The organism is Paenirhodobacter huangdaonensis (assembly GCF_004022465.1).
GTDB lineage: Bacteria > Pseudomonadota > Alphaproteobacteria > Rhodobacterales > Rhodobacteraceae > Rhodobacter > Rhodobacter huangdaonensis.
This window is the reverse complement of sequence record NZ_SAVA01000017.1, coordinates 1-56,430: the sequence shown is the minus strand read 5'-3', so window position 1 is coordinate 56,430 and position 56,430 is coordinate 1. Positions and strand designations below refer to the sequence as shown.

At 68.5% G+C, this 56,430-nt stretch carries 50 protein-coding genes (1 of these 50 only partly in view); 21 read left to right on the top strand and 29 right to left on the bottom strand.

Annotation, left to right across the window (positions count from 1 at the left end; translation table 11 throughout):
• Positions 1-526 carry the 3' portion of an NADPH-dependent FMN reductase gene (locus tag EOW66_RS19045; protein WP_128157905.1) on the top strand. The gene continues 35 nt to the left of window position 1, outside the view, so 526 of the gene's 561 nt are visible here — the last part of the coding sequence; the start codon falls outside the window, past its left edge; its stop codon occupies positions 524-526.
• A gap of 66 nt (positions 527-592) precedes the next feature.
• Complete coding sequence (locus EOW66_RS19040; RefSeq protein ID WP_128157904.1) at positions 593-1,552, top strand: DMT family transporter; 960 nt, start codon at positions 593-595, stop codon at positions 1,550-1,552.
• Here the strand turns inward: EOW66_RS19040 and EOW66_RS19035 are convergent.
• Positions 1,473-2,132: a thiamine diphosphokinase gene (locus tag EOW66_RS19035; protein WP_128157903.1), complete on the bottom strand. Its 660-nt coding sequence runs from the start codon at positions 2,130-2,132 to the stop codon at positions 1,473-1,475. The two genes, EOW66_RS19040 and EOW66_RS19035, sit on opposite strands and share 80 nt — an antisense overlap.
• Before the next feature lie 141 nt (positions 2,133-2,273).
• On the opposite strand from EOW66_RS19035, the gene EOW66_RS20475 reads away from it, so the two are divergent.
• Positions 2,274-4,703, top strand: a complete 2,430-nt coding sequence (locus tag EOW66_RS20475) for a hypothetical protein (protein WP_164881198.1) — start codon at positions 2,274-2,276, stop codon at positions 4,701-4,703.
• Between the two features lie 58 nt (positions 4,704-4,761).
• Here the strand turns inward: EOW66_RS20475 and EOW66_RS19025 are convergent, their stop codons facing one another.
• A complete protein-coding gene (locus tag EOW66_RS19025) occupies positions 4,762-4,998 on the bottom strand; it encodes a DUF2842 domain-containing protein (protein ID WP_113900767.1) in 237 nt (78 codons plus the stop codon).
• 1 nt (position 4,999) lies between these two features.
• The gene (locus EOW66_RS19020; protein ID WP_128157902.1) at positions 5,000-6,298 is read right to left on the bottom strand and encodes an adenylosuccinate synthase; all 1,299 of its coding nucleotides are present in this window, start codon (positions 6,296-6,298) and stop codon (positions 5,000-5,002) included.
• 199 nt (positions 6,299-6,497) lie between these two features.
• Here EOW66_RS19020 and secG point away from each other — a divergent pair, with 199 nt between their 5' ends.
• Positions 6,498-6,854 carry a preprotein translocase subunit SecG gene (gene secG / locus EOW66_RS19015; protein WP_128157901.1) on the top strand — a complete coding sequence of 119 codons (357 nt, stop codon included), beginning with the start codon at positions 6,498-6,500 and terminating at the stop codon, positions 6,852-6,854.
• A 173-nt stretch (positions 6,855-7,027) separates the two neighbouring features.
• Positions 7,028-8,671: a CTP synthase gene (locus tag EOW66_RS19010; RefSeq protein ID WP_113900764.1), complete on the top strand. Its 1,644-nt coding sequence runs from the start codon at positions 7,028-7,030 to the stop codon at positions 8,669-8,671.
• 257 nt (positions 8,672-8,928) lie between these two features.
• Here the strand turns inward: EOW66_RS19010 and EOW66_RS19005 are convergent, their stop codons facing one another.
• Positions 8,929-9,867: a LysR family transcriptional regulator gene (locus EOW66_RS19005; protein WP_128157900.1), complete on the bottom strand. Its 939-nt coding sequence runs from the start codon at positions 9,865-9,867 to the stop codon at positions 8,929-8,931.
• Between the two features lie 161 nt (positions 9,868-10,028).
• On the opposite strand from EOW66_RS19005, the gene EOW66_RS19000 reads away from it, so the two are divergent.
• Positions 10,029-11,387 carry an aminotransferase gene (locus EOW66_RS19000; RefSeq protein WP_128157899.1) on the top strand — a complete coding sequence of 453 codons (1,359 nt, stop codon included), beginning with the start codon at positions 10,029-10,031 and terminating at the stop codon, positions 11,385-11,387.
• A gap of 180 nt (positions 11,388-11,567) precedes the next feature.
• Here the strand turns inward: EOW66_RS19000 and phaR are convergent, their stop codons facing one another.
• From phaR to phaC, 3 genes are all read right to left on the bottom strand, one after another.
• A complete protein-coding gene (gene phaR / locus EOW66_RS18995; RefSeq protein WP_113900761.1) occupies positions 11,568-12,131 on the bottom strand; it encodes a polyhydroxyalkanoate synthesis repressor PhaR in 564 nt (187 codons plus the stop codon).
• A 144-nt stretch (positions 12,132-12,275) separates the two neighbouring features.
• Positions 12,276-12,737: a phasin family protein gene (locus tag EOW66_RS18990; protein WP_128157898.1), complete on the bottom strand. Its 462-nt coding sequence runs from the start codon at positions 12,735-12,737 to the stop codon at positions 12,276-12,278.
• Between the two features lie 148 nt (positions 12,738-12,885).
• On the bottom strand, positions 12,886-14,679 hold the full coding sequence (phaC, locus tag EOW66_RS18985; protein WP_128157897.1) for a class I poly(R)-hydroxyalkanoic acid synthase: 1,794 nt from the start codon (positions 14,677-14,679) through the stop codon (positions 12,886-12,888).
• Positions 14,680-14,783: 104 nt separating this feature from the next.
• Here phaC and phaZ point away from each other — a divergent pair, with 104 nt between their 5' ends.
• A complete protein-coding gene (phaZ, locus tag EOW66_RS18980) occupies positions 14,784-16,058 on the top strand; it encodes a polyhydroxyalkanoate depolymerase (RefSeq protein ID WP_128157896.1) in 1,275 nt (424 codons plus the stop codon).
• 69 nt (positions 16,059-16,127) lie between these two features.
• On the opposite strand, the gene EOW66_RS18975 is transcribed toward phaZ, so the two are convergent.
• The 6 genes from EOW66_RS18975 to EOW66_RS18950 form a co-directional block, all read right to left on the bottom strand.
• Entirely contained in the window at positions 16,128-17,264 is a 1,137-nt protein-coding gene (locus tag EOW66_RS18975; RefSeq protein ID WP_128157895.1) for a sodium ion-translocating decarboxylase subunit beta, read from the bottom strand.
• A gap of 12 nt (positions 17,265-17,276) precedes the next feature.
• Positions 17,277-17,663 carry a biotin/lipoyl-containing protein gene (locus tag EOW66_RS18970; RefSeq protein ID WP_128157894.1) on the bottom strand — a complete coding sequence of 129 codons (387 nt, stop codon included), beginning with the start codon at positions 17,661-17,663 and terminating at the stop codon, positions 17,277-17,279.
• On the bottom strand, positions 17,660-18,049 hold the full coding sequence (locus EOW66_RS18965) for an OadG family transporter subunit (protein ID WP_128157893.1): 390 nt from the start codon (positions 18,047-18,049) through the stop codon (positions 17,660-17,662). Before EOW66_RS18965 ends, EOW66_RS18970 begins: the two co-directional genes overlap by 4 nt.
• 10 nt (positions 18,050-18,059) lie before the next feature.
• A complete protein-coding gene (locus tag EOW66_RS18960; RefSeq protein WP_128157892.1) occupies positions 18,060-19,613 on the bottom strand; it encodes an acyl-CoA carboxylase subunit beta in 1,554 nt (517 codons plus the stop codon).
• Between the two features lie 232 nt (positions 19,614-19,845).
• Positions 19,846-21,726: a TRAP transporter large permease gene (locus tag EOW66_RS18955; RefSeq protein ID WP_128157891.1), complete on the bottom strand. Its 1,881-nt coding sequence runs from the start codon at positions 21,724-21,726 to the stop codon at positions 19,846-19,848.
• Complete coding sequence (locus EOW66_RS18950; protein WP_128157890.1) at positions 21,726-22,295, bottom strand: TRAP transporter small permease subunit; 570 nt, start codon at positions 22,293-22,295, stop codon at positions 21,726-21,728. Before EOW66_RS18950 ends, EOW66_RS18955 begins: the two co-directional genes overlap by 1 nt.
• A gap of 863 nt (positions 22,296-23,158) precedes the next feature.
• Here EOW66_RS18950 and EOW66_RS18945 point away from each other — a divergent pair.
• The gene (locus EOW66_RS18945; RefSeq protein WP_128157889.1) at positions 23,159-24,904 is read left to right on the top strand and encodes an acetolactate synthase 3 large subunit; all 1,746 of its coding nucleotides are present in this window, start codon (positions 23,159-23,161) and stop codon (positions 24,902-24,904) included.
• Between the two features lie 80 nt (positions 24,905-24,984).
• Positions 24,985-25,545 carry an acetolactate synthase small subunit gene (ilvN, locus tag EOW66_RS18940; RefSeq protein ID WP_128150685.1) on the top strand — a complete coding sequence of 187 codons (561 nt, stop codon included), beginning with the start codon at positions 24,985-24,987 and terminating at the stop codon, positions 25,543-25,545.
• A gap of 18 nt (positions 25,546-25,563) precedes the next feature.
• On the opposite strand, the gene EOW66_RS18935 is transcribed toward ilvN, so the two are convergent.
• The 3 genes from EOW66_RS18935 to EOW66_RS18925 all read right to left on the bottom strand — a co-directional run bounded on the left by EOW66_RS18935 (position 25,564) and on the right by EOW66_RS18925 (position 27,487).
• Positions 25,564-25,818 (bottom strand): hypothetical protein, encoded by a 255-nt coding sequence (locus EOW66_RS18935; RefSeq protein WP_128157888.1) that lies wholly within the window; start codon positions 25,816-25,818, stop codon positions 25,564-25,566.
• Positions 25,819-25,924: 106 nt separating this feature from the next.
• The gene (locus EOW66_RS18930) at positions 25,925-26,635 is read right to left on the bottom strand and encodes an alpha/beta fold hydrolase (protein ID WP_128157887.1); all 711 of its coding nucleotides are present in this window, start codon (positions 26,633-26,635) and stop codon (positions 25,925-25,927) included.
• A gap of 108 nt (positions 26,636-26,743) precedes the next feature.
• Positions 26,744-27,487, bottom strand: coding sequence for an alpha/beta hydrolase (locus tag EOW66_RS18925; RefSeq protein ID WP_128157886.1), 744 nt, complete (start codon positions 27,485-27,487; stop codon positions 26,744-26,746).
• Between the two features lie 125 nt (positions 27,488-27,612).
• Here EOW66_RS18925 and EOW66_RS20860 point away from each other — a divergent pair, with 125 nt between their 5' ends.
• The 7 genes from EOW66_RS20860 to EOW66_RS18890 all read left to right on the top strand — a co-directional run bounded on the left by EOW66_RS20860 (position 27,613) and on the right by EOW66_RS18890 (position 33,336).
• Positions 27,613-28,308 carry a MotA/TolQ/ExbB proton channel family protein gene (locus tag EOW66_RS20860; RefSeq protein ID WP_128157885.1) on the top strand — a complete coding sequence of 232 codons (696 nt, stop codon included), beginning with the start codon at positions 27,613-27,615 and terminating at the stop codon, positions 28,306-28,308.
• The gene (locus EOW66_RS18915; protein WP_128157884.1) at positions 28,308-28,688 is read left to right on the top strand and encodes an ExbD/TolR family protein; all 381 of its coding nucleotides are present in this window, start codon (positions 28,308-28,310) and stop codon (positions 28,686-28,688) included. Before EOW66_RS20860 ends, EOW66_RS18915 begins: the two co-directional genes overlap by 1 nt.
• Before the next feature lie 3 nt (positions 28,689-28,691).
• On the top strand, positions 28,692-29,111 hold the full coding sequence (locus EOW66_RS18910; protein ID WP_128157883.1) for a biopolymer transporter ExbD: 420 nt from the start codon (positions 28,692-28,694) through the stop codon (positions 29,109-29,111).
• 3 nt (positions 29,112-29,114) lie between these two features.
• On the top strand, positions 29,115-29,945 hold the full coding sequence (locus tag EOW66_RS18905) for a TonB family protein (protein WP_128157882.1): 831 nt from the start codon (positions 29,115-29,117) through the stop codon (positions 29,943-29,945).
• A 112-nt stretch (positions 29,946-30,057) separates the two neighbouring features.
• A complete protein-coding gene (gene thrS / locus EOW66_RS18900; protein ID WP_128157881.1) occupies positions 30,058-32,010 on the top strand; it encodes a threonine--tRNA ligase in 1,953 nt (650 codons plus the stop codon).
• A gap of 222 nt (positions 32,011-32,232) precedes the next feature.
• Positions 32,233-32,439 carry a cold-shock protein gene (locus EOW66_RS18895; RefSeq protein ID WP_113900742.1) on the top strand — a complete coding sequence of 69 codons (207 nt, stop codon included), beginning with the start codon at positions 32,233-32,235 and terminating at the stop codon, positions 32,437-32,439.
• Between the two features lie 141 nt (positions 32,440-32,580).
• Complete coding sequence (locus EOW66_RS18890) at positions 32,581-33,336, top strand: methyltransferase domain-containing protein (RefSeq protein WP_128157880.1); 756 nt, start codon at positions 32,581-32,583, stop codon at positions 33,334-33,336.
• Here EOW66_RS18890 and EOW66_RS18885 read toward each other — a convergent pair.
• From EOW66_RS18885 to proS, 5 genes are all read right to left on the bottom strand, one after another.
• Complete coding sequence (locus EOW66_RS18885) at positions 33,333-33,656, bottom strand: arsenate reductase family protein (RefSeq protein WP_128157879.1); 324 nt, start codon at positions 33,654-33,656, stop codon at positions 33,333-33,335. The two genes, EOW66_RS18890 and EOW66_RS18885, sit on opposite strands and share 4 nt — an antisense overlap.
• Positions 33,657-33,659: 3 nt before the next feature.
• Positions 33,660-34,337 carry an ABC transporter ATP-binding protein gene (locus tag EOW66_RS18880; RefSeq protein ID WP_128157878.1) on the bottom strand — a complete coding sequence of 226 codons (678 nt, stop codon included), beginning with the start codon at positions 34,335-34,337 and terminating at the stop codon, positions 33,660-33,662.
• Positions 34,330-35,622: a lipoprotein-releasing ABC transporter permease subunit gene (locus EOW66_RS18875; protein WP_128157877.1), complete on the bottom strand. Its 1,293-nt coding sequence runs from the start codon at positions 35,620-35,622 to the stop codon at positions 34,330-34,332. Before EOW66_RS18875 ends, EOW66_RS18880 begins: the two co-directional genes overlap by 8 nt.
• Before the next feature lie 82 nt (positions 35,623-35,704).
• Entirely contained in the window at positions 35,705-36,841 is a 1,137-nt protein-coding gene (locus EOW66_RS18870) for a cytochrome-c peroxidase (RefSeq protein WP_128157876.1), read from the bottom strand.
• Positions 36,842-36,967: 126 nt separating this feature from the next.
• Positions 36,968-38,305 carry a proline--tRNA ligase gene (gene proS / locus EOW66_RS18865; RefSeq protein WP_128157875.1) on the bottom strand — a complete coding sequence of 446 codons (1,338 nt, stop codon included), beginning with the start codon at positions 38,303-38,305 and terminating at the stop codon, positions 36,968-36,970.
• Positions 38,306-38,459: 154 nt separating this feature from the next.
• Between proS and EOW66_RS18860 the strand changes: the two genes are divergently transcribed.
• Positions 38,460-39,230 carry a carbon-nitrogen hydrolase family protein gene (locus EOW66_RS18860; protein WP_128157874.1) on the top strand — a complete coding sequence of 257 codons (771 nt, stop codon included), beginning with the start codon at positions 38,460-38,462 and terminating at the stop codon, positions 39,228-39,230.
• An 8-nt stretch (positions 39,231-39,238) separates the two neighbouring features.
• Here EOW66_RS18860 and putA read toward each other — a convergent pair whose 3' ends face one another.
• Positions 39,239-42,658, bottom strand: coding sequence for a bifunctional proline dehydrogenase/L-glutamate gamma-semialdehyde dehydrogenase PutA (gene putA / locus EOW66_RS18855; RefSeq protein ID WP_128157873.1), 3,420 nt, complete (start codon positions 42,656-42,658; stop codon positions 39,239-39,241).
• A 114-nt stretch (positions 42,659-42,772) separates the two neighbouring features.
• Here putA and EOW66_RS18850 point away from each other — a divergent pair, with 114 nt between their 5' ends.
• Positions 42,773-43,237 (top strand): Lrp/AsnC family transcriptional regulator, encoded by a 465-nt coding sequence (locus EOW66_RS18850; RefSeq protein WP_128157872.1) that lies wholly within the window; start codon positions 42,773-42,775, stop codon positions 43,235-43,237.
• Between the two features lie 6 nt (positions 43,238-43,243).
• Here EOW66_RS18850 and EOW66_RS18845 read toward each other — a convergent pair whose 3' ends face one another.
• On the bottom strand, positions 43,244-44,293 hold the full coding sequence (locus tag EOW66_RS18845) for a lipoate--protein ligase family protein (protein WP_128157871.1): 1,050 nt from the start codon (positions 44,291-44,293) through the stop codon (positions 43,244-43,246).
• 184 nt (positions 44,294-44,477) lie between these two features.
• Here EOW66_RS18845 and EOW66_RS18840 point away from each other — a divergent pair, with 184 nt between their 5' ends.
• Entirely contained in the window at positions 44,478-45,095 is a 618-nt protein-coding gene (locus tag EOW66_RS18840; RefSeq protein WP_128157870.1) for a hypothetical protein, read from the top strand.
• A 121-nt stretch (positions 45,096-45,216) separates the two neighbouring features.
• Positions 45,217-48,936, top strand: coding sequence for a nidogen-like domain-containing protein (locus EOW66_RS20735; RefSeq protein ID WP_128157869.1), 3,720 nt, complete (start codon positions 45,217-45,219; stop codon positions 48,934-48,936).
• Between the two features lie 68 nt (positions 48,937-49,004).
• Here the strand turns inward: EOW66_RS20735 and EOW66_RS18830 are convergent, their stop codons facing one another.
• The 4 genes from EOW66_RS18830 to EOW66_RS18815 all read right to left on the bottom strand — a co-directional run bounded on the left by EOW66_RS18830 (position 49,005) and on the right by EOW66_RS18815 (position 53,430).
• Positions 49,005-50,297, bottom strand: coding sequence for an NAD(P)/FAD-dependent oxidoreductase (locus EOW66_RS18830; protein ID WP_128157868.1), 1,293 nt, complete (start codon positions 50,295-50,297; stop codon positions 49,005-49,007).
• A gap of 90 nt (positions 50,298-50,387) precedes the next feature.
• Positions 50,388-50,807: a Rid family hydrolase gene (locus EOW66_RS18825; RefSeq protein WP_128157867.1), complete on the bottom strand. Its 420-nt coding sequence runs from the start codon at positions 50,805-50,807 to the stop codon at positions 50,388-50,390.
• 11 nt (positions 50,808-50,818) lie between these two features.
• On the bottom strand, positions 50,819-51,958 hold the full coding sequence (locus EOW66_RS18820; protein WP_128157866.1) for a tyramine oxidase subunit B: 1,140 nt from the start codon (positions 51,956-51,958) through the stop codon (positions 50,819-50,821).
• Between the two features lie 92 nt (positions 51,959-52,050).
• Positions 52,051-53,430 carry an APC family permease gene (locus EOW66_RS18815; protein ID WP_239017637.1) on the bottom strand — a complete coding sequence of 460 codons (1,380 nt, stop codon included), beginning with the start codon at positions 53,428-53,430 and terminating at the stop codon, positions 52,051-52,053.
• A gap of 281 nt (positions 53,431-53,711) precedes the next feature.
• Between EOW66_RS18815 and EOW66_RS18810 the strand changes: the two genes are divergently transcribed.
• Positions 53,712-54,656, top strand: a complete 945-nt coding sequence (locus tag EOW66_RS18810; protein WP_164881197.1) for an AraC family transcriptional regulator — start codon at positions 53,712-53,714, stop codon at positions 54,654-54,656.
• A 170-nt stretch (positions 54,657-54,826) separates the two neighbouring features.
• Here the strand turns inward: EOW66_RS18810 and EOW66_RS18805 are convergent, their stop codons facing one another.
• On the bottom strand, positions 54,827-55,735 hold the full coding sequence (locus EOW66_RS18805) for an electron transfer flavoprotein subunit alpha/FixB family protein (protein ID WP_128157863.1): 909 nt from the start codon (positions 55,733-55,735) through the stop codon (positions 54,827-54,829).
• A partial coding sequence (locus EOW66_RS18800) for an electron transfer flavoprotein subunit beta/FixA family protein (protein ID WP_164881196.1) occupies positions 55,735-56,430 on the bottom strand: 696 nt, incomplete at its 5' end. The genes EOW66_RS18800 and EOW66_RS18805, both read right to left, overlap by 1 nt.

The window sequence follows — 56,430 nt, the reverse complement described above, 5'->3', positions numbered from 1 at the left end:
AAGCCTGCGCCAGGCCTCCTATTGTGCCGCCGTGCTCGAGGCGATCGCCGCCGAGATCGCGCCGCGCGCCGAGACCGCGACGGCGCAGATCGGCGCGCTGCCGCTTTACAATCAGGACCTCGACATCGAACCGCGCCCCGCGCCCGTTGCCGCGCTGCGCGCCGCGATCGAGGCGGCCGAGGGGCTGATCGTGGTCTCGACCGAATACAACCACGGCACGCCCGGGGTGCTGAAGAACGCCATCGACTGGGCCTCGCGCCCGGCCTTCGCCTCGCCGCTGAAGGACAAGCCGGTGCTGATCGTCACCTGCTCGATGGCCTCGACCGGCGGGGTGCGGGCGCAATACCAGCTGCGCGAGGCCTTCGCCTCGACGCTGTCGCGCCCGGTCGCGACGCCCGAGGTGGTGATCGGCGGCGTGCATCAGCGCATGACCGCGGGTCGTTTCACCGACCGCGCGGTGCTCGATTTCGCCGCCGCCGCCTGCACGCGGCTCTTTGCCGAGATCGAGCGCGACCGGCGCGGCTGAACCGCGGCACAGGGCGTCGTCACTTTCAGGATGGACGGCGCCCGCGCGGGACGATAGCGATTCCGGATGACCCGTCCGGACCGCATCTTTCCCGGCATCGCCCTGATGCTCACCTTCTGCGCGCTGGCGCCGCTGATCGACGTGGCCTCGAAGCTGGCCGCGCAGGCGGTGCCGGTGGGCACGATCACGCTTGGCCGCTATATCGTGCAGGGGCTGCTGATGGCGCCGCTCGTCGTGGCGCTGCGGCTGCCGTTGCGGATCGGCGGGCGGGTGCTCGCGCTGAGCGTGGCACGTGCCTTCGTCTCGATGACCGCGACCTATTGCTTCGTCGCCGCGGTGCAGGTGATGCCGATCGCCGATGCCCTCGCCATCGCCTTCGCCGAGCCCTTCGTGATCCTGTTCATCGGCCGTTTCGTGCTGCATGAAGAGGTCGGGCCGCGGCGCATCGCCGCCTCGGTGGTGGGCTTCATCGGCGCACTCTTCGTGATCCAGCCCTCATTCACCCATTTCGGCGCGGTCGCCTTCTTCCCGCTCGGCACGGCGGTCAGCTTCGCGCTTTACATCCTGCTGACGCGGGCGCTGTCGCGCGATGTCGACCCGGTGGCGATGCAGTTCCACACCGCGGTTTTCGCCACGCTGCTGTGTCTGCCGCTGCTGGCACTCGGCGGGATGGCGGGGCTCACCGAGCTGAGCTTCGGCCGGCCCGAGGGGATCTTCTGGCTCTGGTGCGCCTGTGTCGGCATCGCCTCGACGGTGAGCCACATGGCGATGAGCTATGCGCTGTCCTTCGCCCCCTCCTCGACGCTCGCGCCGCTGCATTACTTCGAGATGCTGACCGCCACGCTCTTCGGCTATCTGGTCTTCGGCGATTTCCCGAACCTGCTGACCTGGGTCGGGATCGCGATCATCACCGGATCGGGGCTTTACATCATCCACCGCGAGCGCGTCACCGCAGCCCAAGCGCGGCGAGCACCGCGGCCAGATGCCGCTTCGGCAGCAGCACCAGCATCTCTCCCGCCAGGCTGAGCCGCACCGGCCCGCTGACCTCGTTCGAGGTGCCGACGCGGCCGGCGGGGGTGAAGTTCAGCCCCTCGATCGGCCAGCGCAACCCTTCGGCCGTGCCAGAGGCGGGCCCGAAGGGGAAAAGCGAGAGCCGCTCGCCCAGCGGCAGATCGAGCGCGATCTCGGGCGGGGCGCGGAAGATCAGCTCGTCCTCGGCGATCAGCACCACGGCCCGGTCGGGGCGTTGCGCCAGATCGCTGAGCGCGGCAAGGGTGTGGTCGAGCCGGAGCCCGGTGAAGCCGAGCCCGATGAAGAACCGCGCCCCGACATAGGTCAGGCATTTGCCGAAATCGGTGCTGTCCTGCTCGGCGATGCGGTGCAGGCGCGCAGGGCCGATCGCCGCCGCCCCGGCCGGGCTCAGGCTGTCCATGTCGCCGATCACCGCCTCGGGCATCAGCCCGAAGGCAAGCGCCCGGTCGCCGCCGCCATCGGCCGCCACCAGCGCCGGCGCCAGCGCCAGCGCCGCGTGCAGATCCGCCGCCTCGACCGCGCCGCCGCCAAGCAGGGTCACCCCGCCATGATACTGGACAATGTGTCTTTCCATGCCATGATTGATGGCGATTAAGGCAGAAAAGCACAACCGCGACCGGAAAAATTCCCTGCATTTGCCTTTTTCCGTTCACGGGAAAGCACCAGTTCGACACGATCATGGTCGGAACCGGATCTAGTAGAAAGTGAGCGTTCCATGGTTGGTGCAAGCAAGATTCTCACCGTCTCCTACGGCACCTTCTCCTGCACGCTGGAGGGGTTCGACGAGCCGTTCAACACGATGAAGGCGATCGCGGAATACTTTCGGGATCTGGCCGCCGACGACCGCTATTTCGGCGCCGAACCACCGCAACCCGACGCCGAGATGCTGCACCGCATCGCCGAACGCGAGATTCAGCGCCGTGTCGAGGCGAAGATCCAGCGCAACGGCGTGATCCTGCGCCAGGCCGAGGCGACCCCCGCGCCGGCCGAGATCACCGCCGCGGCGCCGGCACCCGAGCCCGCGGCGACAGAGCCTGCGGGGACCACGCCCACCATGGCCGCAGCGCCCGAAGCAGCGCCCGCGGTGACGGAAACCACCGTGCCGGAGGCCCCCGCGCCGGCGCCGGAACCCCCGGCCGCGCCCTTCGTGGTGCCGCAAAGTGCCGATCCGGTGAGCGAATCGGTCGCAGCCAAGCTGCAGCGCATCCGCGCGGCAGTGGCCTCAGCCAAGGCGGCGGCGGCGGCCCCCGTTGCCGCGCCGGTCGAAGCGGCGATCCTGGCGGAACCCGCCACCATGCCCGAGCCCATGGCTGAACCCGTGTCCGAGCCGGTGGCAGAGATGTCCGAGCCGGTGGCGGAGATCGCCGAGGAGCCGGCCATCGAGGCGTCGATCCTCCTCGAGGAGATCGCCGCCGTCGCGGAACAGGCCCCGGCAGCCCCCGCCGAAGGGACCGAAGCGGCGACTGACGCGGCTGCCGGCACCGGGATTGAGACCGAGACCGCCGGGGAAACCACCGCTGCGGCGCCGGAAACGGCGACGGATCGGCCCGAAGCCGAGGAGGACGCCGCGGCCGAATCGACCGGGACGCCCGAAGAGGCGCCGCATCTGAGCTGGGCCGAGCGCCGTGCCGCCCGTCGCGCGGCGCAGCTTCCGGCGCAGGAGGCAGCGGCCCCCGAACCGGCCCCGGCCGAAGCGCCTGCCGCTGCGGTGGCCGAGGCCGCGCCGAAGCCCGAAGCCCCGCGCCCGCCGCAACGGGCCCGCGTCATCAAGGTGCGCCGAATCGAGCCCACCCCGCCGGCCGGGGCGCCCGCCGCACCCGTTGCCGCCGAGGCCCCGGCCGAGACCGCCAGCGAGGAGATCGCGGCGCGCGTCGCCGCGCGCCTGGACGCCGAAACCGTGCCGGCAGAGGCCGACGCGCCGGCGCTGTCGGCCGAGCAGGAAGCCGAGCTGATGGCCGAGCTTGCCGCGCTCGAGCAGGATTTCGATGCCACCGACAGCGACGAGCTGCCCGGTGCCGACACCGAAGCCGCGCTGGCCGCCGCAGCGGAGGACTGGGATTTCCCCGAGGAGCCCGACGAGGGGATCGCGGCGACGTCGGCCGCCCCCGAGGAGATCGACGCGGACACGATCGCCGCCGCGCTTGCAGCGCATCTGGCCGAGCCCGCGCCGGCCGCCGGAGAGGCGATGTCGCCGGACACCGCCGCCGACGCGATCGAACCCGAGGAGTTGGCGGCGCAGATCGCCGCGATGCTGCCGACCGAGGCTGCCGCCGCCGCCGCGCCGGAGCTCGCGGCAGCGCAGAGCCCGGAGCCGGAAGAAGCCCCGCTCGCGCCGGCCGCCGAAGCGGCTGCGCCCGCCCCCGTCGCCCCGGTCACCCCGCGCCGCGTCACGCAAAAGCCCGCCGGGACCTCGCGCGACGCTGATGTGACGCGGCTGATGGAAGAGGCCGACGCCCAGCTTTCGGGCCACGAGAACCGCCGCCGGCTGTCGGCAATCGCGCATCTGAAGGCCGCGGTGGCGGCGACGGTGGCCGATCGGCTGGCCCGCGGCGGCCGCAAGGAAGAGACCCCCGACGACACCCGGCCCTATCGCGACGACCTCACCCATGCGGTGCAACCGCGCCGTCCGGTGCTGCACGGCACCACGAGCGGGCGTCCGGCGCCGGTCGAGCCGCGCCAGGCGCCGCTGGTCCTCGTCTCCGAGCAGCGCATCGACCGGACGCCGGCGATGCCGGTGGCGCCGCCGGCGGCGGTGACGCCGGTGCGGCCGCGCCGGGTCAGCACGGCGCAACTGCTGGCCGAGGACGTGCTGGCCGAAGACGCGCTCGCCGAAGACGACGGCCCCGCGCCGCTGAACGCGAGCGGCGCCGAGAGCTTTGCCGACTTCGCGCAGGCGCATGGCACCCAGGGCCTGTCGGATCTGCTCGAGGCGGCTGCGGCCTATACCGCCCAGATCGAGGGCCGGCCGCATTTCTCGCCGCCGCAGATCATGAGCAAGATCACCGCGATCGGCGCGGGCAGCTTCAGCCGCGAGGAGCGGCTGCGCAGCTTCGGCCAGCTGCTGCGTCAGGGCAAGATCGCCAAGGTGAAGCGCGGCCAGTACGCGATCACCGAACAGTCGCAGTATTTCGAAAAGCGGGCCTGACCACTGGCCCGGGCACAAAGAAAAACGGAGGGGCAAGCCCCTCCGTTTTGCGTTTGTCTCAGTCGCGTTTCGCGTCCGGATCGGGCTGGCCGACGCCGGTGAACACCGGCTTCAGCGGCAGCGCCCAGAGGATGCCGAGCCCGACATAGACGGCGAGCGATCCCCACCAGGGCATCATCCCCCACCGCGCCTCGGCCAGGTTCACCACGCTCACCGCGACGATGATATAGGCCGGCAGCCCGACCAGAAGCGCAAGCAGCGCCAGCCGCTTGCGGGTCTTGTAGCCGAGCGCCATCTCAGTCCGCGAAGGGGTCGGTGACGAGGATGGTGTCGTCGCGCTCGGGGCTCGTCGAGAGCATGGCGACCGGGCACTGGATCAGCTCCTCGATGCGGCGCACGTATTTCACCGCGGCGCCCGGCAGGTCGTTCCACGACCGCGCCCCCTCGGTCGATTCCTGCCAGCCCTCGACCTCTTCATAGATCGGCGTGCAGCGCGCCTGCGCCTCGGCCGCGGTCGGAAGATAGTCGAGCACCTCGCCATCGAGCGAATAGCCGGTGCAGATCTTGATCCTGTCGAAGCCGTCGAGCACGTCGAGCTTGGTCAGCGCGATGCCGTTGATGCCCGAGATTGCACAGGTCTGGCGCACCAGAGCCGCATCGAACCAGCCGCAGCGACGCTTGCGCCCGGTCACCGTGCCGAACTCGCGGCCACGTTCGCCCAGACGGTCACCGTCGGCGTCGAGCAGCTCGGTCGGGAACGGGCCGGCGCCGACGCGGGTGGTGTAGGCCTTGACGATGCCGAGCACGAAGTCGATCGCGTTCGGCCCGAGGCCGACGCCGGTCGCCGCCTGCCCCGCGATCACGTTCGACGAGGTCACATAGGGATAGGTGCCGAAGTCGATGTCCAGAAGCGAGCCCTGCGCGCCCTCGAACAGGATGCGTTTGCCGGCGCGGCGCATCTCGTTCATCACCTTCCAGACGGGCTTGGCATATTGCAGCACCGCGGCCGAGATCGCGTTCAGCTCCTTCAGCAGCGCGGCGCGGTCGATCGGCTCGAGGCCGAGGCCCGCGCGCAGCGCGTTGTGGTGGACCAGCGCACGATCGACGCGCTGCTCGAGCGTCGCCGGATCGGCGAGATCGGCAACGCGGATCACCCGGCGGCCGACCTTGTCCTCATAGCACGGGCCGATGCCGCGGCCCGTGGTGCCGATGCGCGCATTCGAGCCCGCCGCCTGCGCCTCGCGGGCGCGGTCGAGCTCGCCGTGGAACGGCATGATGAGCGGGGTGTTCTCGGCCACCATCAGGTTGTCGGGAGTGATCTCCACCCCCTGCTCGCCGATCTTCTTGATCTCGTTCAGCAGGTGCCACGGATCGAGCACGACGCCGTTGCCGATCACGCTGAGCTTGCCGCCACGCACCACGCCCGAGGGCAGCGCGTTCAGCTTGTAGACGACACCGTTCACGACCAGCGTGTGGCCCGCGTTGTGACCGCCCTGGAACCGCGCGATGACGTCGGCGCGCTCGCTCAGCCAGTCGACGATCTTGCCCTTGCCCTCGTCGCCCCATTGGGCCCCGACAACCACGACATTGGCCATATCCCACTCCTGCAGGGTTGTGAAAACCGCGCGACATATAGCCGGCGTGGCCCCGGGGGGAAACCGTTTTTCGGCCCCTTCGGCCAAGTTTGCGGCAGCGCACCGACGGACGGTCGCGGTTTCGCCGGGAAACGGCTTGCGCGGCGGCCCTCATACGCCTAGATAGGCGCGTCGGTTGAAAGAAGGCCCCGCACCCCTCATGGAAAACGTCGTCCTCTCCATCCACCTGATCCTTGCGCTGCTCCTGATCGGCGTCGTGCTGCTGCAGCGTTCCGAAGGCGGCGGGCTCGGCATGGGGAGCACCGGCGGCGTGATGACCGGCCGGCAGGCCGCAAATGCGCTGACCCGGCTGACCTGGATCTTCGCGGCGGGCTTCATCGTCACCTCGGTCACGCTGACCATCCTCGCCGCACGGTCGGCGATGGAGTCGTCGGTCGTCGACCAGACCACCACCGCGGCGCCCGCGACCAGCGCGCCCGCCACCCCGGCCGCACCGCCGATCGAACTGCCGCCGGCCTCGACCGACGCGCCGGTGACGCCGCCGCCCGCGAACTGAGCGGGCAGTCGCGCTCGCCCCGGACACCAGTCTTGGGGCAAAGCGTCACAGTTTACCCAATGTCTTGCGGTCCGGTTGCGGGCAGGCCGCGAATCGTGTAGATATTAAGCCCCGTGATCCCGGAGCATCGCTTCGGGATATGAAACAGGTTTTGGCTGATCACGGGGGCTTCCATGGCACGTTACGTCTTCATTACCGGCGGTGTTGTATCATCGCTCGGCAAGGGCCTTGCCTCCGCGGCACTGGGCGCGCTGCTGCAGGCGCGCGGCTTCTCGGTGCGGCTGCGCAAGCTCGACCCCTATCTCAACGTCGATCCGGGCACGATGTCGCCCTTCGAACATGGCGAGGTCTTCGTCACCGATGACGGCGCCGAGACCGACCTCGACCTCGGCCATTACGAGCGCTTCACCGGGGTGAGCGCGCGCAAGACCGATTCCGTGTCCTCGGGGCGGATCTACTCGAACGTGCTCGAGAAGGAGCGCAAGGGCGCCTATCTCGGCAAGACGATCCAGGTGATCCCGCACGTGACGAACGAGATCAAGGACTTCATCGCCGTCGGCGACGAGGAAGTCGATTTCATGCTGTGCGAGATCGGCGGCACGGTCGGCGACATCGAGGGCCTGCCCTTCTTCGAGGCGATCCGGCAATTCGCCCAGGACCGCCCGCGCGGCCAGTGCATCTTCATGCACCTGACGCTGCTGCCCTATCTTGCCGCGAGCGGAGAGCTGAAGACGAAGCCCACGCAGCACTCGGTGAAGGAGCTGCGCTCGATCGGGATCCAGCCCGACGTGCTGGTGTGCCGGTCCGAGCACCCGATCCCGGACAAGGAGCGGGCGAAGATCGCGCTCTTTTGCAACGTCCGGCCCGATGCGGTGATCCCGGCCTATGACCTGAAGTCGATCTACGAGGCGCCGCTCGCCTATCACCGTGTCGGTCTCGACCAGGCGGTGCTCGACGCCTTCGGGATCTCGCCCGCGCCGAAGCCCGACATGACCCGCTGGGAAGACGTGATGGACCGGCTGACCAATGCCGAGGGCGTGGTCCGGGTGGCGATCGTCGGCAAATACGTGCAGCTCGAGGACGCCTACAAGTCGATCGCCGAGGCGCTGACCCACGGCGGCATGGCGAACCGGGTGCGGGTGAAGGCCGAATGGATCGACGCCGAGATCTTCGAGCGCGAAGACCCCGGCCCGCATCTTGAACAGTTCAACGCGATCCTGGTGCCCGGCGGCTTCGGCGAGCGCGGCACCGAAGGCAAGATCCGCGCCGCGCAATATGCGCGCGAAAAGGGCATCCCCTATCTCGGCATCTGCCTCGGCATGCAGATGGCGGTGATCGAGGCGGCGCGCAACCTCGCCGGCGTGACCAACGCGGGCTCGGAGGAATTCGACCACGAGGCCGGCAAGAAGCGCTTCACCCCGGTCGTCTATCACCTGAAGGAATGGGTACAGGGCAACCACCGGGTCGAGCGCAAGCTCGATGACGACAAGGGCGGCACGATGCGGCTTGGCGCCTATACCGCGATCCTGAAGGAAGGCTCGAAGGTCGCCGAGGTCTATGGCACCACGCAGATCGAGGAACGCCACCGCCACCGCTACGAGGTCGACATCAAGTATCGCGACAAGCTCGAGGCCTGCGGGCTGGTGTTCTCCGGCATGTCGCCCGACGGCCGGCTGCCCGAGATCGTCGAGGTGAAGGATCACCCCTGGTTCATCGGCGTGCAGTTCCATCCGGAGCTGAAGTCGAAACCCTTCGCGCCGCATCCGCTTTTCGCCGGGCTGGTGAAGGCCGCGAAGGAACAGAGCCGCCTCGTCTGAGCAGCGCAAGACAGCACAGGTTGCGCCCCTGACGGGGCGCCCGAAGGAGGGGGCCCTGCCCCCTCTTTTGCTGCGCAAAATTCACCCCCGGGATATTTGATGCGATTGGAAGCCGAAGGGGCGGAGCCGCGGCTGGGCTTCTCGAGGCCTTTTCCGCTTCCAATCGCGTCAAATATCCCGGGGGTGAGCGCCGCAGGCGCGAGGGGGCAGCGCCCCCTGCTCCGGTTCCCGCAAGCCGCGCGCCGCGCGCCGCGCGCTCAGAGCCCCTCGACCCGCAGCGCGCCCTCAAGCCAGGGCGCCTCGGCCAGCGCCGGCGCGACGATGCGCGCGGCAAGCAAGCCACGCAACTGCCCCGCCACCCGCGCCGGCAGGTCCGCCATCGTGCCGGCCCGGGCGCTCAGCACGATCTTGCGCGCAAGCGGTGCGACCGGCAGCGGCGCCAGCGTCACCCCCGCCCGCGCGCCATGGCGCACCCCCGAAGGCGTCAGGATCGACCAGCCCTGCCGGGCCGCCACCATCGCGAGAATCGCCGGATAGCTGTCGATCTCGAAGCGGTGCGCCGGTGCCGCGCCCTCGCGCGCGAGATGGGCGGCGATCTGGCGGCCCATCAGCGTGCGCGGGCTGTAGTGCAGGAAGGGCAGTGCCGCGCCCACCTCGCCCTCGGGCCAGACCGCAACGAAGGGTTCGGTCAGCAGCGGCAGCACCGTCAGCCCCTCGCGGCTGCCGTCGATCTCGGCCGCCACCGTCATGTCGAGCGCGCGCGCCTCGAGCTGCGCCGCCAGCCGGTGGCTCGGCCCGGTCTCGAGCAGAAAACGGCAGGAGGTGAGTTCCGCCCCCATGCCGGCCAGCAGAAGCGGCGTCACCTCGGCCTCGAAATCCTCGATCATGCCAAGGCGAAAGCTGCGCAGCCCCGAGGGATCGGCCAGCCCCACCCCCGCCCGGCCGCGCGCGAGCTCGTCGAGCATCGCCTCGGCATGGGGCAGGAAGGCGCGCCCGGCCGGGGTCAGGGCGAAGGGGCGCGCACTGCGGTCGACGAGCTCGGCGCCAAGCGCCGCCTCGAGCGCGGCGATCTGCTGGCTGACGGTCGAGGCCGAGACCGCAAGCCGGCGCGCGGCGGCGGTGATCGCGCCCTCCTCGGCCAGCGCCACCAGCACCTCCACCGCCCAGAGGCTGATCCGCTCCCGCTGCCCCGCCATTCGCCGCCTCCTGCAATCCGCGCGCAGAATGCGCGGCCCCTGCCCGCTTTGGCAAGCCGCGATGCGCGGCGCGCGTGCATTCGGGCAAGGCGGCGGAACGCCCCATTGACGCAGGCCGCGGCACCGCTAGCCTGAGACCCGGATCGCGAAAGGAGAGCAACATGCGTGACAACAGCTGGGAGTCGAAAGCCGACGAATTCTCGCTCTACGGCTTCACCGACCTGCCCTCGGTGCACGAGCGCGGCACGGTCGTGGTGACGCACGGCAAGGGCCCCTACATCTACGACACCCACGGGCGGCAGTATCTCGATGCCAATTCGGGGCTGTGGAACATGGTCGCGGGCTTCGACCACCCCGGGCTGATCAAGGCCGCGCAGGACCAGTATGCGCGCTTTCCGGGCTATCACGCCTTCTTCGGCCGGATGTCGGACCAGACCGTGCTCCTGAGCGAGAAGCTCGTCGAGGTCTCGCCCTTCGAGAGCGGCAAGGTGTTCTACACCAACTCGGGTTCCGAGGCGAATGACACCATGGTCAAGATCCTGTGGTTCCTGCACGGTGCCGAAGGCAAACCGCAGAAGCGCAAGATCCTGACCCGGATCAACTCCTATCACGGCGTCACCGCGGTCTCGGCCTCGATGACCGGCAAACCCTACAACGCGGTCTTCGGCCTGCCGCTGCCGGGTTTCCTGCATCTGGGCTGCCCGCATTACTGGCGCTTTGGCCGGCCCGGCGAGACCGAGGAACAGTTCACCGCGCGCCTTGCGGCCGAGCTCGAGGCGACGATCATCAAGGAAGGTGCCGATACCATCGCCGGGTTCTTCGCCGAACCAGTGATGGGCGCGGGCGGGGTGATTCCGCCCTCGAAGGGCTATTTCCAGGCGGTGGCGCCGATCCTGAAGAAATACGGCATCCCGCTGATCGCCGACGAGGTGATCTGCGGCTTCGGCCGCACCGGCGCAACCTGGGGCTGCGAGACCTATGACTTCCTGCCCGACGCGGTCATCTCCTCGAAGAACCTGACCGCGGGCTATTTCCCGATGGGGGCGGTGATCCTCGGCCCCGATCTTGCGAACCGGGTGCAGGCGGCCTCGGAAGCGGTCGAGGAATTCCCGCACGGCTTCACCGCCTCGGGCCATCCGGTGGGCTGTGCGATCGCGCTGAAGGCGATCGACGTGATCCTGAACGAGGGGCTGGCCGAAAACGTCAACCGGCTGTCGGGCCGGATGCAGGCGGGGCTCGCACAGATCGCGCAGAACCCGAACATCGGCGAGCTGCGCGGCGTGGGGTACATGTGGGCGCTCGAGGCGGTGGCCGACCGCGCCACAAAGACCCCCTTCGACGGCAAGCTGAGCGTCTCCGAGCGGATCGCCAACACCTGCACCGACATGGGGCTGATCTGCCGCCCGCTCGGCCAGTCAATCGTGCTCTGCCCGCCGTTCATCCTGACCGAGGCGCAGATGGACGAGATGTTCGAGAAGCTCGACAAGGCGCTGAAGAAGGTCTTCGCCGAGGTTGCCTGACCCCCGCCGGATCTCAGGGGGCGCTGCCCCCTCGCGGCCAGGGCCGCTCCCCCCCGAGGTATTTCGGGCAAGGAGAAAGCCCCCTTGGGCTTTTTCTTGGCACAAATACTCCGGGGGAATGACGAAGGGGGCCGCGAGGCCCCCTTTGGCATGGGGGCAGCGCCCCCTCCTGATCCGGGATCAGAGCTTCGACAGCTTCGACTGCAGGTCGGCGAGCTGCTTCTTGATCGTGCTCAGTTCCTCGCGGTCCTTCGCGGCATCGCTTGCCGCGGTCTCGTCGTCGGGGCCGGAGGAGCCGGGCGCGCTCCAGCCTGCCATCATCGACTTCAGGAACGCCTGCTGCTGGCGCTGCAGCGCCTCGAAGCCGGGCATCGAGGCCATCGGGTTCGGGAAGGAGGAAAAGTTTTCCATCATCTTCGACTGCCCCTCGCGCAGCATCTCGAAGGAGGCGGCGAGGAACTGCGGCACCACCGACTGCGCCGAGGTGGTGTAGCTGCGCACGAGATCGGTCAGCACGTCGACCGGCAGCACGTTCTCGCCGCGGCTCTCGTGTTCGGCGATGATCTGCAGCAGGTATTGCCGGGTCAGGTCGTCGCCGGTCTTCAGATCGACGATCTGCACCTCGCGCCCCTCGCGGATGAAGCTCGCGATATCCTCGAGCGTCACGTAGTCGCTGGTCTCGGTGTTGTAGAGCCTGCGGCTGGCATAGCGCTTGATCAGCAAGGGCTTTGCGTCTTCGGCCATCGTGTCCTCCCGGGGATCTTCCTGCATTGCAGCGATGATTATGCGGCAGCGGCGCAAAAGCAACAAAAGAAAAGGGCAGACCGAAGCCTGCCCTTTAGGTCCGGTCCCGGCTGGGAGGAGGAAGCCGGGTCGCGGGAGGTTCTCTTACTTCGTCGCGGTGGTGGCGGCGGTGGTGGCTTTCTTCGCGGCGGCGGTCACTTCCTCGGTGGCTTTCTTCACCGCGGCGGTCGCATCTTCCGAGAAGTCCTTGCCGGCAGCCAGCATCAGCTCGACGGTTTCCATCTGCACCTTCTTCGCGATCTCGGCGAAAGCGGCGAGGTTTTCGGCAGCCATCTCGGCCGAGGCCGACGCGAAGTCGCTCATCGCCTTGGCGTATTCAGCGGGCTCCTGCTTCGACTTGGCGAGCGAACCGACCTTGGCGATCGTGTCCTTGGCCCATTTCGAGGTCACTTCGGTCGACTTCTCGGCGGCGTCGAGGGCGACCTTCGCGATCTTCTCGCCGAGCGCGCTCTGCGCCTTGAAGCTGTCCTGGAATTTGGTCGCGTCGATCGGCATCGACGCCATCATGTCCTGCATGATCTTGGTGAAGTCCTGGGTCTTGGCCATTTTCTTGCTCCGATCTGCGAGCCCGGGTGTGGGATGCGCGAGGGCCCCTTCGCTTACGGACAGTTATAAATGCTGCGGCGCAGCATTTCAAGTGAAAAATGCTGCGCCGCAGAGAATTTTCAACCAAAGGGAGAGTGGTGCCGCCCGATCAGGCGGCGACCACTTCGCTCACATAGGTGCCCGGGGCCGGGCCGAGCACCGGGTGCTTCGCGCCGCCCGGAACCCGCGCCGGCACCATCGCGCCCGAGCGCTCGGCCAGCCAGGCGCCCCAGGTCGGCCACCAACTGCCCTCGTGATAGCTCGCCTTGCCCTTCCATTCGTTCGGATCCCGGATCGGCGCCTCGGAGGTATAATGGCCGTATTTCCGCTTTGTCGGCGGGTTCACCACCCCGGCGACATGGCCCGATTCCGACAAGATGAAGGTCTTGTCGGCCGATCCCATCTGCGCCATGCCGTTGAACGAGGCGATCCAGGGCGCGATATGGTCGGTCTCGCAGGCAAGCGCGCAAAGCGGCACCTTCACCTCGGAGATCTTCACCGTCTCGCCGAGCAGCGGGAATCCCTTGCTGGTGAAGCGGTCCTCCTGGCACAGCCCGCGCAGATACTCGACCGCCATCCGCCCCGGCAGGTTCGTCGAATCGCCGTTCCAGTAGAGCAGATCGAAGGCCGGCGGCGACTCGCCCAGCATGTAGGAGCGGATCGCCGGGGCATAGATCAGGTCGTTCGCACGCAGGAAGGAGAAGGTGCGCTGCATGAAGCTCGCCGCCAGCACGCCCTGCTGCTTGATCAGCTGCTCGATGCCGCCGACGAAATCGTCCTGCAGATAGGCGGTGAATTCGCCCTGATCCGAGAAGTCGGTCAGCGTGGTGAGGAAGGTGGCCGAGTTGATCGACTTGTCCTTGCGCTTTTCCAGCAGCGCGAGGGTCAGGCTGAGCGTGGTGCCGGCGATGCAATAGCCGACCGCATTCACCTTCTTCTCGCCGGTGATCTCCTTCACCTGCTCGATCGCGGTCAGATAGCCCTCGCTCACATAGGTATCCATGCCGACATCGGCATAGCTCGCATCGGGGTTCTTCCAGCTGACCACGAACAGGGTGAAGCCCTGATCGACGATCCAGCGAATGAGCGAGTTCGCGGGCTTCAGATCGAGGATGTAGAACTTGTTGATCCACGGCGGGAAGATGATCAGCGGCGTGCGGTGCACCGTCTCGGTGGTCGGCTTGTACTGGATCAGCTCGAACATCCGGTTGCGGAACACCACCGAGCCCTCGGCGGTGCCGATGTTCTGGCCCACGGCGAAGGCGTTCTTGTCGGAGAGCGTGACGATCAGCTCGCCCCGGTTCTCCTCGACGTCGCGCACCAGGTTCTCGAGCCCCTGCACCAGGCTTGCCCCCTCGGTCGCCACCGCCCGCTCGAGCGCGTCGGGGTTGGTGGCAAGGAAGTTCGTCGGCGCCATCATGTCGACGATCTGCCGGGTGAAATAGGTCAGTCGCCGGCGGTCGACCGGGTCGAGCCCCTCGATGCGCTCGACCGCGTCCTCCATCGCCTTCGCCGAAATCAGATACTGCTGCTTGACGAAGTTGAAATAGGGATGGGTGTCCCACAGCGGGTTGGTGAAGCGGCGGTCCTTCGGGCCCGGATCGGCCGGCGCCTTGAACGCACCTTGCGACAGCGCATGCGTCGCCTCGACATAATGCTTCATCGCCTGGCCCCAGTAGGTCACCTGGGCCTCGAGGATCTTCGAGGGATTCTCGGCGAGCTCCTTCAGCAGGGCGGCGCTGGTATTGAGGTAAAGATCAAGGCCGGGCCCGTCGATCGCCGGATTGGGGGGGCGTTTCTTCGCCAGGGCATCAACCAGGCGTTGAGTCAGGGTCTCGATCTTCGCGAGATTATCCTGCATTTGCTGCGATGCAGCAACGGGGACCTCGTCTGTTGTTGTCATAACGATCAATCCTCCCTATCCTAATTAAGGGGAGCATAACGTCGCCTTCGGGCAAGCGTAAAGCGGCGTTTTGAGGGATTTTGTACTCGGGTAAAGGCGTTACGATGAAGGGCATGATGAGCTACGACCTGATGGAGACCATCAGGAATACGAACGAGTGGATGGGCGCCTCGGCGCGGGCCATGGCCTCCTACCCGGTCTGGGGGCTGACGCCCCATCCGATGTTCAAGCTGCTCTCGGCCTGGGGCCGGGTGACCGAGCGCAGCTTCGCGCGGATGGTGATCAAGCCCGACTGGGGGATCCGCTCGATTCCCGGCGTCGATGGCCGCGACCACACCGTCGAGGTCGAGACGCTGCTCGACAAACCCTTCGGGTCGCTCGTGCATTTCAAGGTGCAGGGCCGGGCGCAGATGGCCCGCCGCGTGCTCCTCGTCGCCCCGATGTCGGGCCATTACGCGACTCTCCTCCGCTCCACCGTGGCGAGCCTGCTGCCGGACTGTGAAGTCTACGTGACGGACTGGCACAACGCCCGCGACATCCCGGTGAGCGAGGGCAAGTTCGACATCGAGGATTACACCCTCTACCTCGTCGATTTCATGCGCTTCCTCGGGCCCGACATCAACGTCATCGCAGTGTGCCAGCCGGCGCCGCTGACGCTGGCCGCCACCGCCTATCTGGCCGCGGAAGATCCCGCCGCGCAGCCGCGCACGCTGACGCTCATCGGCGGCCCGATCGACCCCGACGCCGCCGCGACCGAGGTCACCGACTTCGGCCGCCGGGTGACGATGGGCCAGCTCGAGCAACTGGTGATCCAGCGCGTCGGCTTCAAGTACAAGGGCGCCGGGCGGATGGTCTATCCCGGGCTGATGCAGCTTGCCTCCTTCATCTCGATGAACATGGAAAAGCACGCCGACGCCTTCCAGAAGAAGATCGTCTCCGAAGCCAAGGGCGAGGGCAGCGAGCACGACCATCACAACGTCTTCTACGACGAATACCTCTCGGTGATGGACATGACGGCAGAGTTCTACCTCTCGACCGTGGACCGCATCTTCAAGGGGCTGGAGATCGCGCAGAACCGCTTCACCATCGAAGGCAAGCGCATCGACATCGGCAAGATCACCTCGGTCGCGGTGCACACCGTCGAGGGCGGCAATGACGACATCTCGGCGCCCGGGCAATGTGTTGCGGCGCTGAAGCTGCTCACCGGCCTGCCCGAGGCGAAGAAGGCCCAGCACCTCGAGCCGGGCGCGGGCCATTACGGCATCTTCGCGGGCTCGAGCTGGCGCAAGAACATCCGCCCGCTGATCCTCGACTTCATCGACGCGAATGCCCCCGAGGCGCCGAAGGGCAGCCGCAAGCCGCCGGTCCGCGCGGCCTGACCCCTGCCCCGCCCGAAGATGGAAAAACGCGCCCCGAGGGGCGCGTTTCGCATTTCCGGGGCGGGTCGCTCAGCCGCCGAACCAGGCGATGAAATAGCCCGCCACCACCGCGGTGCCGATCACGCCGGCCACGTTCGGCCCCATCGCATGCATCAGCAGGTAGTTGTTCGGATCGGCGCGCTGGCCCTCGTTGTGGCTCACCCGCGCCGCCATCGGCACCGCCGAGACCCCGGCCGACCCGATCAGCGGGTTGATCTTGGTCTTCGACACAAGGTTCATCAGCTTCGCCATCAGCACCCCCGCCGCCGTCGACACGCCGAAGGCAACGATGCCGAGCGCGAGGATCTTCAGCGTGCTCGCGTCCAAAAACCGCTCGCCGGTCATGGTGATGCCGACCGAGGTGCCGAGCAGGATGGTGGTGACATTGACCACCTCGTTCTGCGCGGCCTTGGTCAGCCGCTCGGTCACCAGACTCTCGCGCAGGAAGTTGCCAAGCATCAGCATCCCGATCAGCGCCGAGGCCGCAGGGACGAGCAAGATCACGACGATCGTCACCAGCGCGGCGAAGATCAGCTTTTCCAGCCGCGACACCGGACGCAGCGACTGCATCCGGATCTTGCGCTCGGCCTCGGTGGTCAGCGCGCGCATGATCGGCGGCTGGATCATCGGCACCAGCGCCATGTAGCTGTAGGCGGCGACGGCGATAGGGGCGAGCAGATCGGGCGCGAGCTTGTTCGCCAGGAAGATCGAGGTTGGACCGTCCGCGCCCCCGATGATGCCGATCGCCGAGGCCTCCTGCGGGGTGAAGCCGAGCATCGTCGCCCCGAAGAAGGTGGCAAAGACGCCGAACTGCGCCGCCGCGCCCAGCAGAAGGGTGCGCGGATTGGCGATCAGCGGGCCGAAATCGGTGAGCGCCCCGACGCCGAGGAAGATCAGCGGCGGGAAGATCTCGAGCTTCACCCCCATCGAGATGTAATAATAAAGCCCCCCCGCCTCGCCGTTCACCGGCGCGTTCACCAGCCCCTCGGTCGGCAGGTTGGCCAGAAGCGCGCCGAAGGCGATCGGGATCAGCAGCAGCGGTTCGAACTGGCGCCAGACCGCAAGGTAGAAAAGCACCGCAACGACGCCCCACATCACCACCATCTGCCAGGTGACGTCGGGGATCGCGGTGAGCGACCAGAGCTGTTCGAGCTTCGAGCCCTCCATCTGCGTCTCCCGTCAGGCCAGGGTGACGAGGATCTGTCCCTCGGTCACGGTGGCGCCGGGGCCGACATTCACCGCGCTCACCGTGCCGGCCTGCGGCGCGCCAATATTGGTGTTCATCTTCATCGCCTCGAGGACGAGCAGAAGATCGCCCGCGGCGACGCTCTGCCCGACCGACACCGCGACGCTGACCACGGTGCCGGCAAGCGGGCTCGGCACCGCTCCGGGCCCGGCCGGGGCCGCCGGCGCCGCAGCCACGGGCGCGGCCACCGGCTTCGGGGCGGCGGCGGGCCGGGGTGCGGAGACGGCGGCAGCCGGTGCCGGCCCGGCGGGGGCCGCGTCCAGCTCCTCGACCGTCACCTCATAGGCGATGCCTTCGACAGTGATCCGCAAGCGTTTCATGGCTGATGTCCTCTCAGGATGTCGGGGGTTTCGCCGCCGAGCGTGGGCCGCGTCGGGCCCCAGTCGGTGCGGATGCGGTGCGCGGTGAAGGTCTCGATCCGGCCTTCGATCGGCCAGCCCTCGACCTTGTGGGCGGGGGCCGCGACGCGGGTGATGCGCACCCCGGCACCGAGTGTCTCGGCCACCGCCGCGGCGATCGCGACGAGGTGATGGGGCGGCACGCCCGGCGCCACCACCGGCGCAGGCGTGGCGGCAGCGGCGGGTTTCGCGGCGGCACCGGCCCGGATGAAGGCGCGCCCGACCAGCGTGCTCATCCCCCACAGCGCCGCGAGCACCAGGATCACCACCGTGAAGCCCGTGCCGATCAGTTCAAGATTGTCGAGCATGGCCAACTCCTTACAGCGGGATGTTCCCGTGCTTCTTCGGCGGCCGCGTCTCGCGTTTCGACATCAGCCCGCGCAGCGCAAGCGCGATGGCCGAGCGGGTCTGGCGCGGCTGGATCACGTCCGAGACGAACAGCATCCCGGCCGAGAGATAGGGCGAGGCGAATTCGGCGCGGTATTCCTCGGCCAGCTCCTTCGCCTTTGCACGCTTGTCCTCGGCCTCGGCCAGCTCCTTGCGGTAGAGGATGTTCACCGCCCCCTCGGCGCCCATCACCGCGATCTCGGCCGTGGGCCAGGCAAGGACGCGATCGGCCCCCATGTCCTGGCTGCACATCGCGATATAGGCGCCGCCATAGGCCTTGCGCATGATGACGGTGATCTTCGGCACCGTCGAGGAGGCATAGGAGAACAGCATCTTCGCGCCGTGGCGGATGATGCCGCGCCGTTCCTCGTGCACCCCGGGCAGGAAGCCCGGCACATCGACGAGCGTCACCAGCGGGATGTTGAAGATGTTGCAGAAACGCACGAAGCGCGCCGCCTTGTCCGAGGCGTCGATATCAAGCGCGCCGGCCTTCACCATCGGCTGATTGGCGACGAAGCCCACGACGATACCGCCGATCCGACCGAAGCCGATGACGATATTCGCGGCGAATTCCGCCATCACTTCAAGGAAATCGCCCTCGTCGGCCAGCCGCTCGATCACCTTGCGGCAGTCGAAGGGCGCCTTCGGGTCCTCGGGCACTAGATCGTCGAGCACCGGATCGTCGGCGATCGCGAGCTCGGGCTCGATCCGGTGCGGCGGGTCCATCATGTTGTTCGAGGGCAGGAAGGACAGCAGCCGGTGCACCAGCGCCACGGCATGCGCGTCGTCCTCGGCGATGAAGTGGATGTTGCCCGCGACCGAGGCCTGCACCTCGGCCGAACCGATCTCGTCCATGCTGGTGGCCTGGCCGGTGACGGCGCGGATCACCTCGGGACCGCAGATGAACATCTGCGCATGCTCGCGGGTCATGATGGTGAAATCGGTCAGCGCCGGCGAATAGGCGGCACCGCCCGCGCAGGGCCCGGCAATGACCGAGATCTGCGGCACCACGCCCGAGAGCTGGACGTTGCGGTAGAACACCTGGCCATAGGCCGAGAGCGCACCCACCCCTTCCTGGATCCGCGCCCCGCCGGAATCGTTGAAGCCGATGACCGGCACGCCGGCCTTCACCGCGTGATCGAGCGTGTGACAGATCTTCTTCGCATGGATCTCGCCCAGCGACCCGCCCGAGACGGTGAAGTCCTGACTGAAGGCGGCGACCGGCCGGCCGTCGACGAAGCCGGTGCCGGTGATCACGCCGTCGCCCGGGATCTCGCGCGTTTCCATGCCGAAGTGGCGGGTGTTGTGGCGCGCATGCAGGCCGAATTCCTGAAACGTGCCCGGCGAGAACAGTGCCTCGAGCCGCTCGCGCGCGGTCATCCGCGCCTCGGCATGGCGCGCCTCGGCCTTCTTCTTGCCGCCGCCTGCCAGCGCAACCGCGCGCCGCCGTTCCAACTCGTCCGCAAGTGCCTTGGAAATCGCCATGTTGAAACCGTCTTTATCTCTGGCCGCACCGGGTCGGCGCGGCATCTGCCGAAAGGGACCGTCCGCGCCCAGACTGCGGCCGCTCCCTGCCCCGTGCAAGAGCTTGCCCCGAAGCGCGCGCCAGATAAAGGCTTGACGGCACGAAATTTGTGCAACCGCAGCAAGAAGGCCGCGGCGGCGCGGCAGGCGACCCCGAAAGCGAAAGCGGCGGCCCGAAGGCCGCCGCTGGGGGTCAGTTTCCGGTGATCGGGGCGCCGCCAAGCCCCATCGGGGCCGGCACCCCCGAGCCTGCGCCCTCCGGCGGTGCCGCGGGGGCAGGCGCCGGGGTTGCCGGCGCGGTGCCGCCAAGACCGGGCGGCGGACCGCCGAGCGTCGGCGCGCCAAGCGTCAGGCCGCCCCCGGGCGCCGCCCCCGGCGCCCCGATCGGCGGCAGGCCAAGCCCGCCCGGCGCGGGCAGGCCGCCCGGCGCCGCCCCCGGCGCCCCGAGGCCGCCAAGCCCCGGCATCGTCGGCAGGGTATAGCTGACGTTCGAGGTGTCGACCGGCTTGCCCTTGTAGTGCATCACCAGCCCCGGGAAGGCCACGACGATGCCGATCATCGCGATCTGGATGAAGACGAAAGGCACCGCGCCCCAGTAGATGTGCGAGGTCTTCACCGCCTCGATCTTCCGCCCGGTCAGCTTGTCGATATAGGCCTCCTTCGGCGCCACCGAGCGCAGGAAGAACAGCGCGAAGCCGAAGGGCGGGTGCATGAACGAGGTCTGCATGTTCACCCCGAGGATCACCCCGAACCAGATCAGGTCGATCCCCATCGCGTCGGCGGCGGGCGCCAGCAGCGGCACGATGATGAAGGCGAGCTCGAAGAAGTCGAGGAAGAAGGCGAGGAAGAAGACCAGCAGCGAGACGACGACGAGGAAGCCCAGCTCGCCGCCCGGCAGCGAGGTCAGCAGATGCTCGACCCACAGATGCCCGTTCACCCCGTAGAAGGTGAGCGAGAACACCCGCGCGCCGAGCAGGATGAACATCACGAAGGCCGAAAGCCGGGTGGTGGCGGCAAGCGCATCGCGCACCACCGGGAAGGTCAGCCGGCTCTTCACCGCCGACAGCAGCAGCGCGCCGACCGCGCCCATGGCGCCGCCCTCGGTCGGCGTCGCGATGCCGAGGAAGATGGTGCCGAGCACGAGGAAGATCAGCGCCAGCGGCGGGATCAGCACGATCACCACCTGCTGCGCCAGCCGGCTCATGGTGTTGATCTTCAGCGCCTTGTCGAGCAGCGCCAGCACATAGACCACGATCACCGCGACCGCGGCTGCCAGCATCTCGGCATTGGCGGCATTGGTGCCGGTATCGAACCAGCGGAAGGTGCCATAGAAGACCGCCCCGCCAAGCGCCAGCGCGACGACGAGCGACATCACGCCCGAGCCGAGGGTGCGCGCCTCTCTCGGCAGCGCCGGCATCGACTGCGGCCGGATGATCGACATCAGAGCCACATAGCCGAGATAGATCGCCGTCAGCACGATCGAGGGGAACAGCGCGCCCTTGTACATGTCGCCCACCGAGCGGCCGAGCTGGTCGGCCAGCACGATCAGCACCAGCGAGGGCGGGATGATCTGGGCAAGCGTGCCCGAGGCGGCGATCACACCGCTTGCGATGCGCCGGTCATAGCCATAGCGCAGCATGATCGGCAGCGAGATCAGCCCCATCGCGATCACCGAGGCGGCGACGACGCCGGTGGTGGCCGCCAGCAGCGCGCCGACGATGATCACCGCATAGGCAAGACCGCCGCGGATTGGTCCGAAAAGCTGACCAATGGTGTCGAGCAGATCCTCGGCCATGCCGGATTTCTCGAGCACGATGCCCATGAAGGTGAAGAAGGGAATGGCGAGTAATGTGTCATTGCTGAGCACCCCCCAGAACCGTTCGGGCATCGCGTTCAAGAGCGGCCAGCTGAGGTTGATCGAGCCCCCCGAAAGCGGCGCGAGCTCGACCCCGATGATGAAGAACAACAGCCCGTTCGCGGCAAGCGAGAAGGCCACCGGATAGCCGAGCAGCAGGAAGAAGATCAGCGAGATGAACATGATCGGCGCCATGTTCTGCGCGATGAACTCCATCATCAGAGCGCCTCCTCCTGCTCGATCGGATCATGGCCGTGATGGCCGGTGGCGGGGAACGGATCGGCGATATCGCCCCGGATCACCGCGATCTTCTTGATGATCTCGGACAGCCCCTGACAGAACAGCATCGCGAAGCCGATCAGCAGCAGCGCCTTCGCCGGCCACAGGATCAGACCGCCGGCGTTGGTCGAGACCTCGCCCGAGACATAGGAGCGCATCACGTAGGGGTAGAGCAGGTAGAGCATCAGCGTGACCATCGGCATCAGGAAGAAGACGTGGCCGAACAGGTCGATCCAGTGCTGCACACGACGCGACCAGGCGCCGTAGAGAATGTCGATGCGGATATGCTCGTTCTGCTTCAGCGTATAGGCGGCGGCGAACAGGAAGGCCGCGCCGTAGAGATACCATTGCAACTCGAGCCAGGCATTCGACGATACGTTGAAGACCTTGCGCACGGTCGCGTTGACCGCGCTGACCAGAACCGCGATCAGGATGAGCCACGACACGGATTTGCCGATGATCTCGTTGATACGGTCGATCAGACGCGAAAGGGCCAGCAAAGCGCCCATCTCATCCTCCCCTTCCCTGTTAGCGCCCCAAAGTCCGGAGCTTGCGGTTTCCTTGGACGGGTTCTGGCCACAGGTCAAGAAATTTGGCCGATCTGGTCGTGTTTCCTGACCAGTTTGCCCCGACATGCACAGAGTCGTCCGACAAGGGGTGCCGTTAACATTATCTTGCGCGAGAGGGAAGCTGGACGGAAGATCCGCGAAGCCGATCGCGGAATTTTCGCTCCCCCTTCCGCAGCCGGCGCTTGCCCGAGCATGCGAAGGCTGCCGGAGTCCCCGGTGTTTCCAGCATGGCATTTGCTCCATCGGATTTCGGATCTGCCGCCCCCCGTAAGCACCGCCTCGCCGGAGGCGGCTCGGTCTGGCGGAGGCCGGCCCGAGACAGGCGCAGAGGCCCGGGGGGCCATGGTGGCTGCCCGCCTGCCCGGCCGCTGACCCGCGGCGTCCGATCCGCCCTTCGCGCAAAGGGGCCCCCGCCGAAGGCGCTCCCGCCGCCTCCGACTCACTGTTTCCAAAGTGCGGAAATGTCCCTGCCCGAGGCACGGGCCCCGGCCAGATATCCCCGGAATTTTCGCTTTATTGCCCCATTGCCGCAAGATTGCGCAACTTCTGCAACGTTTTTGACGCCACCTGCGACACTTTCTTCACGGATTTACCGTTGACGCCCCCGAAACCGCCCCCTAATGTCCGCCGCAACGCAATGGAAAGGATCAGCGATGCTCTCGCTTCTTATCGTCGTAGAGGATTGGCGCATGGGCCGGTGACGGTTTGACCATGATGGTTCCCATGCGCCCCCGCCGGAAAAGCGGGGGCTTTTTGTTGCGAAACGGGTTGGGGGCTGCGCGCCCCGGTGAATGGAGAGAAGCATGTCACGGCAGATGACCGGCGCGGAAATGGTGGTGCAGGCACTGAGGGACCAGGGAGTCGACACGATCTTCGGCTACCCCGGCGGCGCCGTCCTTCCGATCTATGACGCGATCTTCCAGCAAAACGACATCCGGCACATCCTGGTCCGCCACGAGCAGGCCGCGGTGCACATGGCCGAGGGCTATGCCCGCTCGACCGGCAAGCCGGGCTGCGTGCTGGTGACCTCGGGCCCCGGCGCGACGAATGCGGTGACCGGGCTCACCGACGCGCTGATGGACAGCATCCCGCTTGTCGTGTTCTCCGGCCAGGTGCCGACCTTCATGATCGGCACCGACGGCTTTCAGGAGGCCGACACCGTGGGCATCACCCGCCCCTGCACCAAGCACAACTGGCTGGTGAAGGACGCCGACAAGCTGGCCGAGGTGATCCATCAGGCCTTCCACGTGGCGACCTCGGGCCGGCCGGGCCCGGTGCTGGTCGACCTGCCGAAGGATGTGCAGTTCGCCACCGGCACCTATACCGGGCCGAAACAGGCGCGCACCGAGAATTACCAGCCGAAGGTCAAGGGCGACATCGAGGCGATCACCAAGCTCGTCGAGCTGATCGAAACCGCCGCGCGGCCGATCTTCTACACCGGCGGCGGGGTGATCAACTCGGGCCCGGCGGCAAGCCAGCTGATGTGCGAGCTGGTCGATGCGACGGGCTTCCCGATCACCTCGACGCTGATGGGGCTGGGCGCCTATCCGGCCTCGGGCAAGAACTGGCTCGGGATGCTCGGCATGCACGGTCTCTACGAGGCCAACCTCGCGATGCATGACTGCGACCTGATGATCAATCTGGGCGCCCGCTTCGACGACCGCATCACCGGCCGCGTCTCGGATTTCTCGCCGAAATCGACCAAGGTGCATGTCGATATCGACGCCTCCTCGATCAACAAGATCGTGCATGTCGACCTGCCGATCATCGGCGATGTCGGCCATGTGCTCGAGGATGTGCTGAAGGTGTGGAAGGCGCGCGGGCGCAAGGTCAACAAGGAGGGCCTGGCGAAATGGTGGGGCCGGATCGAGGAGTGGAAGAAGGTCCGCTGCCTCGCCTATGCGGGCTCGCAGACGGTGATCAAGCCGCAATACGCGCTCGAGCGGCTCGAGGCGCTGACCAAGGGCCGCGACCGCTATATCACCACCGAGGTCGGCCAGCACCAGATGTGGGCGGCGCAGTTCCTGCATTTCGACGCGCCGAACCGCTGGATGACCTCGGGCGGGCTCGGCACCATGGGCTATGGCTTCCCGGCCTCGATCGGGGTGCAGATCGCGCATCCGGACGCGCTCGTCATCAACGTCGCGGGCGAGGCGAGCTGGCTGATGAACATGCAGGAGATGGGCACCTGCTCGCAGTTCCGCGTGCCGGTGAAGCAGTTCATCCTGAACAACGAGCGGCTCGGCATGGTGCGGCAATGGCAGGACCTGCTGCATGGCGGGCGCTATTCGCAGAGCTGGTCGGAAAGCCTGCCCGACTTCACCAAGCTCGCCGAGGCCTTCGGCTGGAAGGGCATCGTCTGCTCGGACCCGAAGGATCTCGACGACGCGATCATGGAGATGCTCGACCATGACGGGCCGGTGCTCTTCGACTGTCTGGTCGAGAAGCACGAGAACTGCTTCCCGATGATCCCCTCGGGCAAGCCGCACAACGAGATGCTGCTTGCGGCCGATGCCGAGGCTTTCGCGTCGGGTGCGGCGCTGGTGTGACGCGAGGCCGGGGGCCCTGCCCCCGGACCCCCGAGGTATTTCGGGCAAGATGAAAGCAACTCTGCAAGAGGAGAGAGGCAATGGCCGCTCTGAACATCAAGAAGGGCGCGACCTCGCATTCCGCCTATGACCTGCGCGACACCCACTCGGACGTCGAAAGCTCGCACACGCTGGCGGTGATCGTCGACAACGAGGCGGGGGTTCTCGCCCGCGTGATCGGGCTGTTCTCCGGGCGCGGCTACAACATCGACAGCCTCACCGTGGCCGAGATCGACCACAAGGGGCACCGGTCGCGGATCACCATCGTGACGCGCGGCACGATGGCGGTGGTCGAGCAGATCAAGGCGCAGCTTGGCCGCATCGTGCCGGTGCACGCGGTGATCGACCTGACCACCGAGGCGCAGCCGGTCGAGCGCGAGCTGGCGCTGTTCAAGGTGCAGGGCACCGGCGAGAAGCGGGTCGAGGCGCTGCGTCTGGCCGACATCTTCCGCGCCAATGTGGTCGACAGCACGCTCGAGAGCTTCGTCTTCGAGGTCACCGGCACGCCCGAGAAGATCGACGCCTTCGCCGAGCTGATGCGGCCGCTGGGCCTTGTCGATGTGGCGCGCACCGGGGTGGCCGCGCTGTCGCGCGGGATCTGACCAACAGCGGCGGCGGCCTCAGCGGCCGCCGTCCGTCACCGCCGCGCCGATCGCCGCAACCGCCCGTTCGGCGATCCGCCCGAGCGCCGCGCTGTGATGCGCGGCGGCGATCCGGCGCAAGAGCCGTGTCTCGCAGGCGATCAGCGGCAGAACCGGCCGCTCCGGGGCCGGCGCATGCCACGGGCGCGCGGCACGCGGATGCCGGGGCCGGAGCTGCCACAGGTGCAAACACACCGCGCGGCTGCGCAAAACGCACAGATCAATTTCTGTCATCAATTCTCCTCCCCTCCGGCGTCATGACACCGGCGCCGCCAATCAGCAGCTCTCCCCCCATGCACTATAGCGCAAACCGGACCTTCCCGGAACTGTCCTGATGCCCTCACCGCAGCAGAAGCGGGGCGTCGAGCCAGTCGCGCAGCGCCCGGGTGACCGCCTGTGGCTGTTCGAGCGGGCTCAGGTGCCCGGCGCCGGGAATCAGCCGGAATTCCGCATGGGGCATCAGCTCGGCCAGGAACTCGTGCCGGCGCGGCGGGCAGATCGTGTCGTGCTCACCGCAGATCAGCATCGCGCGCACGCGGGTGTTGCGCAGCGCGCGCTGCTGGTCGGGGCGGCGCATCAGGGCGCGGCTTTGCCGGGTGAAGCCCTCGGGGCCAAGGCTGTCGGCCATCTCGAGCAGCAGCGCCTGCATGCTCTCGCGCCCCTCCCCGGGCGCAAGCGCCGCGGCCGGGATCTCCTCGAGCACCATCTCGTCAAGCCGTCCGGCGCGCGCCTTGACGATGCGCTGCTCGCGCATCGCGGCGGCCTGCGGGCTTTCGGCAAGCGGCGACACGTCGATCAGCGCGATCTCGGCCACCCGGTCGGGGGCGCGGCGCAGGATCTCCATCGCGACGAGCCCGCCCAGCCAGTGCCCGACGAGCGACACCCGCAGCGGCAGCGTGGCGAGCACGGTCTCGGCCATCTCCTCGATCGAGGCCCCGAGGAGTGGCGCAGCGATCACCGTGCGGTCGGCGGAAAAGTCGAGGATCTGATGCCAGAACAGCCGTGCGTCGCACAAGAACCCCGGAAGGAAGACCAGCGGGTCTGCCGTCATGCCTGCTCACCTCTGCCTGTGGCGCCTGTGGCGCTCTTTGCACCACTGTGCCCCGGATCGGGGCCGGGGGGAACCCCATGCACGGCGCGGCGGGCAAGGTTCCGCGGATCACAGCCGCGACAGCACCTCGCCCACCGTCGCCTCGATCAGGCGCAGATCGTCCGGGTCGGAGAAACGGTGATCGGTGCCCTTCACGAGGGTCAGGCGGATGTCGGCGCCCTCGGCATGCTCGAAGAGCTGCAGCGCCACCGACACCGGCACCGCAGTATCGGCCGTGCCCTGCAGGAAGCGCGCCGGAATGGCGAGCCGCAGCGGCGCGCGCAGCACCAGCCGGCCGCGCGCCTCCTCGATCAGGCGGCGGGTGATGCGATAGGGCGCGCCATATTCCGAGGGCAGATCGACATAGCCCTGCGCCTCGAGCGCCGCGGCCTGCGCCGGGGTGAAGGCGGCGACATAGCCATCCTCGGTGAAATCGGGCGCGCCGGCGATGGTAACGAGCCCCGCCACCAGTTCGGGGCAGTCGCGGGCCAGCAGCAGCGCGAGCCAGCCGCCCATCGACGAGCCCACCACCAGCTGTGGCCCGGTGCACAGCGCGCGGATCGCGGCGCGGGCATCCTCGAACCAGTCGCCGATCGCGCCATCCTCGAACACCCCGCCCGAGGCGCCATGGCCCGAAACGTCGAGCCGCAGGAAGGCCCGCCCCTGCGCCTGTGCCCAGGCCTCGAGCGCCAGCGCCTTGAACCCCTCCATGTCGGATTTCAGCCCATGCAGGAAGACGATGCCCGGCCCCTCGCCGGCCGAGCGGTTATAGGCGATGCGGCGCCCCTCGGGCGTGGTGATGAAATCGGTCATGATCTGCCTCCGGTCGCCGCCACCCTAGCGGCGCACGGTCGCAGGCTCAAGCCGCGCCCGGCCGGGGCATCGACAAACGCCGCGCGCGCCCCTATCCCTGCAGGCAAAGACGGAGGAGCGCGCAGATGGAAACGGGAACGGCACAGGGGCTGTCGGTCGTGGCGGGGGCGGAGCGGCTGCGCGGCGTGCTCGACCTCGGCGGGCCGGCGATGTGGGCGATTGCGGCGCTCTCGGTCGCGACCGTGGCGCTGATCCTGTGGAAGATCTGGCGGCTCGTTGCCTTCGGCGCCTGGTCGGGCGGGGCGCAAAGCGCGGCCGCGGTCGCGCTGTGGCGGCAGGGCGAGCGGGCGACGGCGCTGGCGATGCTGTCGGGCCGGCGCAGCCTGCGCGCGCGGCTCGCCCGCGCGGCGATGGCGGCGGCGGGCGATCCGGCCATGGGCGACACCGAGGCGCGCGAGGAGACCGCGCGCGAAGCCCGCGCCCTGCTGGCGCAAGCCCGGACCGGGCTGCGCGGGCTGGAGCTGGCCGCGACGATCGGGCCGCTTCTGGGCCTGCTCGGCACGGTGACCGGCATGATCGGCGCCTTTCAGGCATTGCAGGAGGCCGGCAGCCACGCCGACCCGGCAACGCTTGCGGGCGGCATCTGGGAAGCGCTGCTGACCACTGCCGCCGGCATGAGTGTCGCGATCCCGGCGCAGGTCGCCCTGACCTGGTTCGAGTCGGTGATCGACCGGCTGCGCCACGACATGGAAGACCTCGCGACCCGGATCTTCGTCGCCGCCGGCCGTTCGGGGGCCGGCCGCTCGGGGGATGCGGACTGATGTTCGCCTTTGGCGCAGAGCGCCGGCGCCGGCGCCCCGACCTGACGCCGATGATCGACGTGGTGTTTCTGCTGCTTGTCTTCTTCATGCTCGCCTCGCGGTTCTCGACCGAGACCGCGCTGCCCCTCGTTGCCGCCACCGGCACCGGCGGCAGTTGGCAGGGCCCGCCGCGGCTGGTCGAGGTCGGCCCCGGGGGGATCGTGACGCTGAATGGCATCGCGACGCCGCTTGCGGGGCTCGGCGCCGCGCTTGCCCCCCTGAGCACCGGCCCCGAGGACCCGGTGGTGCTGCGCCCGCGCGCGGCCGGGGTGCAGGATCTGGTGACGGTGATGGAGGCGCTGCGGAGCGCGGGCTTCACCCGGCTGATCGTGGTGGAGTGAGCGATGGAGTTCTCGCCCCCGCCGCGCCGGCCGCCGAATGTCACGCTGCTGCCGATGATCAACGTGGTCTTCCTGCTGCTGGTGTTCTTCCTGCTGGCGGCGAAGATCGCCCCGCCCGAGCCCTTCGCGACCGACCCGCCCGAGGCGCGCGCGGCCGAGGAGGCGGCAGGCGAGTTCACCCTGTTCCTCGGGCCGGACGGGCAGCTTGGCTTTCAGGAGACAACGGGGGACGCCGCCACCGTGCTGCCGGCCCTCGCCTCGGCCCGCGCGGCCTTCTGTGACCGGGCCGATTGCACCGCGGTGCCGCCGCGGCTGTCGCTGCGCGCCGACCGGGCGGCGCCGGCCGAGGCGCTCGCCGCGCTTCTGCCGCAGCTCGGTGCGCTCGGCTTTGCCCGCGTCGATCTGATCGCGACGGGGAGCTGAGCGATGCGCGCCCGCCCTGCCCTCGAAGCCCTGACCTGCCTCGCGCTCGCGCTCGGGCTGCATCTGGCCATGTTCGGGATCGGGCTGCCGGTGGGCGGCGCGCCCTCGGCGGGCGATGGCGGCGATGCGACGATCACCCTCGCCGCGGCCGATGCCGACCTTCAGGCGCTGGTCGACAGCTGGGACCGGGTCGAGGTTCCCGAACCCGAACTGACCCTGCCGCCGACGCCCCCTGCCATCGAGGCGGCGCCCGAGATCGCCCTGCCCGAGCTTGCCACCGCGCCGCCCCTGCCGGCAGCGCCGAAGGTCCCTGCCCCGGTCGCCGCCGACAGCCCGCCCGCGCCGCAGGCGGACCCGGCCCCGCCGCCCGCCAAACCGGCCCCGAAGCCCGCACCGAAGCAAAGCCGCCGCGAGCCGGCCGAGACCCCGCGCAAGCCGGGCGGCGCCACCGCCTCGGTCGCCGGGCAGCGCGCCGCGGGCAGCGGCGGGCGCGGCGCGCAAGGCGTGAACGGCAGCGCCGACGTGCCCGCGCTGACCGAAGGGGTGATCCGCTCGGCCCGCGCCGAATGGGGCGCCGCGATCCGCGCCCGGATCGAGCGGCAGAAGCGCTACCCCACCGCCGCGGGCCGCGCGCAAGGAAGGGTGACGGTGTTTCTGACGGTGACGCGGGCGGGGGAACTTGCCGCGGCGCGCATCGCCACGGGCTCGGGCACGGCCGCGCTCGATGCCGCGGCACTCGACGCCGTGCGCCGCGCCGGCCGCTTCCCGCCCGCCCCCGCCGCGCTGACCGAGGCAAGCTACAGCTTCACCCTGCCGATCAGCTTTCGCCGCTGAGCCGGCGCCGCGGCGCGGCATGTTGACTTGCCCCGGCTCCGGGCGCATACCCGCGCGATCATAACCCGCAACCGGGCGCTCCGTGGGCGCCAAACCGACGAGGAGGACCGACGTGTCCCAGTCTCAGATCACCCTCACCTTTCCCGATGGCAGCAAGCGCGAATTCCCCGCCGGCGTGACCGCGGGCGACGTTGCCGCCTCGATCTCGAAATCGCTCGCCAAGGCGGCGATCTCGGCGCAGGTGAACGGCGCGCATTTCGACCTGCAATGGCCGATCGAGGCCGATGCCCGGATCTCGATCAACACGATGAAGGATCAGGTTCCGGCGCTCGAACTGATCCGCCACGACCTCGCCCATATCATGGCCCGCGCCGTGCAGGAGATCTGGCCGGACGTGAAGGTCACGATCGGGCCGGTGCGCGATTACGGCTGGTTCTACGACTTCGACCGGGCCGAGCCCTTCACCCCCGAGGACCTCGGCGCGATCGAGGCGAAGATGAAGCAGATCATCAACGCCCGCGAGCCGGTGCGCACCGAGGTCTGGTCGCGCGAGGCGGCGATCCAGCACTATGTCGAGACCGGCGAGCCCTACAAGGTCGAGCTGGTGAACCGCATCCCCGAGGGCGAGAACATCCGCATGTACTGGCACGGCGACTGGCAGGACCTGTGCCGCGGCCCGCACCTGCAATCGACCGGCCAGGTGCCCGCCGACGCCTTCAAGCTGACCCACGTCGCTGGCGCCTACTGGCTGGGCGACAGCACCCGGCCGATGCTGCAGCGCATCTATGGCATCGCCTTCCGCACCCGCGATGACCTGAAGGCGCACATGATCATGCTCGAGGAGGCCGCGAAACGCGACCACCGCAAGCTCGGCAAGGAGATGGACCTCTTCCACATGCAGGAAGAGGCGCCCGGTCAGGTGTTCTGGCACCCGAACGGCTGGTCGATCTACACCACGCTGCAGGACTACATGCGCCGCCGCCAGCGCAAGGACGGCTATGTCGAGGTGAACACGCCGCAGGTGGTGAACCGCAAGCTCTGGGAGGCCTCGGGGCACTGGGCGAACTACCGCGAGAACATGTTCATCGTCGAGGTCGACGAGGAAGGCGCGAAGGAGAAGGTGGTCAACGCGCTCAAGCCGATGAACTGCCCTTGCCACGTGCAGATCTTCAACCACGGCATCAAGTCCTATCGCGACCTGCCGCTGCGTCTGGCCGAATTCGGCTCCTGTGCGCGCTACGAGCCCTCGGGCGCGCTGCACGGCATCATGCGCGTGCGCGGCTTCACCCAGGACGACGCGCATATCTTCTGCATGGAAGACCAGATCGAGGTCGAGACGAAGAAGTTCATCGACTTCCTCGCCCAGGTCTATGCCGACCTCGGCTTCACCAACTGGCGCATCAAGCTGTCGACCCGGCCGGAGAAGCGCATCGGCACCGAGGAAAGCTGGGACCATGCGGAGGCCGCGCTCGGCAATGCCTGCAAGGCGGCCGGCTATGACTTCGAGCTTCAGGAAGGCGAAGGCGCCTTCTACGGGCCGAAGCTCGAATTCGTGCTGACCGACGCGATCGGCCGCGACTGGCAATGCGGCACGCTGCAGGTCGACCCGAACCTGCCCGAGCGGCTGGACGCGAGCTATATCGGCGTCGACGGCGCGAAACACCGCCCGATCATGCTGCACCGCGCCTGCCTCGGCTCGTTCGAGCGCTTCATCGGCATCCTGATCGAAAGCCACGCCGGCAAGCTGCCGCTGTGGCTGGCGCCGCGCCAGGTCGTCGTCGCCTCGATCGTCTCGGACGCCGACGATTACGTCGAGGAGGTCGCCGCGAAGCTGATCGAGGCCGGCATCCGCGCCGAATGCGACACCCGCAACGAGAAGATCAACTACAAGGTGCGCGAGCATTCGCTCGGCAAGGTGCCCTACATCTTCGCGATCGGGATGAAGGAGGTCGAGGAGCGCACCGTTTCCGTGCGCCACCTCGGCGAGACCCGGACCGAGACCGTGGGCCTCGACGAGATCGTCGCGCGGCTCACCGCCGAGGCGCTGCCGCCCGACCTGCGCTGAGCGCTCGCCAAACGGGCAATGCCGGAATTTCGTGCCATCAGGTGCAGGGCTTCGGCCCTCACCTTTTTTTTCGTTGATTTTTTATCCGCCTGTGGCACGTTTTCTCTCGCGTGACCGCAGACTTTCTACCGCTCCCTTCTCGGGGCAGCCGGACGACCTGAAAGACCTGGCTGCACGGCCCGGCGCAATATCGCCCCGGGAACACTGAGTAGGAGAAACGGTATGGCCACTGGCACCGTGAAATGGTTCAACACCACCAAGGGTTATGGTTTCATCGCCCCCGATGGTGGCGGCAAGGACGTTTTCGTCCACATCTCGGCGGTCGAGCGCGCTGGCCTCAAGTCCCTGGCGGACAACCAGAAAGTCAGCTTCGAGATGATCTCGGGCCGCGACGGCCGGTCCTCGGCAGGCGATCTCAAGCTGCTCTGATTGCCGCAGCCGGCCACCTGCCCCTGTAGGGCGGAAGCCCCCGGCACTGCGCAATAAAACCGAATTGATTCGGGCAGCCCTTGCCCGGATCTTCTTGTGAGTGACCTTTTTTTCCAGTGCTCGCTGCGGGAGGATACGACCATGGCGATTCCAGATACGCTTGCCGCCCGACTGATTGAAACGACTCGGCTGAACGATCTTTCCGGCGCCTTCGTCATGCTCGGCCGGCAACGCTGGGTCGGCGCGCGCCGCGGCGCCAGCGCCGATCTGCTCGACGAGACCCTCGCCCAGCACCTGCCCGGCACCGCCGCTGCCGATCTGGCTGACCCCGGGTCGATCTATTCCGAGACCTTCTTCCGCCGCCTCGGCTTCGCCACCGTCGACTCGATGGATTTCAGCGATTACGAGGGCGCGAGCCTGATTCAGGACCTCTCTGCCCCGCTCTCCCCCGCTCTCTGGGAACGGTTCGACGTGGTCTATGACGGCGGCACCTGCGAGCATGTGTTCGAGCTGCCGACGGCGCTGCGCAACATCGACCGGATGCTGAAGCCGGGCGGCGTGCTGATCGGCCATTCCCCGGCGAACAACTGGGTGAACCACGGCTTCTATCAGCTGACCCCGGAACTCGTCTTCGGCTTCTGGGAGAAGGCCATGGGCTACGAGGTTCTGCATTGCCGGTTGCAGCCGCTGCAACCGCGCCTGGCCCGGGTGCAGGTGGAGGTGACGAACCCGAACGTCACCGGCCTGCGGCCGCGCTTCTCGCGCCGGCTCGAAGACCTCGGCGGGCTGATCCTCGATTATGCGGTGCGCAAGCCGGCGGCCCCGGCCGGCGATGGTCGCGCCTATCAGACCGATTACCTGGCCCGCTGGGACGAGCAGCGCCCGGCGTTGGGTTAAAGCCAGGCCGCCTGTTCGGCCGCGCCCCAGCCAAGCGTCAGTTTCGCGCCGTCGCGGATCACCGGGCGCTTCATCAGCGTCGGATGTTCGGCCAGAAGCTCGGCCGCCGGGCGGGCGCGCTCCGCCTCGCTCAGCCCGCGCCAGGTGGTCGAGGAGCGGTTCACCAGCGTCTCGCCAAAGGCCGCGAGGAAGGCGTCAATCTCGGCCGCGCTCAGCGGCGTGACCCGCACGTCGCGGAACTCGACCCTGCGGCCGGCCGCCTCGAGCGCCTTCAGCGCCTTCTTCACCGTGTCGCAGCTCTTGATGCCATAAAGCTCCATCGCTCACTCCGTCAGCGTCCCGGCCTCGAGCCGCAGCACGCGGTCCATCCGCGCCGCAAGGTCGAGGTTGTGCGTCGCGATCAGCGCCGACATGCCGGTTTCGCGCACCAGATCCATCAGCACGCCGAAGACCGTGTCCGAGGTCGCCGGGTCGAGGTTGCCGGTGGGCTCGTCGGCCAGCAAAAGGCTCGGCGCGTTGGCAAGCGCGCGGCAGAAGGCGACGCGCTGCTGCTCGCCGCCCGACAGCGCCGAGGGCCGGTGGTCGATGCGGCCCGCAAGGCCCACGCGCTCCAGCAGCGCCCCTGCCCGCGCCCGCGCCGCCGCCTTGCCCGCGCCATTCGCCAGCTGCGGCAGCATCACGTTCTCCTCGGCGGTGAACTCGGGCAGCAGGTGGTGGAACTGATAGACGAAGCCCAGCTCGTTGCGCCGCGCCTCGGTCCGGCGCCGGTCGGAGGCGCCGCTCAGCTCCTGCCCGCTGATCGCCACCCGCCCGCTGTCGGGGGTGTCGAGCAGCCCGGCGATGTGCAGAAGCGTCGACTTACCGGCGCCCGAGGGCGCGACAAGGGCCACGACCTGCCCGCGCGGGATTGACAGATTCACACCACGCAGCACCGAAATCTCGCCCGGCTTGCCGCGGTTGTAGCACTTTTCCAAGTTCTCGAGCGTCAGCACGTCATTCATAGCGCAGCGCCTCCACGGGGTTCAGCCGCGCCGCACGGCGGGCGGGGAAGATCGTCACGACAAAGCTGAGGCCCAGCGACAGCGCCACCGCCTTGGTCACATCCCAGGGCTGCAGCTTGGCCGGCAGGGCATAGATGCCGCGGATCGAGGGGTCCCAGGCGCCGCCGCCGTTCAGCCAGTTCACGAAGGCCATCACCTGATCGATGTAAAGCGCGAAGACGACGCCCAAGGCGACGCCCGCCGCGGTGCCGATCACCCCGGTGAAGGCGCCGCACAGGAAGAAGATGCGCAGCACCGAGCCCTCGGTCAGCCCCATCGTGCGCAGGATGCCGATGTCGCGGCCCTTGTTCTTCACCAGCATGATCAGCCCCGAGGTGATGTTCATCGTCGCGATCAGCACCAGCACGGCGAGGATCACGAACATCACGTTGTCCTCGATGTCGAGCGCGCGCAGGAAGCTGCCCGAGGCGTCGCGCCAGCTCCACAGCATGGTGCCCGCCCCGCCGGCCGCGATCAGCTGCGGCGTCCAGTCGTCGACGCGCTCGGGATCGGTCACGTCGACCTCGATCTCGTCGGCGCCGGCCTCGCGGTTGAAATAGCTCTGCGCCTCGGCGAAGGGCATGTAGACGCGGGTGCGGTCGATGTCCCAGCGGCCGGCGGTGAAGATATAGACGACCTCATAGGCGTTCACCCGCGGGCTGGTGCCGAAGGCGGTCTTGGCGCCATTGGGCGAGATCAGCCGCACCCGGTCGCCGAGCGTCACGCCAAGCTCGCGCGCGAGCTCCGACCCCATCGCGATGCCCTCGCCGAAGCGGGCAAGATCGCCGCGCGAGGTCTTCGGGTTGGCGACGCGCGGGATGGTGGCCAGATCCTCGGCCGAGATGCCATAGACATCGGCGACGTTCGAGCGCTCGTCGAAGGTCGCCATCGCCTGACCGCGGATCAGCGGCGCGGCGCGGGTCACCCCCGGCACCTTGCGGATGCGCTCGGCCCGGTCCTGATAATCGGGCATCAGCGAGGAGAAGATGCCGGTGCCCGGAACCACCTCCTGCGGCGCGGAATAGACGGTGACATGGGCGTTCGAGCCGAGGATGGTGTCGACGAACTCGGCGCGGAAGCCCGCCCGCACGGCCAGCGTGATGATCAGTGCGGCGACGCCCAGCATGATGCCGATCAGGCTGATCCAGGTCATCACCGAGACCCCGCCCTCGGCGCGGCGGGCGCGCAGATAGCGCCAGGCGATCAGGAATTCGAAGCCGGAGAAAGGTGCGGTGCGAGTGGCCATGACATGCGTCCCAAGGGTCGCCGGACCCTTGCCTTTCGGGGCGCAAAGGTCAAGCCCGCTGCCCCGGTTCAGGCTTCACGGATCAGTGCAGAAGCGGTTCGTAGCGCGCATCCGTCAGGGTCTTCAGAAACGCCACCAGCGCGTCGATGCGCTGATCGTCGAGGGCCGGCCCGGTCTCGAGCTCGGTGCGCGAGAGGTTCTGCGCCACCTCGGGCGGATCGAAGGGCGCGCCGGTCTCGGGGTTGATGTGCCGCTCGGGGCGCTTCGTGTTGTAGCTGTTGTAGAACAGGATCACCGTGCGCAGATCGGCAAAGACGCCGTTGTGCATGTAGGGGCCGGTGACGGCGACATTGCGCAATGTCGGCACCTTGATCTTGCCGGCCTCGGCCGGGTCGGTGACGGCGGGGTTTTCCAGCAGGCCCGCGTCCACCCGGTCGGGCGCCGCGCCGTTCGCCGCGCGCACCGCGCGGTTCGCCGGCACGCCGATGTTGTGGAACTGATAGTTGGAAAAGGTCTCTTCCATTGCGCCGTGAGTGCCGCGCAACTGGTGGCAAAGGTTGCAATTGGTAAACTGGCTCGAGAAGAACAGGAGCCGGCCGAGCTCTTCCTGATCGGTCAGTTTCGCCTCGCCACGCAGGAAGCGGTCGTATTTCGAGTCGAAGGGCGAAAAGGTGTCGCTCGCCTCATAGGCCGCGAGCGCGTCGGCCATGGCGTCGAAGGCGGCCGCGTCGTCCGCACCGGGGCGCAGCGCGGCGAGCGTCGCCACATAACGCGGGTTCTCGCGCAGCCGCGCGGCAACCGCGGCGACATCGGGCATCCCCATCTCGATCGGGTTCAGCGGCGGCCCCTTCGCCTGATCGGCAAGCGTCGCGGCGCGGCCGTCGTGGAACTGCCCGCCCTGCCACTTGCCATCGGCCGTGCGGCCGAAGGGCGGGGAGAAGCGCGTATAGCTGGCCGTCGGCGCGTTGCGGTCGCCCAGGCTTGCGCCATCGTCGCCCAGGCTGACGGCGCGGCCCGCGACGGTCTCGCGCGGGTCACTGAACCCGGCGGCCGGGTCGTGGCAGGTGGCACAGGCCTCGGTGCGGTTCTTCGACAGGTTGGTGTCGAAAAACAGCGCCTCGCCCCAGGCCTCGAGCGAGGGATAGGCCCCCTCCCCGGCGCGCAGCGGCGCCGCCGCCAGCGCGGTGAACGCCATCGCGATCAGCACAGCCCGTTTCATCGACACCTCCAGAATGACGGGGATGCGATTACCCGAGTTTTTTACTCAAGTCCAGCTATTCCGGTGGCGCAGCAAAAAGGGGCGGCGGCCCGTGGCCCCGCCCCTTTCGCGAAACTGCCGCCCGGATCAGATCCCGGCGTAGATCTCGACGATCCGCGCCACGGCCGCCTCGGGGGTCATCTCCTCGCTCTCGCCGCTGCGGCGCGAGGTCAGCTCGACCAGACCGTTCGCGAGGCCCCGCGGGCCGACGGTGATGCGCCAGGGCAGGCCGATCAGATCCATGGTGGCGAACTTGGCACCGGCGCGTTCCTCGCGGTCGTCGTAAAGCGGGTCCAGCCCCTTCGCCTTCAGCGCGGCATAAAGCGCCTCGCAGGCGGCGTCGGTCGCCACATCGCCCTGCTTCAGGTTGACGAGGCCGACGTGGAACGGCGTCACGCCCTCGGGCCAGATGATGCCCTTCTCGTCGTGGTTCGCCTCGATCAGCGCGCCGATCAGACGGCTGACGCCGATGCCGTGGCTGCCCATCTCGACCGGCACCTTGGCGCCGTCGGGGGTGGTGACGGTGGCGCCCATCGGTTCGGAATATTTCGTGCCGAAGTAGAAGATCTGCCCGACCTCGATGCCGCGGCCGACGCAGCGCCGCTCTTCCGGGATCTGGTTGAAGAGCGCCTCGTCATGGGTCTCGTCGGTGCGGGCGTAGAGCGTGGTGAACTCCTTGCAGATCGAGGCAACCTCGTCGCGGTTGTCGTAATCGACGGTGCGGTCGCCCAGCTTCAGCTCGGGCACCTTGGCGTCATAGAAGACTTCCGACTCGCCGGTCTTCGCCAGCACCAGGAATTCGTGGGTGTTGTCGCCGCCGATCGGGCCAGAGTCCGCCCGCATCGGGATCGCGGTCAGGCCCATCCGCTCGTAGGTGCGCAGATAGCTCACCATGTGCCGGTTGTAGGCATGCAGCGCGTCTTCCTTCGTCAGGTCGAAGGAATAGCCGTCCTTCATCAGGAACTCGCGGCCGCGCATCACGCCGAAGCGCGGGCGGACCTCGTCGCGGAACTTCCACTGGATGTGGTAGAGCGTCAGCGGCAGCGACTTGTAGCTTTCGACATGCGAGCGGAAGATGTCGGTGATCATCTCCTCGTTCGTCGGACCATAGAGCATCTCGCGGTCGTGGCGGTCCTTGAAGCGCAGCATCTCGGGGCCGTAGGCGTCATAGCGCCCCGACTCGCGCCACAGATCGGCCGGCTGAAGCGTCGGCATCAGCAGCGGGATGTGGCCGGCGCGGATCTGCTCTTCATGCACGATCTGCTCGAGCCGCTTGAGCACCTTGAAGCCCATCGGCAGCCAGGAATAGATCCCCGCCGCCTGCTGCTTGATCATCCCCGCGCGCAGCATGTAGCGGTGCGAGACGATCTGCGCCTCGGCGGGGTTTTCCTTGAGGACGGGGAGGAAATAGCGGGTAAGACGCATGGCGTGTCCGACGGTTTGTTTCGCGTTGCGGAATGGCCTAGAGGAAATGCCCTCGCGGGGCAAGTGGCAGGGCCCGCGGCGCGGGCGGGCTTGCACTTCGCGGGCGGGGCGTGTCGAATGCGCGCAACCCCTGCCCTGCGTTCCCGGAGACAGAATGAAACTCGCGCTCTATCAGGCCCCGCCCACCGACGGCGACATCGCCGGCGCCTTCGACCGGCTCGCCCGCGCGCTGCGCGCGGCCGCAGCCATGGGCGCGCGGATGCTCGTCGCGCCCGAGCTCTATCTGCCTGGCTACAACCGCCCCGATCTGCACGCGCGCGATGCGGAACCGATCGGCGGCGACTGGCTCGCGCGGCTCGCCGAAATGGCCGCGGCCGAGGGCTGCGGCCTGACCCTTGGCTGGGCCGAGCGCGCCGAGGGGCAGGTGTGGAACAGCGCCGTCGCGCTCTGCCCCGAGGGGCGGCTCTTGGCGCATTACCGCAAGATCCAGCTTTACGGCGAGATGGAGAAGACGAGTTTCGTCCCGGGCGAGGCGCCGCCGCCGGTCTTCGACTTCGAGGGGCGGCGCTGTGGTCTGCTGATCTGCTATGACATCGAGTTTCCGGGCCATGCCGCGGCGCTGGCCGCGCGCGGGGTCGATCTGATCCTCGTGCCGACGGCGAACCCGGCCGGGGCCGAGCATGTGCAGAACGTGCTGGTGCCGGCGCGCGCGCATGAGAACCGTCAGGTCATCGCCTATGCGAATTACTGCGGCGTCGAGCGCGGGCTGGCGTTTTCGGGCCTGTCGGTGATCGCCGGACCCGATGCCCGGCCGATCGCGATGGCCGGCACCCGCGAGACCCTGCTGATCGTCGATCTGCCGAGCCTTGCCGATCACCGGCCGGACCAGATCGCGCGGCTCTCCGAGGATTACCGCGCGATCTGAGGGCAGGCTCAGCCCGCCAGCAGCGCCGCGTTGCCGCCCGCCGCCGTGGTGTCGACGCACAGGTGCCGCTCGTGCAGCACATGGGCGCGGTCGGGACGGCCGGTGACCAGCTGCACGATCGGGCCCGGCCGCGCGGCGAGCACCCGCGCGATCGCCCGGCCGGTCTCGGCATCGCCCCACCAGAGCACCGCACCGAAGCCCTCGAGCGTGGAGAGCGCCGCGGGGTCAAGCCGCCCCTCGACGGCGAGCGCCACGCCGCCAAGCGCGCGCACCGCCGCGACCTGCGCCGCCGCCGCCGCCGCCCCCGGGCCGAGGCAGAGCACCGGCGGACGGGTGTGCAGGCTGAGCCGGTTCAGCTCGCCGGTCGGGCCCGGCATCAGCCGCTCCTCGACCTGCGCCTCGGCAAAGCCCGCCAGCGCCGCGCGGATCGCCGCGAGATCGGCCGAGCCCGTGGGCGCCGCATTCGGCGCGGCAACCGGCTCGGGCGCGAAGAAGCGCGCGAGGTAGAGCGGCCCGCCCGCCTTCGGCCCGGTGCCCGAAAGCCCCTCGCCGCCGAAGGGCTGGCTGCCGACGACGGCGCCGATCTGGTTGCGGTTGACATAGGTGTTGCCGACGCGGATCGCCTCGGCCACCTCCTGCACGCGGGCGTCGATGCGGCTGTGCAGCCCGAAGGTCAGACCATAGCCGCGCGCGTTCACCGCCTCGATCACCGCGCCGATCTCGCCCGCCCGGAAGGTGGCGACATGCAGCACCGGGCCGAAGACCTCGCGTTCGAGATCGGCGATGCCCGACACCTTCAGCATCACCGGGGCGACGAAGGTGCCCTCGGCGGGCGCCGCGGTGCGGTGCAGCACCGCGCCCTCACGCGCCGCGACATAGTCGAGGATGCCGGCCTGCGCGCGGGCGTCGATCACCGGGCCGACATCGGTCACCAGCGCGCGCGGATCGCCAAGCTTCAGCTCGTCCATCGCGCCCTTCACCATCGCCAGCAGATGCGGCGCGATGTCTTCCTGCACATAGAGGCAGCGCAGCGCCGAGCAGCGCTGGCCGGCCGAGCGGAAGGCCGAGGCGACGATGTCGCGCACCGCCTGCTCGGGCAGCGCGGTCGAATCGACGATCATCGCATTCAGACCGCCGGTCTCGGCGATCAGCGGCGTGCCGGGCTCGAGGGTGTCGGCCATCACCGCGGCGATGCGCTGCGCGGTGGCGGTCGAGCCGGTAAAGACCACGCCCTTCACCCGCGGGTCCGAGGTGATCGCGGTGCCGACGACGGCGCCCGGCCCCGGCAGGAGTTGCAGCGCGGCGGCGGGAACCCCCGCCGCGTGCAGCAGCCGCACCGCGATCGCGGCGATGAGCGGCGTCGCCTCGGCCGGTTTCGCGAGCACGGCATTGCCCGCCATCAGCGCGGCCGAGATCTGGCCGGTGAAGATCGCCAGCGGGAAGTTCCACGGGCTGATCGCGGCGATGATGCCACGGGGCGCGGCGGCCGAGCTCTCGCCCTCGGCGGCATAGTAGCGCAGGAAGTCGCAGGCCTCGCGCAGCTCGCCCACGGCATCGCCCCAGCTCTTGCCGGCCTCGGCGGCGAGGGTGGCGAAGATCTGGCCGAAGGTCTCCTCGTAAAGATCGGCGGCGCGGCGCAGCACCGCGGCGCGTTCGGCCGCCGGCGCGTCCCAGACGCGGGCGTCATCGAGGGCGCGCGCAACCGTCGCCGCATCGGCCTCGATCACCTGCGCGACGGCGGCGCCGGTCGCGGGGTTGGTCACGGTGAGCGCCGTGCCGGTCGCGGCCGAGACGGTGATCGGCGCGGCATCGGGGATCACCCCTTCGCACGCGACCTCGATCGTCTCGATCACCCGCGCATCGGACAGATCGAAGCCTTTCGAGGCCTTGCGCCGCGGCCCGAACAGATCGGCCGGCGCCAGAAGGCTTGCCGGCGCCTTGGCCGTCGCCAGCGCGGTGAAGGGGTCGCGGGCGATCGCCTCGGGCGGGATGCTCTCGTCGACGAGCTGGTGCACGAAGGACGAGTTCGCGCCGTTCTCGAGCAGGCGGCGCACCAGATAGGCAAGCAGGTCGCGATGCGCGCCGACCGGCGCATAGATCCGGCAGCGGCCCTTCGTTTCCTTCAGCACGATGTCATGCAGCCGCTCGCCCATGCCGTGCAGGCGCTGGAACTCGAAGGGACGGCCCTCGGCGAGTTCGAGGATCGCCGAGACGGTATGCGCGTTGTGGCCGGCGAATTGCGGGAAGATCCGGTCGCCCATGCCGAAAAGCTTTCTCGCAAGGCAGATATAGCTGACATCGGTCGCCGTCTTCGAGGTGAAGAGCGGGAAGCCCGGATACCCCTCGACCTGCGCGAGCTTCATCTCGGCGTCCCAGTAGGCGCCCTTCACCAGCCGCACACAGATCTTGCGGTCATAGCGGCAGGCCATGTCGTAAAGCGCATCGATCGCCAGGCCCGCGCGCTTGCCATAGGCCTGCACGACGATGCCCATGCCGTCCCAGCCGGCGAGCGAGGGATCGGCCATCACCGCCTCGATCACCTTGAACGACAGCGACAGCCGCGCCTGTTCCTCGGCGTCGACATGCATGCCGATGCCCGCCGCCGCGGCCTGCCGCGCAAGCCGCAGCACCACCGGCACCAGCTCGGCCATCACCCGCTCCTCGTTCGCGAGTTCATAGCGCGGATGCAGCGCCGAGAGCTTGATCGAGATCCCCGGGTTGTCGTGGATCGAGGCCTTGGTCGCCGCCTTGCCGATCGCCGCGATGGCGCGGGTGTAATCGGCGTCATAGCGCGCCGCATCGGCCGCGGTCATCGCCGCCTCGCCCAGCATGTCATAGCTGTAGGTGAAACCGATCGCCTCGCGGGCACGGGCATTGGCAAGCCCCGCCTCGATCGTTTCGCCCAGCACGAACTGCCGGCCCATCTCCTTCATCGCGCGGCCGACGGCGGCACGGATCACCGGCTCGCCAAGGCGCTTGATCGCGCCGCGCAGCGTGCCCGCCACCCCCGGATGATCGTCATCGAGCACCTTGCCCGTCAGCATCAGCGCCCAGGTCGAGGCGTTGACCAGCGACGAGGCCGCGGTGCCGAGGTGCTTGCCCCATTCGGCCGGCGCGATCTTGTCCTCGATCAGCGCGTCGATGGTCTGGGTGTCGGGCACGCGCAGCATCGCCTCGGCGAGGCACATCAGCGCCACGCCCTCGCGCGTCGACAGCCCGTATTCAGCCAGGAAATGCTCCATCAGCGTCGGTTTCGCCTCGGACCGGATGCGCCCGACCAGGGCCGCGGCGCGCGCCGAGATCGCGGCGCGGGTCTCGACGGTGATCGCCGCGGCGGCGACGAGCCGCTCAAGCAGCGGCGCCTCGGCGGCGAATTTCACTTCCGGGCCTTCGAGGGCGGGGAAGACGGGGACGGGTTTGGCGATCATGGCGGCACTCCAGAGGCGATTTCCGGATTCTGTACCCGAATCGCACTGGACGCTGTGACCAATGATGACGAATATTGCAGCCGATTAGACCAAAATTCAGGACAAATTCAGACCATGGACCCCGCGCTGGACGCCACCGACCGCAAGATCCTGAGCGAGCTCGTCGCCAATGCCCGGCTGCCGATCACCGAGCTTGCCCGCCGCGTCGGTCTGTCGAAGACGCCGGTCGCGGCGCGGATCAAGGCGATGGAGGAGATGGGGCTGATCACCGGCTATCGCGCGATCCTGTCGCCGCTGAAGCTCGGCATGACCCATGTCACCTATCTCGAGGTGCGGCTGAGCGACACCCGCGAGCGCGCGCTGGCGGCCTTCAACGCCGCGGTGCGCGCGATCGAGGAGGTCGAGGAGTGCTACATGATCGCCGGCGGTTTCGACTATCTGCTGAAGGTGCGCTCGCGCGACATGGCCGATTACCGCCGGATCATGGGCGAGAAGATTTCCGCCCTGCCCCATGTCCACGCCACCTCGAGCTATGTCGCGATGGAGGCGGTGGTGGAGCAGAGCTGGATGAGCCTGTGACAGCCCTCAGGGGATGTGGTGCAGCCAGGCGGGGGTTGCGAATTTCTCGCGCGCCAGCGTCTCGGCCGCGGCCAGTTCCTCGGCGGTGATCGCCCCCGGGGTGCCGCCGTGCAGGTCGAGGAAGGTGGTCTTCATCCGCTCGATCACCGCGTCACGTTCCAGCCCGGTCTGGCTGCGCACCGGGTCGACGCGCTTGCCGGCGCTGGCGATGCCCTTGTCGGACAGCTTCTCGCGGCCGATGCGCAGCACCTGCATCATCTTCGAGGCGTCCATGTCATAGGCCATGGTGACATGGTGCAGCACCGCACCGCCGGCATAGCGTTTCTGCGCCGCGCCGCCGATCTTGCCCTTCGAGCTCGCGATGTCGTTGAGCGGCTTGTAGACCGCGTCGATGCCCAGATCGTTCAGCGCCTTCAGCACCCAGGTGTCGAGGAAGGCGTAGGAGTCGGCAAAGCTCATGCCGTCGACCAGCTCGGCGGGCGCGTAGAGCGAATAGGTGATGGTCGAGCCGGGCTCGACGAACATCGCGCCGCCGCCGGTCACCCGGCGCACCGTCTCGACGCCCAGCGCTTCGGCGGCCTCGAGATCGACCTCGTTCTTCAGCGACTGGAAATTGCCGATGATGATCGCCGGGCGTTCCCATTCCCAAAAGCGCAGCGTCGGCGCGCGCCGGCCGGCCGCGACCTCGTGGGCAAGCACGTCGTCAAGCGCCAGATGCATCGCCGGCGACAGCGGTGCGCCGTCGAGCAGCTGCCATTCGAAATCGCGCCAGCCGCGGCTGACGCCGAGCGCGCGGCGCACCGCGATCGCCACCGCCTCGAGGCTGAAGCCCACCAGCACCGCCTCGGGGCGCAGCCCGGCGCGCAGCGCGGCGGTGATCTCCTCGACCGTCGCCGTGGCCGGCAGCCCCTCGAGCGCGGCGCCAAGGTCGAAGATCGCCTCGCCGGGTTCCAGGAAGAAATCGCCCGAGATCTGCACCTGCGTGAGCCGTCCCTCGCGCAGCTCGAGATCGGCGACGACGAGCTTGCCGCCGTGAACCTTGTATTCGCCGTGCATCCGCGCCTCCTGTCAGCCTGCCCACCGCGTTGCCCGACAGATGTGCCGCGGGCGGGGGCTGCGCAACCCCCTTTTCGCCGCCCGCCTGCGACGCAATGCCGGGCGGGCGCGCAAGGGGTTGACGGCACGCCCGCCCTCGGCGCCAAATACCGCCGACCCGATCCGCGGCAGCAGGAGGCCCGCCATGCCGTTTTCCCGTCGCCGGACGCTGCTGCGCGGCCTTGCGGGCGCGGTGCTTGTCCCCGCGTTCGCGCCGCTCCTTCCCCCGTTCACGAAAGGCCACGCCATGGGCGCCGAAACCTCCCTGCCGCAGGCAGGCCGCGACCTGCCGATCCCCGCAAGCTGGGCCGGCGTTGCCGGCGCGGTGGCGCGCGATGACGACGCGCCGCTGCCGCCGGGCACGCTGCGCCGCTACCGCAGCGACGACAGCCCCGCCCCCCCCGCCTCGGTCCGCGCCGAGATGGACCTTTTCGCGCGGCTTGCCGGACTGCCCGCCGGGCCCGACGGCAGCGATGTGACCGCGGCGGCGGCGGCGCGCGGGGTGACGATCGACGCGCTGACCGCAGCGCTCTTCGGGTCGGGCAAGTTCACCCGGCCGACGGTCATCCTCGGCTACCGGCTCGGCACCGCGCAGCCCGGCTTCGCCCTCGCCCGGATCGCCGTCGACCGCCCCGAGGCCGCGGTGCGCATGACCCTGTGCGGCCTTGGCCCGGGCAGGCGCATCACGCTCGCCCACCTTGCCGCGCTCCGGCCGGCGCAGGTTTCTGCGGTGCTCGCGGCCCTTTGTCCAATTGACGGTTGAGCCTTTTTCGGCAAGCCTGTTGACGTGGGGGGAGGTTCCGCAATCCGCGGCCCGGCCGAGGGCAGCGGCGCTGTGGTGTGCACCTGCCGCCTGAAGGATTTTGGCCCAAAGGAGATTACCCATGGCCCAGACCAAGGCAGAAGTCGCCATCTCCAGCGCACTCCCGGCATCGGGACAGACGATGCTGGCCGATATCACCAACAACCGCGTATGGGCGGACGGGACCCTCCAATACTATCTCGGGACCGGCTCGGACATCGACCTCGACAGCGAATTTCGCGCCAATTACAATGAATACTTCGTCAACGGGACGATGGCGGACACGACCTACGCCTATACCGCGCTGACCGTCCGCGCCTTCCAGATGATCGACAGCGTGATCGCCACCGATTTCAGCCGGGTGACCGACCGTGCCACCGCCGCGGCCACCGCCGATATCGTGCTGGTCAGCTCGGACACGCCGGCCCCGGCCTATGCCGGGCTCGAAGGGTTCTGCATGTTCCCGCAAAGCGCGACCCGCGCGGCGGGCGATTACTGGAGCTTTGGCACCTTCGCCAGCAATCTCGACTACATGAGAACGCCGGCCGAGCTTGGCGGCGGGGAATATGCGAACTGGACCCTGATCCACGAGATCGGCCACGGGCTCGGCCTCTACCACCCGTTCCAGGGCGCCGCCGCGACCAGCGTCGGCCCGGCGCTCGACAACGAGCGCTACACGGTGATGTCCTACACCGGCGCCACCAATGCCGATGCCTATGGCCATGCGGTCACGATGATGGCGCTCGACGTCGCCGCGCTGCAGCAGCAATACGGCGCCGAGACCTATGCCGCGGGCAACTCGACCTACACGCTCTTTGATGCGCGCGGCGGGGCGCTGTCGCTTGCCGAGGGCGCGATGAGCATCGGCCGCGCCTATGCCGCGATCTGGGACAGCGGCGGCACCGACACGATCCGCTACGGCAACAGCGCCAATTCGGTGATGATCAACCTCAACGACGCGACGCTCGACCGCAGCCAGATCGCCGCAGACGCCGCCCCCTCGATCGCAGCGCTGCAGAACACCTCGATGTTCACGCATCTCTCGGCCGACCTGCAGACCGAGATCATCGACCCCGATTACAATGCCGGCGGCTTCTTCTCGCGCGTGCTGACCAATTCGGGCGGCACCTACAGCGGCATCGACGGAGGCTTCGCCATCGCCAATGGCGCGCAGATCGAGAATGCCGTGGGCGGGGCGCAGGCCGACCTGCTGATCGGCAACGAGCGCAGCAACACCCTGACCGGCAATGGCGGCAATGACGTGCTGATCGGCGGCGCCGGCAACGACATCCTGCAGGGTGGGCTTGGCACCGATACCGCGGCCTTCTCGGGCCTGCGCGCGCAATACACGATCACCGCAAACGCGAACGACTCCTTCACCATCAGCCACAACGGCGGCGGTATCGACGGCACCGACACCCTGTGGGATGTCGAGCAGGCGCAGTTCGACGACCAGCTGGTGCAGCTGACCGAGATCACGCCGACGCCGGTGCTCGACTTCACCCCGATCACGAACAACGGCTTCCTGAGCTACGGCGCCAATGTGCTCTATCACAACGATGACGGCTCCAAGAGCGACATCGACATCACCTCGATCTTCGAGGACGGGCTGACGATCGGCGGCGTGACCTACACCACCTTCGCGGTGAACACGAACGGCAACGTCACCTTCGGCGGCGGTCTGGGCACCTACACCCCGGGCGAGATCGGCAACAGCAGTCTGGCGATCGTCGCCCCCTACTGGGCCGATGTCGACACCCGCGACTATCTCGTCGACGGGACCACCGTGACCAACCCGGGCGATGTCTTCTGGGACTTCAACGAAGGCCGCGACTCGATCGTCATCACCTGGCACGACGTGGGCTATTTCCGGACCCACACCGATCTGCAGAACTCCTTCCAGCTCGAACTGATCGACCGTGGCGCCGGCAATGTCGAGATCATCTTCCGCTATGGCGACGTGGAATGGACGACGGGCGACGCCTCGGGCGGCACCGGCGGGCTCGGCGGCACCGTGGCGCGGGCGGGCTTCTCGCTCGGCAACACCTATTTCGAGCTGCCCACCTCCGGCAACCAGGCGGCGATGCTCGCACTCGAGGACAGCGCCGGCAACACCGGCGTCACCGGGGTGTGGCAGTTCATCGTCGCCGGCGGCCAGGTCCAGGGCGTGGGCACCGACGGGGATGACACCTTCGTCGGCACCGCGGCGAATGACAACTATCTGGGCGATCTCGGCAATGACACGCTGATCGGCAACGGCGGCTATGACACGCTGCTCGGCGGGCTTGGCAACGACAGCATCGACGGCGGCCCCGGCAACGACAGCCTCGACGGTGGCGACGGCCAGGACACCATCATCGGCGGTCTCGGCGCCGACACGATCTCGGGCGGTGACACCGATGCCGATGGTGGCGATCTGGTCTATGGCGGCGGCGGCGCCGACCGGATCTATGGCGGCGCCGGCGATGATACCCTGCATGGCGGCACCCATAACGACGCGATCTTCGGCGAGATCGGCAACGACCGGCTGTATGGCGAGCTCGGCAATGACACGCTCGACGGCGGGCTCGGCAATGACACGCTGTTCGGCGGCGACGACAACGACCTGCTGCGCGGCAATGCCGGCAACGACCGCCTCGACGGCGAGGCCGGCGCCGACAGCCTCGACGGCGGGTTCGGCGACGACACCCTGCTCGGCGGCACCGGCGCCGACCGGCTCTATGGCGGCGGCGGCACCGGCGCCGACAGCCTCGACGGCGGGCTCGGCAATGACACCTTGCTCGGCGGCGGCGGCAATGACCTGCTGCGTGGCAGTGGCGGCAACGACCGCCTCGACGGCGGCGACGGCAACGACACTCTCGACGGCGGGTTCAACGACGACACCCTGCTCGGCGGCGGCGGCGACGATCAGCTCTATGGCGGCGACGGCACCGGCGCCGACAGCCTCGACGGCGGCAATGGCAACGACAGCCTGCTCGGCGGCGGCGGCAATGACCTGCTGCGCGGCAGCGGCGGCAACGACCGCCTCGAGGGCGGCGACGGCAACGACAATCTCGATGGCGGCTATGGCAACGACCGCCTGTTCGGCGGCGAGGGCAACGACAGCCTGTCCGGCGGCGCCGGCACCGGCGCCGACAGCCTTGACGGCGGCAACGGCAACGACCGTCTGCTGGGGGGCGCGGGCAATGACGCGCTCGCCGGCGGCGGCGGGCTCGACACGCTCGACGGCGGCAACGGCAATGACGTCCTCGACGGCGGCTATGGCGATGATGTGCTCTACGGCCGCGCCGGCAATGACACGCTCCGTGGCGGCGACGGCACCGGCGCGGACCGGCTTGAGGGCGGCGACGGCAATGACCGCATCTTCGGCGACAATGGCAATGACAGCCTGGTTGGCAACTTCGGCCGTGATCTGCTCGATGGCGGCAATGGTGACGACAGTCTCGATGGCGGCTTTGGCAGTGACACCCTGCGCGGCGGCACCGGCAACGACACGCTCCTGGGCGGGGCCGGCGACGACACGCTGAACGGCGGGTTCGGCGCCGACCGCTTCGTCTTCACCAACGGCTTCGGCCATGACGTCATCCAGGACTTCAGCGCCGACGATGCCGAGCGGATCGTGCTGACCGGGGTCACCGCGATCACCAGCTTCACCGATCTGGTGAACAACCACCTCAGCACCGATGCCGGCACCGGCTTCGCGATGATCGTCGACGGCGACAACAGCATCCTGCTGAACAACATCCACGTCTCCGACTTCGGCGCGGGTCAGGCCTATTCGGCGAACGACTTCCTGTTCTGAGCGGCGGCCGGCCCCGGCCCCCCTCCCGCAAAACGACGGCGCCCCCTGCTGGGGGCGCCGTTTCCGTTTCAGAGCCGCCCGAGCCGGTAGGGCGCGGGATCGACGATCGGCGGCGTGCCGCACAGCAGATCCGCCGCAAGCTGCCCCGCCGCCGGCCCGGTGCCGAAGCCGTGGCCGGAAAAGCCGGTGGCCAGCATCAGCCCCGGCACCTTCTCGACCGGCCCGATCACCGGCTGTGAATCGGGCGTGATGTCCATCATCCCCGCCCAGGCCTCGACGATCCGGGCCTGTTCGAAGGCCGGCCAGGCGGCGCGCAGATTGGCCAGCGCCTCGGCGTTCAGGTCGGGCCGCGTCGGCGGGTCCATCACCCGCAGCCGCTCGAAGGGCGAGATCGCCCCGGCCCGCCAGTGCCGCGGCAGCGCAAGGTCGGTCAGCGCCTCGCGCCCGAGGCCGATGCGCAAGAACTTGCGCTGGCCGCGCAGCATCGGCAGATAGCGCATCCCGATCAGCAGGTGGTCGAGCATCAGCGGCGCCCCAAGCGCGCCCCGCTGCGTGATGATGAAGCCGCCGTCGCGATGCTTGCGGAAGGAGAAGTCGGGCCCGCCCACGGCGATCTCGGTCGGCCCCTCCATCGGCGCGGTGCGGAAGACCGAACACACGAGCGGCAGCGTCGGCAGCGAGATCCCGAGATTGCCGAGAAAGCGGCGCGACCACAGCCCGCCCGCAAGCAGCACCTGTTCGCAGGCGATCTCGCCGCGCTCGGTCACCACGCCGCAGACCCGGCCCGCGGCACGCGAAAGCGTCCGCACCGCGCAGTTTTCGACGATCACCGCGCCCTTCGCGATCGCTGCCGCGGCAATCGCCGCCGCGGCAAGCGTCGGCTCGGCGCGCCCGTCCGAGGGGGTGACGATGCCGCCCGCCCACTGCCCGCGCCCGCCCGGCACCAGCGCGTCGATGTCGGCGGGCCGCAGCAGCCGGCTGTCGAGCGCCAGATCGGCCACCGATTTCAGCCAGTCGGCGTGCATCGCCATCTCGGCCTCGGTGCGGGCGAGATACATGATCCCGGCCTGACGATAACCGACCTCGGCACCAAGCCGGCCGGGCATCGCCGCCCAGAGCCGGTCGGCCGCCTGCGCCAGCGGCACATCGGGGGCCGAGCGCCCCATCTTGCGCACCCAGCCAAGGTTGCGCGAGGATTGTTCCGCCCCGATCCGGCCCTTTTCCAGCACGGTGACGGGAATGCCGCGCTCGGCCAGCACCAGCGCGGCGGACAGGCCAACGATGCCGCCGCCGATCACCACGACCGAGGTCTTCTCGGGCGCGTCGCGGCTGGTCTGGACGGGGGTTTGAACGGGCGCCATGGCGGTTCTCCTTCGGTCGGGAATGTCGGTCGGGAAAGTCGGTCGGGAAAGTCGGAAGGGCCCGCCGCACAAAGACGGCGGGCCCGTCGGTCACACTGCGATCACGCGCCGCTCGGTCTCGGCCCGGCCCGCACCGCGGCGCGCCGTCACCTCGATCTCGACACGGTAGACGGTCGAGCCGAGCGGCGGACAGGTCACGGTGGTGGCCGGGTCGATGCCGCGGAACATCTCGCCGACGATGGTCATCACCGCCTGCGTGTCGGCGGGCTCCTGAATGAAGACCCGGCTCATCACCACGTCCTCGAGCCCCGAGTCCACGGCGGCAAGCGCGCGCGCGACATTGGCGAAGACCTGACGGGTCTGCGCGCCGATCTCGGCCGGGATCTCCTTCGTCACCGGGTCGCGCCCGGCGGTGTTCGACACGAAGATCCAGTCATCCACCGCGACAAGGCGCGAATAGCTGCCGTGATCCTCGAAGGGCGAGCCGGTCTTGATCTTGGTCACCTGCATGGCGGCTCTCCTCAGCGCAGCGCCGGCACGTCCCAGAGGTTCAGCTTGGTGCCGATCCCCCGGGCGAGCGCGTTGCGATAGATCACCGTGCCCCAGGCCACGTCCTCGACCGGCATGCCGCCCACCGACATCAGCACGATCTCGTCGTCGGTGCGCCGGCCCGGCGCCTCGCCCGCGACGATCTTGCCGATGTCCTCGACCGCGTCACGCGCCAGCCGGCCCTCGGCGATCATGTCCATGAACTTCACGCCGATGATCGGCACGGTGTTGTGCGCGGGCTTCGGCAGCTCTTCGAACCACGCCTCGTAGAGCCCGGTGTTGTCGAGCACCTTGCGCACCTCGGGCGCCTCCATGCCGGCGTCGATGTTGCACGGCGCAGGCATCGCGAGGAAGGCGCCGGGCTTCACCCACTCGCGCTTGACGATCGGGTAGAGGCTCGGATCGCCGGTCTCGCCCGAGGCGCAATAGGTGACGATGTCCGAGCCGCGCACCACCGCCTCGAGCGTGTCGACGACCTCGATCGTCGTCACCTGCGGGTAATGCTCCTTCACCCAGGCGATGAAAGTGTCGAGGCTCTTCTGGCCCCGCCCCTTCACCTTCACCGTGTCGATCTGCGGGCAGACGGCGATGAAGGCCGCAAGTGCGGTGCGCGCCATCACCCCCGGCCCGAGGATGCCGACGATCTTCGAGTCCCTGCGCGCCAGGTGACGCGCGCCGACGCCGGGCACCGCGCCGGTGCGATAGGCCGAGAGCAGGTTCGCCGACATGAAGGCCAGCGGTGCACCGGTGTCGGCGTCATTGAGGGTGAACATCAGGATCGAGCGCGGCAGGCCCTTTTGCCGGTTCTCGATGTTCGAGCCATACCACTTGACGCCCGCGGTGCGGAAGCTGCCGCCGAGATAGGCCGGCATCGCCATGAAGCGGCGGTCGGCGGTGGGCTTGGGCATCTCCGGGAAGGGCGAGTTTTCCGGAAACATCACCATCGCGCCATGGCTGTCGTTGTTGGCGCCGGCCATGCGGTAGTCGCCGTGATAGAGCAGGCCGAACATCTCTTCCATGCAATCGACGCAGGCGGGCATGTCGGTGACGCCGGCGCGGATCATCTCGGGTTCGGAGAGGTAGAGGAAGTCGATCTTGGGAAGGGCAGTCATCTTGGGTCTTTCACTGCTTGCAGAAAGGGTGAGCCCTGCCACGGCGCCGCCCGCACCGGGGGCACCTGCGGATCGTCGCGGCAGGAGGAAGGTCAGTCGAAGGCGCGGCCGAGGCGGGCGAAATGCTCGGGCCGGCGGTGCTTGAGCCAGGCGGCGAACAGGAAACCGCAGGCGCCGGTGGCGATCACGATCTCGGGGAAGGCGAGCACGATCGGGTTTTCCGAGCCGGTGAGCAGGGTGAGGTTCGAGGAGACGAGAAGGAACGCCCCCACCAGCCCGGCCATGGCCAGCACCGGCGCGACGAGGACGGTAAGCACCGAGCGCTGATGCACGGTGCGGCGGAAGAAGACGATCACCGCGACCGAAACCAGCACCTGCACCGCCAGGATGCCCAGCACGGCAAGCCCCGACATCCAGGAGAAGACGAGGGTGTAGGGATCGGCCCCCGAGAGGCCGAAGCCCAGCAGGATCAGCGCGACGAGCCCCGCCTGCACCAGCCCCGCGACATGCGGCGAGCCATGCGTCTCGTGCACCGCCGAGAGCGATTTCCACGCCAGCCCCTCATGGCCGAGCGCATAGAAATAGCGGTTGAGCGTGTTGTGGAAGGAGAGCAGGCAGGCAAAGAGGCTGGTCAGCAGCAGCACGTTCATCACCTGCACCGACCAGTGACCGAGCATCGTCTCGGCGGCGGCGAAGTAGAAACCGTCGAGGTTCTCAGTCGCCGCACCCGCCACCGCGGCCGGGCCGTAGAACTGCACGATCGCCCAGGTCGAGACCGCATAGAAGGCGGTGATCAGCAGCACCGCGACATAGGTCGCGCGCGGGATCGTGCGGTCGGGATCGCAGGCCTCCTCGCCGAAGATCGCGGTGGCCTCGAAGCCGACATAGGCGCCCAGCACGAAGACCATGGTCACGCCAAGCCCGGGGCCGAAGACCTCGGAGGGGCGGAAACCCGCAAGGCTCAGCCCCTCGGCACCACCGTGCATCACGATCGCGATGTCGAGAAACAGCAAGATCACCAGCTCGGCGATCATGCACAGGCCAAGGATACGGCCCGAGATCGCGATGTTGCGCCGTCCGAAAAGCACGACGACGGCCAGCACCGCCAGCGACCACAGCCACCACGGCAGCGAGACGCCAAGGCTTTCCATCGCCCCCGCCATGAACACGGCGAAAAGCGCATAGATGCCGATCTGGATCGCGAAATAGGCAAGCAGCGCCATCAGCGCGCCGCCGATCCCTGCACCATTGCCAAGCCCGCGCGAGATATAGGCGTAAAACGCGCCGGCCCCGGTCACATGCCGGGTCATCGCGGTGAAGCCCACCGAGAACAGCAGGTAAAGGATGCCCGACAGGATGAAGGCACCCGGCACCCCCGCGCCATTGCCAAAGGCAAAGGCCGGCGGCGTCGCCCCCACCACCGCGGTCATCGGCGCCGCCGCGGCGACCACGAAGAACACGATATGGGTCAAGCCGATCGAATTTCCCTGCAGACGATTTGCGCCTGTCTGATTGTCCATCTGGTGATCATCCCTGTCAGAGTTATGTCATTTAGGGACGAGTTACCCTGCCGCCTCGGGCCCGAGACCATTGCATCTTGCGCCACAAATCCGATACTTCACGCCAAATGGCCGTTTCGAACGGAGAAACCGCGCCAATGCCGCCCTCCAACGCTCCCTTGCCGAAAATCCTGTCCGTCCGCGCTCTAGTTCTTGAGCCGATTTTCGCGTACTTTGATAACGATTTGAGCAGAATGGGAATTTTGCTCCATCGCAACGGGCTGTCGGCCGAGATCTTCGATGACCTCTACACCCCGATTCCCCTCGCCGCCTATCTCGACATCTTCGAACAGGCGGCCGAGCTGGCGGGCGACCCGCTGCTGGGCGCGCGGCTCGGCTTCGGCATGCGGCCGGGCACGCTTGCCCCGATCGGGCTGCGCGCGGTGCAGGCGGCAACGATCCGGCGCGGGCTTGCGGCGCTGGCGCGCTGGTCGGGGGCGCTGCAAAGCGGCACGCAGGTCAGCCTCGAGGATGACGGCGCGCATCTGGTGCTGCGCTACATGATCAGCGCGCCCCGCCCCCGCCCCTGCCGGCAGGACAGCGAGTTCACCCTCGCCGGGATCTGCACCCTGATCCGCACCGGCTTCGACACCCGCTGGCGCCCCGAGGAGGTGCATTTCGCCCATCCAGAGGGTCCGGGCGCCATGACGCTCGCGCGGATGTTCGGGGCGCCGGTGCTGTTCTCGCAGGGCGCGAATGCGATCGTCATGGCGGCTGCCGAGGCCGACCGGCCGCACCGCACCGAGGACGCCGACATGATCGCGCTGATCGAGCGTCACCTCGGCGATCTCATCGGCGAGGCGCCTCACGCGGGCTCGGTGCGCGAGCAGGTGGTGGCACTGATCGGGCTGCATCTCGGGGTGCGGCCGGTGACGCTCGAGACGATCGCCGCCGCGATGCGGATCTCGCCGCGCAGCCTGCAGCGGCGGCTCGCGGACGAGGGCGAGAGCCTGAGCGGGCTGCTGGCCGAAGTGCGCCGGGCCCGGGCCGAGACCCTGCTGCACGAGCACGGCATGCGCGTCGAGGCGGTGGCAAGCGCGCTCGGCTATGCCGACGGCACCGCCTTCTGGCGCGCCTGGCGGCGCTGGACCGGCGAGAGCCCGAGCCGGCGGCGCACACCGCCCAAGGGGCGGGAATGAGGCCCCAAAGGGGGGCGCTGCCCCCCTCGGCTTCGCCTCACCCCCCGGAGTATTTGCACCAGGAAAAAGCAAGGGCGCCCCGATCGGAGCGCCCTTTGTTTTCATCTTGCCGCAAATACATCCGGGGCCGAGGCATTGCCTCGGCGGGGCCGCGCCCCCGCCCGGCGGGGTCAGAGCTTCGCGGTCATCTCCGGCACCGCCTGGAACAGGTCGGCGACGAGGCCGAAATCGGCGACCTGGAAGATCGGCGCCTCTTCGTCCTTGTTGATCGCGACGATGATCTTGCTGTCCTTCATCCCGGCGAGGTGCTGGATCGCCCCCGAGATGCCGCAGGCGATGTAAAGCTCGGGCGCCACCACCTTGCCGGTCTGCCCGACCTGCCAGTCGTTCGGCGCAAAGCCGCTGTCGACCGCCGCGCGCGAGGCACCGACCGCCGCGCCGAGCTTGTCGGCGAGCGCCTCGATGATCGCGAAGTTCTCTTCCGAGCCGACGCCGCGGCCGCCCGAGACGACGATCTTCGCCGAGGTCAGTTCCGGGCGATCCGAGGTCGCCACCTTGTCCTCGACCCAGGAGCTGAGCCCCTTGTCGCCCGCCGGAGCGGCGGCCTCGATGGGCGCCGCAGCACCCGCGCCCGCCGCCTCGAAGGCCGTCGTGCGCACGGTCATCACCTTGACCTTGTCCGAGGATTTCACCGTCTGGATCGCGTTGCCGGCATAGATCGGGCGCTCGAAGGTGTCAGCATCGACGATGCCGATGACATCCGAGAGCACCATCACGTCGAGCAGCGCCGCAATCCGCGGCAGGGCGTTCTTCGCCGCCGCCGTCGAGGGCGCGACGATCGCGCTGACGCCGCCCGCGAGCGAGACGACGAGATCGGCGAGCGGCTCGGCGAGCCCATGCGCATAGGCCGCGTCATCGGCAACCAGCACCTTCGCCACGCCATCGAGCGCCGCGAAGGGCGCCGCATCGACGCCCGCGCCGGCCACCAGCACCGTCACCGGGCCGAGTTTCTTCGCCGCCGACAGCGCCTTCGCCGTCGCGTCGAGGCTGCTCACTTCCGCAATCAGAAGAACCGACATCAGATCACCCCCGCGTCCTTGAGTTTCGCGATCAGCTCGTCGACCGAACCGACCTTGATGCCGGCCGAGCGGCCCGCGGGCTCGGCGGTCTTCACCACGGTGAGCCGCGGCGTGACGTCGACGCCGTAATCGGCGGCGGTCTTTTCCTCGAGCGGTTTCTTCTTTGCCTTCATGATGTTCGGCAGCGAGGCATAGCGCGGCTCGTTGAGCCGCAGGTCGGCGGTGACGATCGCCGGCAGCTTCACCTCGATCGTCTGCAACCCGCCGTCGACCTCGCGGGTGACCCGGGCCTTGTCGCCCTCGATCGCCAGCTCCGAGGCGAAGGTCGCCTGGCTCCAGCCCAGAAGCGCCGCGAGCATCTGCCCGGTCGCGTTCATGTCGTTGTCGATCGCCTGCTTGCCGGCGATGATCAGCCCGGGCTGTTCCTCGGCCGCCACCTTGGCGAGGATCTTCGCCACCGCGAGCGGCTCGATGTCCTGATGCACATCCTCGGCCGCGATCACCAGGATCGCGCGATCGGCGCCCATGGCGAGCGCCGTGCGCAGGGTTTCCTGCGCCTGTTTCACGCCCACCGAGACCACCACGATCTCCGACGCCACGCCCTTTTCCTTCAGGCGGATCGCCTCTTCGACCGCGATCTCGTCGAACGGGTTCATCGACATCTTCACGTTCGCCAGATCGACCCCCGTGCCGTC

Excerpts from the sequence above, each read along its gene's own strand:
- EOW66_RS19040 (WP_128157904.1), top strand. The coding sequence starts at position 593 with ATGACCCGTCCGGACCGCATCTTTCCCGGCATCGCCCTGATGCTCACC.
- EOW66_RS19035 (WP_128157903.1), bottom strand. The coding sequence starts at position 2,132 with ATGGAAAGACACATTGTCCAGTATCATGGCGGGGTGACCCTGCTTGGC.
- EOW66_RS20475 (WP_164881198.1), top strand. The coding sequence starts at position 2,274 with ATGGTTGGTGCAAGCAAGATTCTCACCGTCTCCTACGGCACCTTCTCC.
- EOW66_RS19025 (WP_113900767.1), bottom strand. The coding sequence starts at position 4,998 with ATGGCGCTCGGCTACAAGACCCGCAAGCGGCTGGCGCTGCTTGCGCTT.
- EOW66_RS19020 (WP_128157902.1), bottom strand. The coding sequence starts at position 6,298 with ATGGCCAATGTCGTGGTTGTCGGGGCCCAATGGGGCGACGAGGGCAAG.
- secG (WP_128157901.1), top strand. The coding sequence starts at position 6,498 with ATGGAAAACGTCGTCCTCTCCATCCACCTGATCCTTGCGCTGCTCCTG.
- EOW66_RS19010 (WP_113900764.1), top strand. The coding sequence starts at position 7,028 with ATGGCACGTTACGTCTTCATTACCGGCGGTGTTGTATCATCGCTCGGC.
- EOW66_RS19005 (WP_128157900.1), bottom strand. The coding sequence starts at position 9,867 with ATGGCGGGGCAGCGGGAGCGGATCAGCCTCTGGGCGGTGGAGGTGCTG.
- EOW66_RS19000 (WP_128157899.1), top strand. The coding sequence starts at position 10,029 with ATGCGTGACAACAGCTGGGAGTCGAAAGCCGACGAATTCTCGCTCTAC.
- phaR (WP_113900761.1), bottom strand. The coding sequence starts at position 12,131 with ATGGCCGAAGACGCAAAGCCCTTGCTGATCAAGCGCTATGCCAGCCGC.
- EOW66_RS18990 (WP_128157898.1), bottom strand. The coding sequence starts at position 12,737 with ATGGCCAAGACCCAGGACTTCACCAAGATCATGCAGGACATGATGGCG.
- phaC (WP_128157897.1), bottom strand. The coding sequence starts at position 14,679 with ATGACAACAACAGACGAGGTCCCCGTTGCTGCATCGCAGCAAATGCAG.
- phaZ (WP_128157896.1), top strand. The coding sequence starts at position 14,784 with ATGAAGGGCATGATGAGCTACGACCTGATGGAGACCATCAGGAATACG.
- EOW66_RS18975 (WP_128157895.1), bottom strand. The coding sequence starts at position 17,264 with ATGGAGGGCTCGAAGCTCGAACAGCTCTGGTCGCTCACCGCGATCCCC.
- EOW66_RS18970 (WP_128157894.1), bottom strand. The coding sequence starts at position 17,663 with ATGAAACGCTTGCGGATCACTGTCGAAGGCATCGCCTATGAGGTGACG.
- EOW66_RS18965 (WP_128157893.1), bottom strand. The coding sequence starts at position 18,049 with ATGCTCGACAATCTTGAACTGATCGGCACGGGCTTCACGGTGGTGATC.
- EOW66_RS18960 (WP_128157892.1), bottom strand. The coding sequence starts at position 19,613 with ATGGCGATTTCCAAGGCACTTGCGGACGAGTTGGAACGGCGGCGCGCG.
- EOW66_RS18955 (WP_128157891.1), bottom strand. The coding sequence starts at position 21,726 with ATGATGGAGTTCATCGCGCAGAACATGGCGCCGATCATGTTCATCTCG.
- EOW66_RS18950 (WP_128157890.1), bottom strand. The coding sequence starts at position 22,295 with ATGGGCGCTTTGCTGGCCCTTTCGCGTCTGATCGACCGTATCAACGAG.
- EOW66_RS18945 (WP_128157889.1), top strand. The coding sequence starts at position 23,159 with ATGTCACGGCAGATGACCGGCGCGGAAATGGTGGTGCAGGCACTGAGG.
- ilvN (WP_128150685.1), top strand. The coding sequence starts at position 24,985 with ATGGCCGCTCTGAACATCAAGAAGGGCGCGACCTCGCATTCCGCCTAT.
- EOW66_RS18935 (WP_128157888.1), bottom strand. The coding sequence starts at position 25,818 with ATGACAGAAATTGATCTGTGCGTTTTGCGCAGCCGCGCGGTGTGTTTG.
- EOW66_RS18930 (WP_128157887.1), bottom strand. The coding sequence starts at position 26,635 with ATGACGGCAGACCCGCTGGTCTTCCTTCCGGGGTTCTTGTGCGACGCA.
- EOW66_RS18925 (WP_128157886.1), bottom strand. The coding sequence starts at position 27,487 with ATGACCGATTTCATCACCACGCCCGAGGGGCGCCGCATCGCCTATAAC.
- EOW66_RS20860 (WP_128157885.1), top strand. The coding sequence starts at position 27,613 with ATGGAAACGGGAACGGCACAGGGGCTGTCGGTCGTGGCGGGGGCGGAG.
- EOW66_RS18915 (WP_128157884.1), top strand. The coding sequence starts at position 28,308 with ATGTTCGCCTTTGGCGCAGAGCGCCGGCGCCGGCGCCCCGACCTGACG.
- EOW66_RS18910 (WP_128157883.1), top strand. The coding sequence starts at position 28,692 with ATGGAGTTCTCGCCCCCGCCGCGCCGGCCGCCGAATGTCACGCTGCTG.
- EOW66_RS18905 (WP_128157882.1), top strand. The coding sequence starts at position 29,115 with ATGCGCGCCCGCCCTGCCCTCGAAGCCCTGACCTGCCTCGCGCTCGCG.
- EOW66_RS18895 (WP_113900742.1), top strand. The coding sequence starts at position 32,233 with ATGGCCACTGGCACCGTGAAATGGTTCAACACCACCAAGGGTTATGGT.
- EOW66_RS18890 (WP_128157880.1), top strand. The coding sequence starts at position 32,581 with ATGGCGATTCCAGATACGCTTGCCGCCCGACTGATTGAAACGACTCGG.
- EOW66_RS18885 (WP_128157879.1), bottom strand. The coding sequence starts at position 33,656 with ATGGAGCTTTATGGCATCAAGAGCTGCGACACGGTGAAGAAGGCGCTG.
- EOW66_RS18880 (WP_128157878.1), bottom strand. The coding sequence starts at position 34,337 with ATGAATGACGTGCTGACGCTCGAGAACTTGGAAAAGTGCTACAACCGC.
- EOW66_RS18875 (WP_128157877.1), bottom strand. The coding sequence starts at position 35,622 with ATGGCCACTCGCACCGCACCTTTCTCCGGCTTCGAATTCCTGATCGCC.
- EOW66_RS18870 (WP_128157876.1), bottom strand. The coding sequence starts at position 36,841 with ATGAAACGGGCTGTGCTGATCGCGATGGCGTTCACCGCGCTGGCGGCG.
- proS (WP_128157875.1), bottom strand. The coding sequence starts at position 38,305 with ATGCGTCTTACCCGCTATTTCCTCCCCGTCCTCAAGGAAAACCCCGCC.
- EOW66_RS18860 (WP_128157874.1), top strand. The coding sequence starts at position 38,460 with ATGAAACTCGCGCTCTATCAGGCCCCGCCCACCGACGGCGACATCGCC.
- putA (WP_128157873.1), bottom strand. The coding sequence starts at position 42,658 with ATGATCGCCAAACCCGTCCCCGTCTTCCCCGCCCTCGAAGGCCCGGAA.
- EOW66_RS18850 (WP_128157872.1), top strand. The coding sequence starts at position 42,773 with ATGGACCCCGCGCTGGACGCCACCGACCGCAAGATCCTGAGCGAGCTC.
- EOW66_RS18845 (WP_128157871.1), bottom strand. The coding sequence starts at position 44,293 with ATGCACGGCGAATACAAGGTTCACGGCGGCAAGCTCGTCGTCGCCGAT.
- EOW66_RS18840 (WP_128157870.1), top strand. The coding sequence starts at position 44,478 with ATGCCGTTTTCCCGTCGCCGGACGCTGCTGCGCGGCCTTGCGGGCGCG.
- EOW66_RS20735 (WP_128157869.1), top strand. The coding sequence starts at position 45,217 with ATGGCCCAGACCAAGGCAGAAGTCGCCATCTCCAGCGCACTCCCGGCA.
- EOW66_RS18830 (WP_128157868.1), bottom strand. The coding sequence starts at position 50,297 with ATGGCGCCCGTTCAAACCCCCGTCCAGACCAGCCGCGACGCGCCCGAG.
- EOW66_RS18825 (WP_128157867.1), bottom strand. The coding sequence starts at position 50,807 with ATGCAGGTGACCAAGATCAAGACCGGCTCGCCCTTCGAGGATCACGGC.
- EOW66_RS18820 (WP_128157866.1), bottom strand. The coding sequence starts at position 51,958 with ATGACTGCCCTTCCCAAGATCGACTTCCTCTACCTCTCCGAACCCGAG.
- EOW66_RS18810 (WP_164881197.1), top strand. The coding sequence starts at position 53,712 with ATGGGAATTTTGCTCCATCGCAACGGGCTGTCGGCCGAGATCTTCGAT.
- EOW66_RS18805 (WP_128157863.1), bottom strand. The coding sequence starts at position 55,735 with ATGTCGGTTCTTCTGATTGCGGAAGTGAGCAGCCTCGACGCGACGGCG.